The organism is Lactobacillus sp. (assembly GCF_014803895.1).
Genome location: NZ_JAAVAU010000023.1, coordinates 115,344 through 173,014, shown reverse-complemented (window position 1 = coordinate 173,014; position 57,671 = coordinate 115,344). Strand labels below are relative to the sequence as shown.

The following is a 57,671-nucleotide window of genomic DNA, read 5'->3' as shown; positions in this document are numbered from 1 at the left end:
TCAGTAACTCTGTTTTGAGGATAATTATAAGTTCTAATTCTTTCAGAACGATCACCGGTACCAACAGCATTTTTACGGTTAGCATCATATTGTGCTTGATTTTGACTTTCATAAAAATCATAAACACGTGATTTTAAAATCTGCATTGCTTTTTCACGGTTTTGTTGTTGGGATCTTTGATCTTGCATCGCTACTACAATTCCAGTAGGCAAGTGAGTCATTCGTACGGCACTAGAAGTTTTGTTAATATGCTGACCACCAGCCCCAGATGAACGATAAACATCTACACGAATATCTTTAGGATCAAGCTCAATATCTACTTGTTCATATTCAGGCATTACAGCTACAGTTGCAGTAGAAGTATGTACCCGGCCTTGTGATTCAGTTACAGGTACACGTTGAACACGGTGAGCTCCATTTTCGTACTTTAATTTGGAATAAACTTTATCACCAGTAATCATAATAGCAACATGTTTGTATCCACCCACTTCAGTAGGTTCTGAATCAATGACTGAAACATTCCAACCCTGAGTTTCAGCATATTTTTCATACATTCTAAGTAAATCACCAGCGAATAATGAAGCTTCATCCCCACCTGCAGCACCACGGATTTCCATAATAATATCTTTATCATCATTAGGATCTTTAGGAAGCATCAAAATCTTGATTTCATCTTCAAGTTCTGCCACTTCCTTTTCTAATTCAGAGTTTTCCTCCTTAGCCATGTCGACTAAGTCACTATCTGATTCATTAGAAATAATTTCTTTATTATCACTAATTTCCTTTTGATCAGCTTTATATTTGCGATATTTTTGCACAACTTCTCGCATATCAGCTTCTTCTTTGGAAATCTCCATATAACGCTTAGTATCATTAATGACCTCAGGGTCAGCCATCATTTCTTGAAGTTCTTCATAATGAGCTACTAACCCTTCCAATTGAGCCATAACTTTATCCATCGATTAATTATTCCTTTCTTTATTTAGCATCTAATTTCTCTTTTCGCCTGGATGAAAATAGTGAAAACGACAAACCGGATAATACGACTCGTCTCCACCAATCTGTACTTGCTCACCTTCATACACAGGAGTTCCATTACTAATTCTTAAATTCATTGTAGCTTTGTGACCACAATAATGACAGATAGTTTTCATCTCTTCTATTTTATCAGCAAACGTCAGCAAATTCTCGCTACCTTCAAATAAATGATTTTGAAAATCATTTTTCAATCCAAATGCCATTACTGGAATCTTTAACTCATCTACAATTCTAGCGCATTCTAGCACATGATGTCTTTTTAAAAATTGAGACTCATCAATTAGAACACAGGCTATCTTACCATTTCCAGCCGCAACATCTTTTTGATTAATATCTTTTACATAATCAAAAAGATCCATCTCACTTTCAATTGGAACTGCTTGCCGTTGTAATCCTATTCTAGAAGCGATAGTACCGACACCACTTCGATTATCCAAACTACTAGTCATCAAAACAATTTTCCTGCCTTGAGCCTCATAATTATGAGCTACCTTAAGGATTTCTATTGTTTTTCCACTGCTCATTGCACCATATCGAAAAAATAATTGAGCCATAATTACTCCTTCTCTTCAAGTTTCCTGCTTAATAAGTATAGTAGAAAATATAATTTTCTGCATCGAAAAAAGTCGTTTTATCTTAATCTCTATGCTATAGTTAAAACTAGTTTTAAAGTGAGGGATGAAAATGAGTTTTAAATCAAGTATTGCCACAATCACCGGTAAGTCTTCATACTGGTTTTTACACAATGTATTAAAGGGTGGAACTAGTTTCCCCGGAAAAATTGCAATGAAAATTGATCCGCAAGTTTTAAATTCTTTAGCAAAAGGCTATGAAACAATTATTGTCACCGGTACAAACGGTAAAACAATGACTACTGCCTTGATTGTTGAAGCTTTAAAAAAGAAGTACGGTGATGTTTTAACTAACCCATCCGGTAGTAATATGCAACAAGGTATTGTTACAGCATTTTTAGCACATAAAAGAAAGAATGCTAAGAAGAAAATTGCAGTCCTTGAAGTAGATGAAGCCAACGTAAAAATGGTTACTAAATTACTCCATCCAAAATATTTTGTCCTAACAAATATTTTTAGAGATCAAATGGACCGCTATGGTGAAATTTATACCACTTACGAAAAAATTGTTAACGGTATTAAGTTAGCTCCTGATGCAACCATTATCGCCAACGGAGATGCAAGTATTTTCTCATCAGTTGAATTACCTAATAAGAAGATTTTTTATGGCTTTAGTTTACCTGATGACAAACCTGAAAATGATTTTAAAGCACCAGTTAATACTGACGGCGTTTTGTGTCCCAAATGTGATCACATTTTACATTATCATGAGCGAATTTACGCTAATTTAGGTGACTTTTTCTGTCCAAATTGTGGCTACCACAGACCACACTTAGATTACACAGTAAATAAAATTATCGATCAAACTCCTAATAGTCTAAAATTTCAGATGGGAGAAAGAGATTACTCCATTGGTATTGGCGGGACATATAATATTTATAACGCTTTAGCCGCTTATACAGTCGCTTGTGAATTTGGGTTAACTGAAAACGAAGTTGCCCAAAGTTTTGCAGAAAATAAACGTATATTTGGTCGCCAAGAATTAATCAATTATGGTGGTAAAGAAATCGACTTGATTTTAGTTAAAAATCCTGTTGGTCTAGATGAAGTGCTTCATATGCTCAATACCGAAAAAGATGATTATTCATTAGTTACACTCTTAAATGCTAATCATGCAGATGGTATTGACACTTCTTGGATTTGGGATGCTGACTATGAAGGGCTTAATAAAGATAAAATTAAAAAGATTCTAGTCGGTGGACAGCGTTGGCATGACATGGGATTCAGACTTGAAGTTGCCGGTTTTGATCCAAGTACGATGACAACTGTTACTGATAATGAAGCTTTGCTTAATGATATCAGCCAACTACCTACTAAAAAAGTCTATATTTTATCAACTTACACCGCAATGTTGGCCCTCCGTAAAACGATGGCTGAAAAGAAAATTATTAAAGCAGGTATGTAAAAAAACGAGCTTAAGCTCGTTTTTTATTTTCTTTAAATTTATAAATATTTTCTTGTAAAAATGTATTAACTATTTTTTCTCTCATAGAAAGAAAAATATGATTATGTCCACTAGGATGAATACGATTAGTTAGAACAATTAATCCAGACTGATTAAGCCGATCTAGCACCATAAAAGTTCCAGTAAAACCTGTATGATATAAAATCGGGTGGTTGTCTTGAGGATCAAAACGTAAATCCCATCCCCATGAGCGTGGATGAACATTGTGGGGGGTATGAATAGAAAACAAATTAGCTATCGTATCTTGACTAATCGGTAAAACATTTTCTTTTAGACCCAAATACCCTTGTGCCATTGTAATTAAATCACTCATATTTGAAAACATACCAGCTGAACCACAGTCTTTTCCTAATACACGTGCTTTAGGATCATGCACAATACCTTGAAGGATTTCACCATTAGAAAGTATTGCTGTTGGGACACAATCAAGCGGAACAGGATTAAAAGTTGTATGTTCTAGTTTAGCAGGATAAATAATTTGCTGTTTAATGATTTGATGGACACTTTTATGATAAATTTTTTCTAAAACAAGTCCTAATAAAATAAAATTGGTGTCCGCATACCTCATTTTAGTCTCAAATTCTTCAGTCACAGGTAAATTAATAATGGCTTTTAATAAATCTTTGGCTGGTAATTCATCACGATTAGGAATCCACCCCATAATCCCACTAGTATGCGTAAGTAAATGAGATAAACGTATTTTATCATTCCTAAATTCTGGAATAAATTCATTCAGCGGTTCAGTAAAGTTTAATTTGCCCTCTTGGTATAATTTTAAAAATACATTGGTTGTACCTAAAACCTTAGTCAAGCTTGCTAAATCATATAAAGAAAACGGATTAAGTTGTGTCTTTTTAGGCAGTACGCTAGCAAACCCAACTGTAGAACTAGTTACCTGATCCTTTTTAATAAAGGCATAATTAACACCTGGCACAATTCGATCACTGACCATTCTTTCAATTAAATGTTGCGTTTTAAAATAATCAATCATAATTTTCTCCCTATGTAGTCCATCTTACCTGACTTACTTCTTAGAAAAAAGTATTTTAACACTTGACATTAATACAAATATAATTTATATTAACTTATGTTGATTTTGCCCGTTGGTCAAATGGTTAAGACGCCACCCTCTCAAGGTGGAGTTACGAGTTCAATTCTCGTACGGGTGATTTACTGAGATATAGCCAAATTGGTAAGGCACAGGTTTCTGGTTCCTGGATGTTTCGGTTCGAGCCCGAATATCTCAATTTTCTAGTAAGTCTTTAATTTCAAGTGGTTATAAAGCTTGATATTAAAGGCTTTTATTTTTCACTTTTTCTGATTATCTGAAAACAAGAAAAAAAGATGTAACCTCTTCTAAGTTATTGATTAAACAAAATTGAAAACCATAAAAATAAACTAATTAAAAATGGTCTACCTTTATTCTCAAAAAGTAGACCATTTTTTTACCCTAAATTACTTGCTTCAACTTCAATATTCTTAATATCACTAACGTTTAGGTCAGATAAACTCTGCTTAATCTCAACCCAATTTTTACTTAACTTTTTTCCTTGCTTCTTATCAATTGCTTCAACATATTTAATAATTTTTCCTAAATTATCAAAATTTTGAACTAATTGATGAGCTTGATTCTTTACTAAATTAAAATCGGCTTTCTTCATTTCATCGGGGTATTGACTAACTTGTAAAATAATATTTACTTGTGGTTCACAAAAATCCTTAACTGTTGCTCGAACTTCTTGGAGCTTTTCTACTTCAGACATTTTTAAATGAAGTATTTCCTTTTGTTCCTGAATCACTAATAAATCATTTACAGCCTTATTTTTTAAGAAAATTTCTTGTGCAAAAGCATAAATTTTCTTCTCCATCTTTTCAAATTCTTGTTGATTCTCACCCATATTTTTCCCTCCTTATTTGTTCTTCTCTAAGCTTAACATTCTCCTATCACAAACTAAAATTAAAATACCTAAAATAAAAGTAAAATAAAATGCCCACTGACTACCCTGAGCAGTCAAGAAGGAATAGGACGCACCACCCTTATTTTGAGAAATAGCTATAATGGCAGCTAGAATAGTTGTTCCTAAAGAACCCGCCAATTGTTGACTAGTTTGGCAAACTGCTGTTGCATCGGCATGTAATTGACCTGGTTGAATCTTTAATGCTTCGGCCATAGTATTACTAAATGACATCCGATGTCCCAAAGTAAGTAAAGTGTAAATAACAATAATCATCCAAATCTTTAGATTCATCCCCCAGATAGCAAATAACAAGCAACTAAGAGTAATGAGGCTCGCACCAATATAAAGAGGTATTTTCGCTCCAACACGATCGTATAAATTACCAAAATATGGATTAAGTAAACCAGAAACAATACTTCCAGGCAACAAAATTAAGCCACCAATTAAAGATGTTTGATGTCCCACAATTTGTGCATAGTTTGGTAAGACAAAACTGGCACCAATATTAACAAATTGTAATAAAAAATATGCCAATGCTCCATAAATAAATGCTTTTTGCTTAAAAACAGCCAAATCAAGTAACTTCTTGTCGGACTTTTTAGAAAGATAGCCATATAGCACAAAAAGAATAATTGCAGAAATTAATAAAATCCACAATACTGGATTCCTAAATCCTTTACTAATTTGATTTAAACCTATTACTAAACTAATTAACGCTAAACTTAAAACAATATAGCTCATCCAATCAAGACTTGATTTTTTGACTTCATGATATTTTTGAATATTTAAAATTCCAAAAATAAAAACAATCAATGCAAAAATACTTACACTAATAAAAATCCATTTCCAACTTAAATAATATGTTATAGCTCCACCAAATGCAGGTCCCAAAGTAGGTGCCATTGCAATTACCAAACCGGCAATTCCCATGTAAAACCCCCACTTCTGTCTAGGCATTATCTCAACAATTAAATTAAACATTAAAGGTGTGCTTAATCCCGCACCAAATGCTGAAATCAAACGACCAATTAGCATAATTGAAAAACTAGTTGAAAAAGCAGAAATCAAACTTCCTACAATAAAACTAATACACGCAGCTGAAAATAACTGTTTTGCACTAAAACGTGTATTCTGATAGGACGAACTGAGCATAATAATAGCTATCATTAAAAGATAACCGGTTGTTATCCATTGAATAACATCTAAACTTACACCAAATTGTTTCATTAAAGTAGGAAAAGTTACATTTAAACTTGTCTCAGTTAAAATACCTACAAATGACATAAAAGCAGCAGCTAACACTGCACAAACTTTTTTTGCACTAACTTTTTCTTGCATAAAAACCTCCTTAAAAGTACAAAAAGAGCAGAGATTAAGACCTCTACTCTTTTTTTAAAATATTCGACTACTTGATTTAAAGACGCTTAGTTAAATCGTCATGTAAATCTTCATAACCAGGTTTATTCAAAAGACCAAACATATTTCTCTTGTAACTTTCAACACCTGGTTGGTTAAATGGATTAATACCATTCAAGTAACCAGAAATACCAACGGCCAATTCGAACCAGTAAATTAAGTAACCTAAAGTATGTGCACTTTGATCCTTAATATCAACAGTCATAACTGGTACACCACCATCAGTATGGGCAAGAACAACACCTTCGTAAGCACGGTCGTTTACGTAATTCATAGTCTTACCTGATAAGAAGTTCAATTGATCTAAGTTTTCTTCATCATCTGGGATAGTTACATCGTGACGTGGGTTAGAAACTTTAATAACAGTTTCCATTAAGTTACGGCGACCTTCTTGGATGTATTGACCAAGTGAGTGTAAATCAGTAGTGAAGTTGGCACTTGATGGGTAAATGCCCTTTTGATCTTTACCTTCAGATTCACCCATTAATTGCTTCCACCATTCACCAAACATTCTCAAAGTTGGTTCATAATTTTCAAGAATTTCGGTAGTATAACCCTTACGGTAAAGAATATTTCTAATAGCAGCATACTTGTAAGGATTATCACCTTCATCATTAGGGTCAGTATAAGCAGCACGTGCATCTGCAGCACCCTTCATTAATTCATCAATGTCACCGCCTGCTACAGCAATTGGAAGCAAACCTACAGCAGATAATACTGAGAAACGACCACCAATATCATCTGGAACAACAAATTCTTCGTAACCTTCTGCATCTGCTTCAGTCTTTAAAGCACCCTTTTGACGATCAGTAGTTGCGTAAATTCTCTTAGCAGCTTCTTCTTTACCATATTTTTCAACTAACTTTTCTTTTAAGACACGGAAAGCAATTGATGGTTCGGTGGTAGTACCGGACTTAGAAATAATGTTAATACTAAAGTCCTTGTCACCCAACCATTCAATTAAATCGTAAAGATATGAACCAGAGATTGAATTACCACAGAATACTACAGTTGGGTAATCACTCTTTTCTCGGCCATAAAATGCACCATTTAAGAATTCAATGGCAGCTTGAGCACCTAAGTAAGAACCACCAATACCAATACCTACTAAAACTTCAGAATCACTTTGAATCTTCTTGGCAGCCTTCTTAATACGCGCAAATTCTTCTTTATCATAGTTAACTGGTAAATCAATCCAACCACGGAAGTCACTACCTGCACCAGTACCTTCACGTAAAACTTTATCTGCGGCAGTAACCATTGGTTGCATTTCTTTTAATTCATTTTCATGAACAAAAGGGGTTAACTTACTTGCGTCAAAATGTACAACTTCTGTCATTTTAAAACTTCCTTTTTATTCTATATTAGTAATTTTCACATACATCTTTATTTTAGCAGAAAAATTATAGAAAACTAGATGAATTGTTTATGATAATGTAAAACAATTCTATATAATGCATATCCTAGCACTGTTCCGCAAACATTAAAAAATACATCATCAATATCGCTTACACCTGTCATTAAAACAAATTGTAAAGCTTCAATACCCACAGACGTTAACATTCCTAATAATGTTACCTTCCAAAAGCAATATCTTTTCCTTAATAAAATTGGCATTAAAAATCCATACGGTACAAACCAGGCAATATTACCAAGTGAATTATAAAAAAAGTCCAACAAACTAGCTCCATGAACTAGCTTAACTGTTTCCTTCATAAAGACTAAATTTATATCACTTAAACTACGATGAAAGTTAAATGTTAATTGCCATGGGAAATAAGTATCCCTAAATGTTGTTAACATCAGTAATAAAATAAAATAGAAAGCAAAGATCCAAACAGCTGCTTCTGAACGAATACTACGCCTTCTTTTTACAATAAGTAACCATAAAAGTCGTAATACTACAAATATTAAAAAGTAAAATAAAGTTTTATCTAAACTATAAAAAATTAATTTAATTAATGCAAAATGATTGATTCTTCCTGCCAAAGCATGAGTCATCATATCATATAAAGGTTGTAAAAATAACATAGTCATTCCTTCTCAATTTTGGCTTAATTATACCCTAAATTTTTCGAAATAGTTCAATACTTATTCTAAATTATAAATATTAGGAAAATTACAAACTTTCCGAAAAAATTTGTTGTTTTTCAAAAAGACCAGTAAAATTGTGAGTATATAAAAAGGAGTTTTTCAACGTGAAAAAATTTAAAGCTAGTTTCTGGCAAACACGAATAGGATTTTTCACCTTATTAACCTTATGCTTCTGGTTAAAATATATGTTTGCTGTATACTTTGATTTTAAGCTAAGTTTAACGGATCCATATCAACAATTTATTGTTTGGCTTACTCCCCTAGGTACAGGAATTATTCTATTAAGCCTAGGACTATATATATCTAAGCCAATCATATCTTATATTAGCATGTTATTATTGGACACCTTAAATACAATTTGGTTGTTTGCTAATATAATTTATTATCGACAATTTTCTGACTTTTTGACTACCAAAACTATTCAAAATGCCGGTAAAGTTTCTCAAGGCTTAGGAAAAAGTACAGTAGCTCTGTTGCATCCATCAGATATCATTATTTGGCTTGATTTAATTCTTATCGTCATTTTATTATTCATTAAAGTAATCAGAATTGATCCTCGTCGCTATGGATTAACCCGCCCTTTTGCAGTCACTTCCTTTGGGGTATTCATGCTTAGCTTGAATATGATGCTAGCTGAGACCTCTCGTCCACGATTGTTACTCAATACATTTGACCGCTCATATGTTGTAAAATATCTTGGCTTGGACACTTATAGTGTTTACGATATCATCAAAAGTGCTCAATCTAATCAGGTAAAAAAAGATGCTACTGCTGACGATATCAGCAATATTTTAAAATTTACTCAAAAAAATTATACTGCACCATCTGCTGAATACTTTGGCAAAGCTAAAAATAAAAATGTCATTATTATTCACTTAGAAAGTTTTCAACAATTTTTGATTGGTTTAAAAGTCAACGGTCAAGAGGTCACTCCCTTCTTAAACTCTTTATATAAGGACAAAAATACGATGAGTTTTAGTAACTTTTATCATCAAGTTGGATTAGGTCGGACTTCTGATGCAGAAAACTTACTTGAAACAAGTACATTTGGAATCTCAGATGGTTCTCTATTTTCTTCTTTGGGTTCAGAAAATACTTTCCAAGCTACTCCACAAATTCTTCGCCAAAAAGGTTATACTTCTGCAGTTTTTCATGGTAACATTGGTACTTTTTGGAACAGAAATGAAGTTTACAAAAACTTAGGCTATAACTACTTCTTTGACTCAACCTATTTCTCTCAAAATAAAGAAGATAAAAGTGGTTATGGTCTAAAAGATAAATTGCTATTTGCAGAAAGTGTAAAATACTTAGAAAGAATGCAACAACCTTTCTATGCAAAATTTATTACCGTTACTAATCATATTCCATTTGATTTAGATGCTGAAGATAAAGATAGCTTTAAAACTGCTCAAACAAGTGATCAAACTTTAAATAATTATTTAGAAACTGCTCACTATCTTGACCAATCTGTCCGTGAATTTTTCAATTATCTTAAAAAAAGTGGTCTATATAAAAATTCAATGATTATCCTCTACGGCGATCATTATGGTTTATCTGATAGCGAATATACTGCTCTAGCACCTTTACTTGGTCGAAGCTCTAGTTCATGGGGAGAGTACGATAATATCCAAGAACAAAAAGTTCCTTTTATGATTCATATGTCTGGCCTTAAAGGGGGCATCAATAATGAAGTAGGTGGTGAAATTGACGTTCTTCCAACTTTACTTCACTTATTAGGCGTAAATACTAAAGATTACATTCAATTTGGAAGTGATTTATTATCGCCTAGCCATCGTCAAAGTGTTATTTTTAGAAACGGTACTATTGTTACTCCAGATTATGTCATTGTTGGTGGCAAAGGGATAAAGGGAACAGTCTATAATAATCATACTGGCAAAAAAATTACTACCTTTACTACTAAACAAAAGCAGGAAATTAGTAAACTAGCTAAATATGGAGCCCAAGCACTTCACAATTCCGATTTATTAAATAATAAAAACTTACTTCGCTTCTATACCCCCGCGGGCTTCATCCCAACTTCACCAAATGAATTTGACTATAAGACAAATTATTATCAAATGTTAAAAATTCAGCAAGAACTTGGCAGTTTATCTACTTCCCTATATTCCCAAAAGAATGGGACAACGACCAATTTATATTCAACTAATGCGCCAGAAAGTAACCGTGATAAAATAAATAAAGTACCTGAAAGTGTACTTAATGAAAAACAGGATAATAAACAACCCAACAAGTCAAGTTCATCTTCAAAAAGTAAATAATGCAATTAAATAGGCTAGGATATATCCTAGCCTATTTTTATTGATGATAATTTTCATACCCTTCATCATAAAGAGTAACTGTAAATGTCGCACCCATTCCTGGTTGAGAATCTACTTCAATTTTTCCACCATGTTGTCTAATTAAAGATAATACGATAGCCAACCCTAAACCAGATTCTCCACTACCTAATTTTGCTCTAGACGCATCAGCCTTATAGAAACGATCAAATATAAACTTCTTTTGTTCTTCATTCATACCAATACCGGTATCTCTTACACTAAATTGCGTACCATGATCAATTCTTTGCCCACTAATTGTAATTGTGCCATTTTTAGTAAATTGTAAAGCATTCTGAACTAAATTAACCATAATTTGTGTAAAACGATCTCGATCGGCATACACTTCAAGATTTTCAGGACAATGCAAAACTAAATTATCATTTTCTTGTTGTGCTTTTTTCTTCATCTGTGTAAGCAAATCATTAAGCACAATGAAAGCATTAAATTTCGTCTTTAATAAAGTTATTTTATTACTACGAATTTTTTCATAATCAAGATTTTCATTAACTAATCTAATTAATCGTCTTGTTTCATTTTGCATTAACGCAATCGACTTAGGTTTATCAGATTCAGGAATTACATCATATTGTAACCCTTCTAAAATTCCATTAATAGTAGTTAGTGGCGTCCTCATTTCATGGGCTGCATCTGCCATAAATTCATCCCTACGTTGCTCTTGTGCTTTAATTTCTTCATTTGATTTTTTTAGTGCACTAACCATCATGTTAAAATCATGCGCCAAATCATCAATTTCATCTGTCTCACCATGATTTAGATGAACATCAAAATTACCCTGAGCAATCTTTTTTGTGGCCTTAGATAGTCGCTGAATACGATTAGAAATAAAATATGAAAGAATAAAACTTAAAAATAAACCAACCATCAGGGTAATTAATAGAGCTGTTACCAAATTACGCTTTTCTCGCTTAATTCCTTGCTCAACATTTTGTACACGTGACCCTATCCAAAGAATACCAATGAATTTACCATTCTGACGCCAAGGATAAAGAATACTGGTATAAGCATCCCTGCTTGAAAAAGAAACCCTACGGTCTTCATGATCATTTTTAATTTTAATTACTTCGCCTTTTTTTAATTTTTTAGTAATATCCTTTGGGAGACTCAACTTAGCAAGCGTTTCAGGATATACCTGCTCACTTTTACTATTAAAAATCCGCAAGCTCATATCTTCGCCTTGCATCACCGTTTGCATCTTGGTTAAAAAATTACGATCTAACTTTTGTGAAGCAGGACCATCAGTTGATACCAAATTTCCTAATGAACGTGCGTAACCTTCTAAACGATGATAACTTTGTTCATAAGCCTGATTGGTGGCAAAGTTCAATGCCGAATAACCAATTATAGCGATACTTGTAACAATAATAAGTAGAAAGGCAAGCATCTGTTGATAAAACAGTTTCATCTTTTACTTAAACCTCAGAATCATCAAACTTATACCCTACTCCCCAAACGGTCTGAATTACTTGAGGTCCTACTTGTTCCAATTTTTGGCGAAGTTTTTTGATATGCGCATCTACAGTACGTTCTTCTCCATAGAACTCATATCCCCAAACCAGCTCGAGCAATTTATCACGAGAAAATACTTGCTTAGGTTTTTGGGCCATGGTAAATAACAAGTCAAACTCTTTCGGAGTAATTCCTTCAACCCTTTGATCATCTAATAATACTTCACGACGATCTTTAGATATTTTCAAATGTTTAGTTTCTACATCAAAATGTATATGACTCTCACTTTTTTCTAATTGTGTACGTCGATATAAGGCTTTAATTCTTGCAATCAAAGCTAACGGACTAAAAGGCTTTGTTACGTATTCATCAGCTCCAATTCCCAATCCCAATATTTGGTCAGATTCAGAATCTCTCGCTGTCAGAATAATGATGGGAACTTTTTGAGAAACTTCTCTAATCTCTCTAGCTACTTCCATCCCATCTTTTTTAGGTAAATTTAAATCTAACGTTACGATGTCGTACTCATTTTGTTTTTCTTTAAACATTTTAACGGCTTCTACACCATCTGCGGCAATATCTACTTGCCAATTTTCCTTAGAAAAAAACATTTTCATCATTTCTGCGACTGAATTGTCGTCTTCAACCATTAAAATATCCATTATCTTTTATTCCTAAATCCCTTTACTTTTGTATGTTTTATCTTATCTGGTTCAACGTAATCATGTGGTAATTCATGCCGTTTTTTTAAAAAAGTTTGTAATTTCTTTTCAGTTAAGATTATTGGTGCCAAGATAAAGAAATAAAAGGTGAGTAACCACAAAATAAAAAATTTATCCCAGTTCAAATAATGTATTAAGGCTCCAATTACCATTTGTAAAATCCCAAAAATTACAAGGTACTTTCTTGCTACTCGTTGAGCATAAGCAAAACTAGCCTTATTAACTGCAGCTAAATAAGACAAATAGCCATACATTCTATTAGGAACGGTGGCGGGACGCAAAAACCAAATGACCCCCACAGCAAACATTATTGCACCACAAGCTAGATAGATCATTTGGCTTCACTCTCTTTCTTAAAATTTATTCCTTACCTGGAGCTGAAATAACTAAACGTAAATTTTTACCACTAAAACTAAAATGTTTCATTTTATTAGGGATAATGAAATTAGTGCCTAACTCAATATCATAATTTTTTCCGTCAGCACTAAACTTACCATTTCCTTTAATAACAGAAACTAACATATATGAATGATTACTTAACTCCCAGTTAAATGTACCATTTACATCAATTTGCCACAAGTAGAAATGTGGAGAAATTGGAGGCTGCGCTAAAGTAGTGATTATAGCTCCCTCCACTTTTTCTTTAGTAATATTTAACTTTGGATCTACATGAGGAACCTTAATAGTATCAAGCGACTGTTTAATATGTAAGTCACGTGGCTTACCTGTTTTTTGATCTATACGATCCCAATCATATAAACGATATGTTACATCACTTGATTGTTGAGTTTCAATTACCATAATGCCTTTAGTCAAAGCATGAACAGTCCCAGCAGGGACATACAAAAAATCGCCCGCTTTAACTGGAACATAGCGGAATAAGTTATCCCACTCACCCTTCTTAATCATCTCTTCTAATTCTTTTTTATTTTTAGCATTATGACCATAAATTAACTTAGCACCAGGTTCAGCATGTAAAACATACCAGCTTTCAGTTTTACCAGAATCATTTTCATGAATTTTAGCATAAGTATCATCTGGATGAACTTGAACTGAAAGATTATCATTAGCATCTAAAAACTTCACTAAAAGAGGAAACTCCTTAGCTTTCGGATTACCAAAAATCTCAGGATGAGTTTGATAAAGTTCGCGTAGGGTTTCTCCTTTATACATCCCCTTATTAACAGTTGAAGCATCATCTTTATAACCTGAAATTACCCATGCTTCCCCAACATTTCCCTCAGGAATATCATAATGTAATTCAGTATTTAATTTCCTACCACCCCAAATTTTTGGTCGAAAATATGGGGTCAAAAAAATCGGTTCCATCTTAATCACCTCATATACAGTATATACTTTTGCTGGAACAACATGAAGCCACTTTCAGGTATTAAAAACCAGTCTATTTAAAATCTTTAATTGCCTTTTCTAAACGCTTCACTGCATCTTCAACCATTGACTTTGGGCAAGCTAAATTCATCCGCAAAAAGTTATGTCCATTACCTCGATAAACTGCACCAGATGAAAGAATTAGCCCGGTATCTTTACGAATAAATTGATATAGTTTATTGCTATCATCAGTAATCTTACTTACATCAAGCCACATCAAATACGTTGCACGTCCTGTAATAATTTTTAATTCAGGAATATTCTTTTTAATAAAGTCAGTCGCATAGTCAAAATTATCATTTAGAATTGCCTTTAAACTTTTCAGCCACGCATGACCTTCAGTATAAGCCGCAATGCTAGCAGGAATTGCTAACAAATTAGGTTCAGCCAATTCCTCACTGTTAAGTCCTCGATTAACAATTGCCCGTAAGTTTTTATTTGGAATAATTACTGTTGCTGCATGAAGGGCTGCAACATTGAAAGTTTTGCTTGGTGATACTAAGCTAATGACATTTGATAATAAATCTTTATTAATTGCAAAAACTGGTGTATAAGATTCGCCATATCTAACTAAATCACCATGAATCTCATCTGATAACAAAATAACATGATATTTCTTACATAAACTCGCAATTCTTTCAATCTCATCCTTAGTCCACACCTTACCAATTGGATTATGCGGATTACAAAAAATCATCAATGTAGTCAAAGAATCAGCTAATTTTTCTTCCAAATCATGCCAATCAATCGTGTATTCCTTCCCATCAAAAACTAAATCGCTAGATAATACATGACGACCATTATTTTCAATTGAATTATAAAAAATATTGTACACTGGCTCTTGCACTAAGACGTTATCGCCTAAATGTGTAATCCTTCTTACAATCGACGAAATTGACGGCACCACTCCAGTAGAAAAAATCATCCAGCTAGGGTCGGGGCGAAAATTATGTTCCTTTCCATACCAGTCAGCTACAGCATTGAAATAATCTTCATGAGGCTCTTCGTAGCCAAAAGCCCCTAGTTCAATCTTAGACTGCATTGCTTCAATAATTTCAGGAGCTGTCTGAAAGTCCATATCTGCAATCCACATTGGTAATTCATTATCCTTAATACTCCACTTAACTGAATCAGTATGACGCCGTGGTGGAATAGTTATAAAATCATATTTCATTATTTAGCCTCTTGATTTTTATCTGAACTATTAATCTTTTCAATAACCTGCAAATCAGAAATTATTTCAGTAGCATTAGGATCAACTTTTTCTGGATCAATAATCAAAGTTTTAATTTGATTTGCATGGATTTTACCAGAAATCGGATTCTTTACTGAATCAATTTCATTAATGATCTCTGCATCAATATTAGAACATTTTTCAAAAGCAAGTCCAGTATGGAATAAACGACAATTTTCAAGCTTCACATCGTCCATATAGCATAACCCTTGATCACTGGCGATAGTACAGTTAATGAACTCAATATGTTTTGTATTCCAAGCTAAGTATTCACCGTCAAAACTACAATCAATAAGTTTTACATTTTCGCAATTCCAGAATGCATCTTTAGAAACAAAATGGCAATTATGACACTCAATATTTTTAGCACCATCAAACGCATAATTTCCAATAATATCCACATTTTCTAAATAAATATCTGAACTATCTTTGCCAAAATAATCACCATTAATTTGAGAATTGGTGATTTTAATGTGTTTACAAGTCCACATAGTTTCTTTTGCATCTGCAAAAAATACGTGGTCTAATTCAACATTGTTACATCTACGAAAAAGTTTAGGTGCTTGAAGATTACTATTCTTTATCACAATATTATCAGTGTACCAAATTCCACTGCGTGACATAGTTTCAAAAGTGCTATTTTCAACATTAATATTTTTACTGTACCAAAGCGGATATTTGTAAGTAAAAATCGTATGTTTGATATCTAATTCACTTGTTTCTTTTAATGGAGATTCACCGTAACCCAACGTTATACCGTCTAAAACTGCATCCTTTAAACCATAAAGCGGACGTTCACCTTCAAAATATTTATCTTTTATAATTTCAGTCATACAAATTTTCCTTTTTTATTTAAAAATTTATTCTTTCAACCTAAATATTTTTAAATAAATTTACTCATAAGTCTAATACCTAACTTTTATGTTCTGTTATAAGAAAAATGTATGATTATTTATTTTAATGTAGTTTGTCAATACTTTTAGTATCTTTTGAGACGACTTTTTAAAATATTAACAAAATTATCAAAAACAAAAAGCCTTTAATATCAACGTTTTTAACCACTTGATACTAAAGACTTTTCTTAGCTATGGAGATGAGGGGAATTGAACCCCTGTCCAAACGCATTCCGTCATTAACCTCTACGATTATAGTTATATTACTTGATCTCGTCTTGGTATTGCGCCATATAACAGGGCTAACATACCAAAACATACCTAGTCGATCTTATTTTTAACTATTCAGGTGAGGTAGTTAAACGTAGCTCATTAAAGGTAAAACCCAGGCAACAGCCATGAGCAAGCCGTTACTGGATCACGCAAGCTGACTAAGCAGCTACTGCGTAAGAATTTTCGTTATTTGCAGTTATATTTAACTGTGACGTTTTTACGTAGACGTAACCTACGAATCGCAGTCAATGCGAATCTACGCCTGTCGAATCCCAAAACATCCCCAAATACATTAATTATCATAACATATTTGTAGTGGAATTGCGACTATAACTGCTTAATCTTCCAAATTAGCTAAACGAACAACATCTCTTTCAATCATTAATTCTTCATCAGTAGGAATAATCATAGCAGTAATCTTTGATTCTGGTGTAGTAATTACTTTTTCACCATTAGTGTTATTTGCTTCTTCATCAATAATTAAGCCTGTTGCTGACATTTGATCCATGATGCGCTTACGAATACCTGCTTCATGTTCTCCAACACCGGCAGTAAACACAATTGCATCTAACCCACCCATTTCCATAAAGTAAGAACCAATGTATCGTACAATACGATTAATAAATATATCAATCGCTAATTTAGCACGCTTGTCACCATTATTGGCTGCTTCTTGAAGTTCACGCATATCTGGAGAAATGCCAGAAATACCTAGTAAACCAGAATTATTGTTCAACATATAAATTGCGTCATCAAACTTCGTCATCTTATTTTTTTTCATGATAAATTGAACAACAGATGGATCAATATCACCACTACGGGTACTCATAGTTAAGCCGGCAACCGGACTAAATCCCATAGAAGTATCGTAAGATTTTCCATCTTTAACGGCTGTAATAGAAGCACCACTTCCAAGATGACAAACTATCATTTTTAAGTCTTTAAGTGGCTTGTTAAGCAAATCAGCAGCCCGATTTGCTACATAACGTACTGAAGTACCGTGAGCACCATATTTTCTAGCACGATATTTTAAGTAATAATCATATGATACTGAATAAAGATAGTGCACGGGATCTAAAGTTTGGTGAAAAGAAGTATCAAATACTGCCACTTCCGGTACACCAGGCAACACTTTCATAAAAGCATAAATACCATCTGCTTCAGCCGCATTATGCAAAGGAGCATAATCAGACATATTATAAATCTTCCAAATATTATCTTCAGTAATAATAGTGCTGTCTTTAAATTCTTCACCACCTGCAACTACACGGTGACCAACTCCCGCAATTTCAGAAAGATCAGATATAACATTATTTTCCTGAAGCCAAGTTAAAAGCTTTTCAACAGCCTTTTCTTGACTAGCAATATCCTTTACTTCTTCAAATACAGTCCCATCTGCCAACTTCATAGTAAAGACAGAATTTGACATTCCTACACGGTCTGCCATTCCTGATGCAATTACTTTTTCATCAGGATATGAAAATAACTTGTACTTAAATGAAGAACTACCAGAATTTACTGCTAAAATCTTTTTCATTTTATACCCCTTGTTATATTTAGATTATTATTTTGTGTCTCTATTGTACCAGTCATTGAGCTTTAAATTAAACTCAACTAAAGATTTTGGATCTTTTAATGAATTTAATTTTGCAACTAATACTTCTCTAGGTTTTGTAGCTTCACCATGATTTTGTAATACCAGAATAGATTTCTGTTGAATCTCATTTGCAAACATATCATTTGGTAATTCAACAATAGCTTGAATATTCACCTTTTTTGCAAGCCATGGCATAAAATCCCTAGAATTTTTGTCAGAAAACAGCATCTTAGGTACAACCAAAAATGCATATCCATTGGACCGAAGGTTATTAATGATTTGCTCAATCATCAAAGTATGGGTAAACGAGTGACCCTCTTTAGCATGATTTTCAAAATTCTTTGCATTTGCATCTAATGGATAATATCCTACTGGTAAATCACTTAAAATTACATCAGCAGAAGGTATCATCCAAGAATCTAAAGAATCTTGCCTAAATAATTCAATATTTAAACCATCTAAATGTGCACCTACATCTGCTAAATCAAGTAAACTTTCATTATTATCTATACCGTACAATTTATAATCATTCTTTGAATGATTATCAGCAATAAGTTGTTTAATTACTGAAAACAGCAACGTACCTGTTCCTATAGCAGGATCTACCACAACTTTATAATCTTTTGGTACAATTTTTTGCCAAATTAAGGCGATTACTGTTGCAATAATCGTTGGCGTTGGCATTTGAGTATAATCTCTTCCATCTTCACTAATAGCCTTTAGCGTTAATAAGGTAAAGATTTGCATCCTTAGTTCTCTTGGCACATCTTCATAATTTAATTTACGGTATTCTTCAGTTAATTGTGCAACAGTTTCCTTGTCAGGTGCTCCTGCTTCTACTTTAATTTTACCATTTTCTAAATTATCAAAAGTCTCAGTTAAAGCCGATGAAAATGAAACATTCAAATCCTTTTGTAGTATTTCAACTACTTTTTGAAATTTTGGATAAAGTTCTTCTAATTTTTGTTTTTGCATTATTTTAACCCCTTTACCCTCATATTCTATCGGTTCACAAATTAAGTGGCAAGAACTGTTACTTTTACTCAAGGAAATATTTCAAAAGTATTAAGTTATTTTCCATATTTTGGAAAAAATATCTCATGTAGAACTCTATAAATAATAAGCAGGTAGTTAAAACTAACACTGCACTCAATAACGCACTACCTGGCATTATTTTTATCTTCCTGTTTCTTAGAATCTTTTTTACCATTTCTTTCAGCTTTTATATTTTTATCAATTTCCAATGGTTTATCTACTTTAAAAACCATCTCACTCTTACCGTTTTTCTCTTCATTTACTTGTATTGTAAACTCGTCATCCTCATAAGAAAATTTATATGACTTAACATTCATAAGTAAGGGTACATGCCCACCATCTATTCCTCGCAAACGAATCATATTTTTATACCCTTCAACTACATAATTCTCATAACTAGGATTTTTGCTTTCTTTTTTTGAAACCAATTTTCTTAAAACAATTTTTTGAGTATTAGAACTAGCTGGATAAATTTCAATATGTTCTTCTCTTTTTAAAAATTTATCCAATTGTATGTAACTGTAGGCTATTTCATTAATTGGATCTTTGAGACTTTCACTATTTTTTACTACACTTAATGTATTTTGCAAAATCCCAAAACATACATATACCATTAATAAAGCGAGCATTGTTTCCGCAATTGTAAAACCTTTAACCTTATTTAACTTCATAAATTTTTCCTAAAGTTTTGTCCATTACTTTTGTGCCCGGGGCCCGTTCATAAACATGATCATGCACAATAATCTTCTGGTGCTTTGTTTCATTAAAAATTCTCCAAGCATAAGCTCGATCAACGCGTCGTTCTATATTGTAATCAATCCGTTTAGTTTGACCCAATGTATAAAATAATAGTGTTACACCAAGACATGCTAGAACTAAACTTATACTTGCTTCCACTAATAAAAAAGCCTGTTGCTTAATCATCAATTATCTTCCCCCACATCATTTGTATGCGAATATTAGTTTTATCACGGTCATTTGAAATAACAACGGTTTTAGGAGAAAGATTACCATCTTTAGATATATTGAGTGGTAGACCCGAAATATTAATATTTTCGGGTAAGTTATATCTTTTAGTTTTATATTTACCATCTCTAACACTAATTTGACGCTTGTTTGCATCATAATCTATTATTTTTACCCGATTTGTTATTGCTGCTTGACGAGCTGTGGCATTAACTACAGTATGAAAAATTCTTTTAGCATTTAGTAAATCCAAGGATTCTTGATATCCTTTTAAATATAATGGTGGAATAAGTGCTAAAAAAGCTACGATAAAAGTAATAACAATTGTTTCTGCTAAAGTAAAAGCTTTAGTTCTTCTCTTTAACAACACCATCTTTAACTTCATATTTTACAGCACGCTTAGCTTGTTTTTCAGTCAATAATCCATCCTTTTGAAGTTCATCCCAAGTAGGATTTTCTTTACCAGATAATTCAACTTGGGTTTGTAAAGTTGTCTTAAAGGCTTCATCCGTACGATTATTAGCTTTTTCTTTTTGCTTACTTAAGTTAGGCACTACTAATAAAATTAAAATAGCAATAATAGCAATAACTACTACCATTTCAATTAAAGTAAATCCTTTGAATTTTTTTGCCTTTTTCTTTAAATTATTTAACTTACTTTCCATTCTCTATTTGCTCTCCTACATATTTTGCATTGTGGCATACATTGGCAATAGTATTTTTAAATACATTCCTAAAATACACATCCCAATAAATACAAAACAAATCGGTTGAATATTAACAACCATTTTATTAATTTTAAGATTTAACTCGTAAAATAAAGTCTTTCCAAGAACTACACACCTTTTACCAATTTCTTCCCTGGTTGCTCCTGTTGTTATCAATAATAAAAGACTTTTAGGTAAGAATATTTCGTTCTCAATAACTTCCGATAGACTCTTACCAAGTTTTAGACAGTCATATATTTTCTCACCTAATGCCTGCTGAACTGAACCCAAAGGTTGACTTTGTAACAACGCACATATTTGTTGAAATGAAAAGCCATTCTGAAGTAATAAAGCCAAGTCATAAACAATTAAATAATGAACATATAATTTAATACTTTGACCAATTATTGGAAGCATACTTAATTTTTTTAAAGCATGATAGTCTTGCTTATTTAACAAATAAAAAATTCGACTTATCCCTATAATCCCACTAATTACTGCAATTGCTAAAACTCCAAATAATACATCACTTCCACCATCAGAAATCATCATTTCATTCTTCAAAAAAGTATGCATAAAAAAGAGCAATGTCAGCATCATCACCACTAAAACCGCTGGGTATGCAAGCTCTCCTTTAATCTTTTTTAGTTGCTTAATCTTTAAACGATTTAATTGAGCTAGTTGATCTAAACAATCAATTAAACTTCCTTGCATTAATGCCATATCAATTTGCGTAGCTGTTGTTTTTGAAAAACCTATTTCTAGTAATATTTGACTAAATTTCTTCCCAGATTCCACTTTTTGATTTATATTACTTAAAATCTCTTGTTTTGCCGGCCAAATTTGTGGCAGTAATTTTAATGCGGCATTTAAAGAAAATCCATTAGCTAGCGTTTGTCTTAAATAATCCAAGAAAATTAATTGTTGATTGAGGGATAGTTTATCCGTCTTGGTAGTCGTTAAAAGTATTTTCATCTATTTGATCCTTCTCTTTTAAAGACAATAAATTACTTTTCCAGGCTACAAAATCACTACGTTTAGAATTCAAAATTTGTTCTTTTAGTTTTTGACCATATGCAAGATCAAGTAAGCAACTTAACTTATCTTCTTTTGTAGGTAGTAATCGTTGATAAGAAATAGCTGTTATTGCATTATAAAGTTCTTCTTTTTTAATTTCTAAACCTTCTAAACGTGATAAAGTTTGAAAAGTACTTTTTGCATGAACAGTCGCTAAAACCAAATGTCCACTTAAGGCAGCATTAATGGCTACCTTAGCAGTTTGAGCATCTCTTATTTCCCCAATAATTAAAATATCTGGTCGATGACGCAAGGCTGCTTTAAGCAAGTCTAAGTAAGTAATGCCGGCAATATTGTTTACTTGCGTTTGTAAAAATGATTCTTCCCAAACTTCAATCGGATCCTCAATAGTCATTACCATCTTATTCTTGCTAACACAACGCGCTATTTCGTACATTGTTGATGTCTTTCCTGACCCCGTTGGTCCACTAGTAATAATCATTCCACGCCGAGTCGATAAATCTTCTAGTTGCTGCAATTGACTAGGTAAAAAATAATTATTCTCCTGCATTCCGTAAATAATTCTAATTACTAAAGACTCTTGATCTTTAAAATTCCCTACACAAGAAAGCCGCAAAAAAAATCTTTGATGTGCATATACTTTAATTAGAGAACCAACCTGTGGACGTCGATGCTCCGAAATATCCATTTGAGCAGTAAATTTAAAATAATTTAGTAATTCTTTTCCAAGAGGATAACCAATTTTTCTGAAATTTTGTATATCCTTTTTTAGGCGAAACTTTATTTGATAACAGTCTATACCTGGCATAACAAAAATATCACTTGCTTGTTTTTGAACGGCAACAGAAATAATTTCATCAGCCAGAGCTTGAATCTCCATAGCTTTTTCCTTTCTATAAAATTGTGGCCACACTTTTATATACGTAAAAATAATAATTTTTTCTTAAAAAAGGACAAAAAAATAGACCTAGAAAATATTCTAGATCTATTAATAATTATTTATTCATCATCGTCTGCAGCAGCAGTATATACATTTGAAACATCATCACTGTCTTCTAAAGCATCGACCAAATGTTCAAATTGTTCCTTCTTATCTGCTGGAATTGGAGTAGTATTTTGAGGAATCATAGTTAATTCAGCGTTAGCTAACTTGTAACCAGCTTTTTCTAATGCATCTCTAACTGCAGTAAATTGCTTAGCTTCAGTATAAATTTCAAATGCATCATCACTAGTTTGCAAGTCATCACCGCCTGCATCCATTACGTCCATTAGAACTTGATCTTCATCTGCATCAGTAGTTGAACGATCAATTACAATGTAACCTTTACGGTCGAACATGTAAGCAACTGAACCAGTAGCACCAAGTGAACCACCATTACGAGTAAAGGCAACACGAACATCTGAAGCAGTTCTATTCTTGTTATCAGTTAAAGCTTCAACTAAAACTGCAACACCACCTGGAGCGTAACCTTCATAGGTAATTTCGTCGTAATGCTCGTCTGAGCCACCTTCAGCCTTCTTAATAGCACGTTCAATATTACTTTTAGGCATATTAGCTGCACGTGCTTTATCCATAACTAAACGTAAGCTAGGATTTCCTGAAGGGTCAGGACCACCACTCTTTGCAGCCATGTAAATTTCACGAGATAACTTTTGGAAAATTTTACCTCTCTTAGCGTCTTGCGCATTCTTGCGGCCTTGAATATTGTGCCATTTTGAATGTCCTGACATCAGAATCCTTCTTTCTTTAAATAAATATAGTTAACCTTGTTAATCATAACTCACTGAGCCTTAATATTCAATTCACTTAAGAAATTAAATATAAAAATTGATAAACTTTTGAGTAACTTAATCCCCAGTCTTATTTTTAGCCTTTTTTGTTCGAATTGTATATATAATAATACAAATTAAAATAGCTAATAATGCTCCACTTGCATCTAAACATACATCCCATAAACTAGCCGTTCTATCTCCAGTAATCATCTGATGAAATTCATCAAGTCCAGCTAAAAGAATAATTCCTAACCAAATAAACAAAGGACCCGACCATTTTTTGAAGATTCGATCTAAACCAAAGCAAGAGAATAAGCCTAAGAGAAAATAAGAACCAAAATGGGCCATTTTTCTCATTACAAATTGTGTCATTCCTGCAATTCCATTATCATTTTGAGCATTGTGCCAACGATTTTGATAATAAATATTCCAATTCCCCACAATATTTTCTAAAAATCTGAAGTGTTTATGAATAAAACCTGGTGACATTTCCTGTTCATGATATGTCATTGAACTTGATATAAACAATCCCAGTAAAACTACAATCATCAAACATACAAAGATAATTTCTCTCGTAGTGAATTTAATTCTTTTCATTTTTATTCCTTAATTTATTTTTTCTATTACTAAATCAATCAATCTGGTAGCTATTTGTTTTTTATTTATTCGTGACCAATGTACAGGTTCGCTATTCTTTTGTAAAATTGTAACTTCATCTTCATCACTACCAAATACATCTTGGGTTACATCATTAGCTACAATTATATCCGCATTCTTTTTAATTAACTTCTTATTAGCGTTAGCTAATAAATCATCAGTTTCTGCCGCAAAACCTATTAATAATTGATCAGCTTGCTTTAACTTTCCCATAGTCTTTAAAATATCAGGTGTCTCTTCAAGTTCTAATTGATAACCTTTTATACCAGGCTTTTTTTTAATTTTATGATTAACATAATTCTTCACACGATAATCAGCCACGGCAGCTGCCATCACCAAAGCATCTGCATCATTAAAACTATCTTTCACAGCATCTAACATTTGTTCAGTTGTCTCAACTTTAACAAGATTTAAATTTGAATGGTTAGGTATAGTAACACTTACATTCCCCACAATTAACGTAACTTGTAGTCCTTTTTCTAAGGCTGCTTCTGCAATAGCTACTCCCATCTTACCACTTGATCTATTACCAATATATCTTACCGGATCAATAGGTTCCAAAGTACCTCCAGCCGTGATTACAATTTTCTTATTAGTAGGTTTTAGATAAATAAAACTATCCACCCATTTAATAATTTGATCAACTTCCGGCATTCTCCCTTTGCCATTATAGCCTTCTGCCAAAAAACCAACTGTAGGATCCATTATTTTTACCCCATCAGCCTTCAAAAGCCTAATATTACGTTGTACACTTTCTTTTTCCCACATATGTGTATTCATAGCTGGCACTACTAAAATAGGACTATGCGTAGCTAATAAAGCTGTAGAAACAGCATCATCTGCAATTCCATTAGCAAGTTTACCAATAATATTAGCCGTAGCTGGTACTAATAAGGCTAAATCACTCCAATCAGCCAATTCAATATGACTAATTTTATCTTCTTGATTTATCGTCCACAAATCATCTAGAACTGGATACTTGGTTAAAGCAGCCAATGTTTGTCTGCCAATAAATTTCTCTGCATTTTTAGTCATCCCTATTCTAACTTGATGACCCTTTTTTTGTAAGCCTCGTACTACTTCAACTGCTTTATAATCTGCGATTCCTCCGCTTAAATAAACGGCAATTTTACTCATCTTGCATCCCTCCGAACTCAATAATTTAACTATATCTTTTTTTGTTCGCTAAATTTATATTTTTTACTTTTCTTTGCTTAATCTTAGAAAACTATCCCCAGACGACTTAATTTGCAAAAATATTCTTTACAATAACTACCAGTTACTAAAGTAGCTAGCTTATAGACTTCAAATGTCGTTTCATTAACTTCTACTATTATATATATGGGGGGGTAGAAGGCTTATCTAAAAAGTTCTTAACATTCAAATCATTACTAATTCAGAAGCAGTTTCAGAAATTTTTTACCTCTCATTGTTAAGAAGTATATTAATGACGAGATATACAATATCAACACAGAAAAAAGCTCTATCTAATGATTAAAATCTCGGAATTTTCGGTCAAATTTCATTAAATACCTTATAATAATTAAGGAATAATATAAGGAGTTAGATTATGCTTGATGACAAAATAAAACAAATTTTTAATGATTATCCCCATACTTCCAACTTGGATCAAATAGAAGATATTTTATTAAATCAAATCTCTCTTTTTGTTAACCATGAATTATGCGAAGGCAAATCTTTACAAGAAGCTGAATTAAAAGCTGAAAAAAATTTAAAAGGTCTAGATAAGTTTATTCAACAAATTAATAGCCAAGAAGATAATGAGTTAATCAAAGTAGAATTAAATAAATATTTAATCAAGTCTTTTGGTCTTAAAATAGTTAATGAATTAAAAATTCCGCTTACTGGGATTGATGAACTTCACTTTAATTATCGTTTAGGTGATTTATTAATTCTACCTTCACCTCATCAAAACCATTTAATAGTTCGCGATTTTATGTCAAGGGATATTGCTAAACTTTATTCTACAGTTGAAAAAGTTGGGAATGTTATCAAAGTTACTCAAGGTCCAAAAAAATTAGTGGGATTATTTAAAAATAAAATAATTATCTTGTTACCTACTAACTATACTGGTTTTTTAACTATTCGCAGTCAATCTGGAAATATAACATTTACCGATCTTAATCAAAAGTGTCTATTAGATGTTACTGATATTTCAGGAAATGTTCATCTTCGTAATTCTACTATTGACCGGCTACAAGCAGATTCAAAATCTGGAAATATTAAGTTAATAAATTCTCATATCAATAATTGTCACATTAATGTTCATTCTGGTGAAATTATTGTCAATAATACTTTAATCAATAATACTTATGGTGCCTTATCTTTAAGTTCCACTAGTGGAAAAATTAAACTTTCTGATATTTCAACTAAACGTTTAATAGTTACGAGTAAAAGTGGGAATATTATCGTTCAAAAAATAAGCGCTTATCTAAGTGAAATAAGTACAGATTCAGGAAACATTAAACTTATTAATTTAATTAGTACCCTCGACTTAACAACTAAATCAGGTAAAATTAAACTTATTTTACCTTCTAAACTTGAAAAACAATTAAAACTAACTAGTCATAGTGGAAATATAAAAATATTAGTCCCACCTAAACTATCATTTAAATTTTTAATTTCTGCTAACAAACCAAGTTCAATCAACAAACTACCAATGGATGCTATCCTTTATGCAGAAGATACTTACGACCACTTTAAAGGATATGTGGGTACAGAAGAAGCTCAATGTCAATTAAATATCACAAGTAAAAATGGCAACATTAATATCTCTACTATAAAGCCTGAAAAAAATTAGTCGCTAAATTAGAAAAATAGTACAGGAATTATCCTGTACTATTTTTCTTTATATAACCTTACCAATTGCAAATCCTAGGAAAATCAAGGCTAACCCTCCAAAATATGATGCCGATAAATAAATACAAAATTTAGTGAATTTCCCATTTTTCCATAAATTAAGTAATTCAACATTTAAAGTAGAAAAAGTAGTATAGCCCCCTAAAACTCCCGTTCCTAAAAAAGCATAAATAAATGGAGATAGATTTAAAGCAAATACTATTCCTAATAAGAATGCTCCCGTTAAATTAATAACTAACGTAGCATAAGGAAAACCTGTGCTCCAATGTTTTTTACCATAATCAGTCAAAAAGTATCGACCAATAGCTCCAAAAATAGCACCCACTCCAGCAGTTATTACAGTAGCTAGCACTATATTTCACCCACCAATCTTTTTCCCATTTTTTTACCAACGACCATCCCTATGTAAGCAAATAAGAATCCTAACATAATTGAAGAAAAAAAGTAGATCATAGCTTGCGTAGAACTATTTTCTTGTAATTGCTTTAAAGTATCTAAATGAAAAGATGAAAATGTGGTAAAAGCTCCTACAAATCCCGTAGATAGACCAGTTGCTAGCCATTCCTTAACTTTTTTATATTCAATAAAAAAATAAGTTAGTACTGCTAATAAAAAACAACCTAAAACATTAGCTACCAAAGTTCCAGTCGTGGACCAAATAAGATTTAAGTAGCACCTTAATGCTCCACCAAAAAAAGCAAAAATTCCTACACTTATATAATTTTTTAACTTTACCATTAAAATACTAGTTCCTCCAAAGCATATGCAATACCATCTTCATCATTTGTTTTAGTAACAAAATCTGCTCGATTTTTTATTTCCTCAATTGCATTTCCCATTGCTATTTTTCTAAAACTAGGAATACTGAACATTGAAATATCATTTTTTTGATCACCAAAAATCATTATTTCTTCAGGTTTTATGTTTAATTCTTTTCCTAATTCAATTAATGCCTTTCCCTTAGAAGCTGTAGATGTGTTAATTTCTACCAAAGTCTTATCAGAGGTCGATACATTATAATTTTCAAATATTTCGGTAGGTATTTCACTCAAAAATTCTTTAATTCGCTTAGGATGTCCTGTAAACATTCCCTTAGTAAAGCAAATATCTTGAGGAATATCTTCAAACGCTTTTACCTCAATTGGCATTCTAGTGAGCCAACTTTCACGTGACATAAAATAATTAATATGAGGATCTAACGTTATAAATTTATCTTCTAGTTCAAAATGAAATGGCATTTTATATTTTTCAGAAATATTCCTAAAATAAACAAAGTCTTGATAATTGTGTAAATCTTTAACCAAAACATCACCTTTTAGATTAAAAACTAATGCTCCATTAAAGGTAACTGCATACTGATTATCACCGGAAAGCCCTAGTTCATTTAAGTACTCTTTAACGCCAGGAAATGGTCGTCCCGAACAAGGAACTACGTTAATTCCTAACTTAGCCGCCTTTTGTAAAGCTGCTTTAGTTTTAGGAGTAATTTTTTGGTGGGAGTTTAATAACGTACCATCCAAATCTACAGCTAATAGTTTTATTGCCATATTTTTCTCTTTCTGTTCTATTTTTTACTTATAACAATTATACAAAAAACCGTTCTATTAATTAAGAACGGTTTTTTATATTCAAACTACTTATTCAACAGTAACAGACTTAGCTAAGTTTCTTGGCTTATCAACATCTAATCCCTTATTCTTAGATGCGTAGTAAGCAAGTAATTGAGCCGGAATAGCAGTCAATAATGGAGACATGTAGTAATCTACCTTAGGTAAAACTACATCATCACCTTCTTTAGCAAAGTCCTTACCTGCAAAGACCATTACATTTGCGCCACGAGATTCAACTTCTTGAATATTACCACGAGTTAAATCAGCAGTAGCTGGATCATTAATCAAAGTAATAACTGGAGTTCCTTTTTCAATTAAAGCAATAGTACCATGCTTAAGTTCAGCTGCAGCAAAGCCTTCAGTTTCAATGTAAGATACTTCTTTAAGTTTTAAAGCACCTTCTAAAGCTACTGCATAATCAACACCACGGCCAATATAGAAGGCATTACGAGTTGTGGCAAGATACTTCTTAGTTAATTCATCAATATGTTCTTTTCCATCAACTAATTCTTGCATCCCCTCAGCAACCAAGGCTAACTGATTCTTTAAATCAAAGTTTTTAGCATCTTCAATGTTCTTCTTTTCACCAACGGCTTTAGCCAGAATAGCTTGAACTGCAATTTGTGCAGTATATGCCTTGGTAGATGCAACCGCAATTTCGGGACCAGCTTCAAGAAGCATAGTATAAGTTGCTTCACGGGATAAAGTTGATCCTTCAACATTAGTAATAGTTAAACTTGGTAAGTTACGTTCATTAACTTGCTTTAAAACAACACGTGAATCGGCAGTTTCACCAGATTGTGATAAGAAAATAAAGAAAGGTTTCTTGGAAAGCTTAGGGAAATGATAACCAAATTCTGATGCAAGACCAACTTCAACTGGAATATCAGCATACTTTTCAAGAATATTTTTACCAACTAAACCAGCATGATAACTGGTCCCGGCAGCTAAAATATAAATACGGTCACTTTCTGCAACAGCATCAACAATCTTTTGCTCAACTCTTACATCACCATCTGCACCAAAGTAAGTTTGAGAAAGACGACGCATTACTGCAGGTTGTTCATTAATTTCCTTGAGCATGTAAAATTCGTAAGTACCCTTAGAAGCAGCATTTGGATCAATATCTAAAACATGAGGTTCACGTTTTTGAACTTCACCATTTACATTTTCAATCACATAAGAATCTTTGGTAATATCAGCAACATCACCATCTTGTAAATCAACAAAAGTCTTAGTTTGATCCAAAACTGAAATTGCATCAGAAGCGATAATGTTAAAACCATCGCCTAATCCTAACATCATTGGTGCTTTATTCTTAGCAATAAATACATGCTTAGGATTAGTATTATCAACTAACAAGAATGCATAAGAACCACGAACTAACTTCAAAGCTTCCTTAAAGGCAGAAAAACCATCTAAATTCTTTTCACGCGCAATCTTAGCGACTAATTGAACTATTACTTCAGTATCCGTAGTGGACTTAAAGTTAACATCTTGTAAGTATTTTTCTTTTAATTCAGCGTAATTTTCAATCACACCATTGTGAACCAGATAAAAACGACCATCTTCTGAAAAATGAGGGTGAGCATTATCTTCAGTTGGCTTACCGTGAGTTGCCCAACGAGTATGACCAATTCCAACCATGCCTTCTTCTTCAGGGGTCAACTTGGCTTCAAGATTACCAATTCGGCCAACAGCCTTAATTAAATATTCATCCCCTTGCCAATCATTAAGATAGATACCTGCGGAGTCATATCCACGATATTCAAGATTCTTTAAACCATTTAAAATAATTTCACGTGCTGGTTTTCCAACCACACCAACAATACCACACATATGTATATCTCCTTTTGGTCTAGGCATTATTCAAAATTGGTCTAGACGATATTTAGTATTTAAAAATTCATATTGCAAAGGCTATATTAGTAGATTTATTTGATTTCGTCAAGCAAAAAATATTTATGTGGTATAAAAATTGGTCTGGTTCTTAAATTAAAAACAGTGCTATCAAACGATAGCACTGTTTTACAAATATAAAATTTATTATTCTTCAATTCCCATTTCATCTTGAATAACATCTGCTACTTGTTGACAATATTTATCAGCAAGTTCTTGAGTAGGTGCTTCAGTCATCACACGAAGCAATTCTTGAGTTCCTGAAGGTCTTACAAAAATACGTCCATTACCTTCTACTTCTTTTTCTACTGCTTCAATCGCATCTGTAATTGCTTGATGTTCTTGCCAACTAGCTTTATTACGAACTGGAACATTAATTAAGCGTTGTGGATATTCTTTAAAATCAGCAAGTAACTCACTTAAAGACTTACCTGTATCCTTCATTACATAGAGTAAGTGTAAACCAGTAAGCATACCGTCACCTGTATTATGATAATCACTAATGATAATGTGACCTGATTGTTCACCACCTAAATTGTAACCATTAGCACGCATTTCCTCTGAAACATAGCGGTCACCAACCTGCTCAGTTCTGACATTTTTAAGACCACGACGTTCTAAAGCTTTAGTAAATCCAAGATTACTCATCACAGTAGTTACAATTGTATCTTTCTTTAAACGACCATGATCGGCTAAATAAGAACCAATTACATACATAATGTGATCACCATCGACCTCGTTACCATTTTCATCGACAGCAATACAACGATCAGCATCCCCATCAAAAGCTAAACCTAATTGAGCACCTTGCTTAACAACTTCTTCTTGAAGCTTCTTAGTATGGGTTGCACCAACATGATCATTAATATTCAAACCATCTGGGTGAGTTGCAATGGTAGTAAAATCTACTCCCATATCAGCAAATAAACGTGAAATTAAAGCACTAGCGGCACCATTAGCTCCATCTACTACTACTTTAATACCATCCAATTGTTCTGGCAAAGTATTTTCAATAAACTGTAGATATTTAGAAGCCCCTTCATGATAACTGGTTACAGTACCCAAACCTTCTGCAGATGGTCGTGGCAAAGTATCTTCGGGTGCATCAATTAGTTGTTCTATTTCTTCTTCTTTAGCATCAGAAAGTTTCAAACCGTCACTACCAAAGAATTTAATACCGTTATCTTGGACTGGATTATGTGACGCAGAAATTTGTACACCAGCATCTGCACCTTGAGCTCTAACTAAGTATGAAAGACCTGGGGTAGTAATTACCCCTACTTCCAAAACTTCAATACCAACAGACAATAAACCAGAAATTAAAGCGTATTCTAACATTTGTCCAGAAATACGAGTATCGCGTGAAACTAAAACCTTAGCTCTTTCACCTGGCTTCTTATCTTTGGTCAAAACATATCCTCCATCACGACCTAATTTAAAGGCCATTTCTGGAGTTAAACTTGAGTTTGCGACACCTCTAACACCATCTGTACCAAAATATTTAAGCATCTAAATAACTACCTTTCTTAATTTTACATTATTCTTTTTTAGATGAACCATCAGAAACTTTGATTTTTACCGCTATTTCTTCAGGATCGATTCTAACAACACCTGTTGGTTTCTTTAAAGATATACTTCTAACTGTATCAGTTTCAACATCTGAAAGATCAACATCAAGTGGTATACTCTTTAACTTCTTCAGATATTTTTCTTTACCGTAAACTACAACCTCATTTTTATCAGCAGTAAGCGAGTAAACTTTCTTTTCTGATTCATTATGAGGAGTAACCTTAACCTTCACTTTCTTATGTGGCAAGGAAATTGGAATATGGACGCTTGTTGTAACTGGATTAATTACTACATTTAATTGACGCCCTTTAGAATCTTCTGCAACCAAAATTACCTCTCTAGTATAAGACATTGACTGTCCTTTTGGCAGTGTAACTTTGGCAACAATATGATCAATTTGATTTACTTCACTTTGTGCACCTGTAACACGCACAACAGAAGGATCACTAGTTGGGGTTCCAATTTTATAATCTGTTGGCACGGCATCTTTATTATACTCTATTTGAACTGGAAGAGTTCGCGATTTTCGTTTTTGAATATTAACAGAAATAGTATTTGGTGCAATAGAAGCAGCAAGCTGATTACTTAAGCCATTAACTTTTACTTTCACAGTATGATGTCCTGGCTTTAATTTATTTAAATCAATAAAAACTCGAAAATTTTGTGTATTGATGGTCGATGTTACCAAAGCATTATTTCCTTGTAAAGTTAAATTTACTTTTTCAGGATAACCCGTGACATAATATTTATCTGTATCTACAGAAACCTGTAATGGAACACTAATTGTCTGTTTTCTAGTGGCCGTAAGACTTGTCACATTTTGTTTACTCTGAGAAACATAGCCCTGCTGATTAGAGTTAATATATAGTGCAAATAAAATAGCCAGCAGTAATGCTATTATTTTATAAAACCAGGATTGATCAAAAAACTTTTTCATTTATTATTTGACCCCCAATTCCATATACGATTTAGGACACGCTGATACCACTTAGGTTTACTTTTTTCCTCTGGTACTAACTGAGCCGTTAAGTACTTTAAATATTCTTCACGTGTCAAATCAAGCATAAATTGACTATTACGTGTAATCGTTACTCCACCAGTTTCTTCAGAAACAACAATCGTAATTGCATCTGTTACTTCAGAAATTCCTACAGCAGCCCTGTGACGAGTTCCAAGTTTTTTAGGAATCATTGTATTATCAGAAAGAGGTAAATAAGCTGAGGCTACAGCAATTCTATTGTCACTAATAATTACCGCTCCATCATGCAAAGGAGTATTAGGAATAAAAATATTAATCAGCAATTCACCAGAAATATCTGCATCCAATGGAATACCCGTTTCAATATATTCTTCTAATCCAGTATTTTGCTGAATAGTAATTAAAGCACCTATCCGTCTTTTAGACATATACTGAATAGCTTTATCTAGCTCATGAATCATATGTTCCGAGCTCTTTTTAGCACCACCAGTTGATCCTCCAAAAATTGGTGATCTTCCCAAATGTTCTAATCCACGTCGAATTTCTGGTTGAAAAATTACAATAATTCCAATTACCGACCAAGAAAGGACTTGATCAACAAAATAAGTCAAAGTGTGTAATTTTAATAAGCCCGCAACAATTCTAATTAAAATAATGAGCGAGATACCTTTTACCAACTGGACGGCCTTTGTACCTTTAACTAGCATAATTAGACGATAAATAATATACCAAACAATTAAAATATCAAGTACATTCATCAAATTTTGCCAAGTAAAAATTTGTCCTAAATCTATTTTCATTACTTGCCTCACTTTCCATAAAAATTTTAACGTGCATACATTTTAAATTCTAAAAATAAATCATTATATTCTTGGATTTTTTTAGAGCCTAAATCTTCATATACCTGCAAATTTTTCATTGCTTGCTTGGTAGGATAAAATTGACGATCATTTCGAACTTCTTCAGGCAATAATTTTTGAGCTTTTATATTAGGAGTTGCATAACCTATATATTCAGCATTTTGTGCAGCATTTTTAGGTTCCAACATAAAGTTAATAAACTCATAAGCTGCTTTTTTATTTTTAACAGTTTTAGGAATAACAAAATTATCAAACCATAAATTTGAACCTTCAGATGGAACCACATAATGTAAATGCTTGTTATCATTTAACATTGTCCTAGCTTCACCTGACCAAGTTACACCAACGGCAGCTTCATTTTGAATCATATACATCTTTAATTCATCAGAGATAATAGCCTTTACATTAGGTCCTAAACCATCTAGCTTTGTTTTTGCCATCTTTAGCTTTAATGAATCTGTAGTATTCATTGAAGTTCCCATGGAAGCTAGAGATAATCCCATAATGTCACGTGCTGAATCAACTAATAAGATATTATGACGATAATTATTTTTCCAAAGATCATCCCAATGTTTAATTGAGCCCTTTTTAACATATTTATCGTTATAAACTATTCCTAAAGTCCCCCAAAAATAAGGAATTGAATATTCATTTTTTGGATCAAATGATTTTCCTAAAAATTGGGAACCAATATTCTTAAAATTAGGAATTTTCTTAGTATTGATTTTTTCTAGCAAATTAGCCTTTCTCATCTTAGAAATCATATAATCAGATGGAACAGCAATATCATATCCTGTTCCACCCTGTTTAATTTTAGTATACATAGCTTCATTAGAATCGAAAGTTTCATAAATGACATGGTAACCAGTTTGCTTTTCAAATTTTTTAATTAGAGTTGGATCAATATAATCACCCCAATTGTAAATTATTAGATTTTTACTACTATTAGAGGCGTTATTACCTTCAAGTTTTTGGATAGCAAAGGTTAAACCTAGACACGTTAATAAGATAAAGCAGACAGCAATTACTATTTTTTTCATAATAATCTGCCACCTTTCTTACCCGTCCGTTTACTCAAAAAATAATATCCCATAACAATTACCATAACCAACACAAACATAATTGTACTTAAAGCATTAATTTCTAAGTTAATACCTTGGCGTGCCCGGGAATATATTTCCACTGAAAGCGTTGAAAACCCATTTCCGGTCACAAAAAAAGTTACTGCAAAATCATCTAAGGAATAAGTTAGTGCCATAAAAAAACCTGATAAAATCCCCGGTATAATTCCAGGTATCAAAATCTTACTAAATACTTGCCAATTATTTGTGCCCAAGTCTCTTGCAGCATCAATTAAAGAATAATCAAACTCATTCAATTGAGGTAAAATCATCAAAACTACAATTGGAATTGAAAAAGCAATATGGCTTAATAAAACTGATCCAAAACCTAAGCTAATTCCCAAAGCAGTAAAGAAAATCAAAAAACTCGCCCCAATGATAACGTCAGGTGAAACCATTAAGACATTATTTAAAGTTAGCAAAACTTGCTTAGCCTTTTTATTTTTAGTTTGTGTTACTGCAATAGCACCCAGAGTTCCAATCAAGGTAGCAATTAGACTAGATAAAAGTGCCAATAAAATCGTTTGTAAAAATATCGCCAATAAGCGATTATCGGTAAATAAATCTTGATAATGCGCCCAAGTAAAATGTTCAAAATGGTCCATATTATGACCACTAGAAAAAGAATAAAATATAAGATAAAAAATTGGTATATATAAAATAATTAAGACAAAAGCTATATATAAACGAGACCATTTAAATTTTTTCATAACTTGATCTCCTTTTTCTTCTTATGAGCAGCAGATGATGAGGTAGTAATCATTACAATAATCATTAAGAAAATTAAAATCACACCGATTGTCGATCCCATTGGCCAATTCATTGTTGTCATAAAATATTGCTCAATTGCTGTTCCTAGGGTAATTACTCGATTTCCCCCAATTAAGCGCGTCAACATAAATAAGGATAATGAAGGTATAAAAACTGCTTCAATACCTGCTAACACTCCTGACTTAGATAAAGGCCATAAAATTCGTTTAAAACTCTGCCATTTATTCGCCCCTAAATCACTTGCTGCCTGTAAAACTGCTGGATCAACATCACAAATAGCATTATAAATTGGTAAGATCATAAATGGTAATTCAATATAAGCAGCTACAAATATAAAAGCTATATTTGTAAATAAAATATTAGCTGGTCCAATCCCGAATAAACTTAAAAAATTATTCACTAACCCATGTTTGCCAAAAATCCCAATAAATGCATACGCCTTTAAAAGCAAATTGATCCATGTAGGTAAAATAATTAATAGTAACCAAAACTGTTGATTTTTCATTCGGCTCAAAATGTAAGCAGTAGGATAAGAAATTAGCAGCGTCAACCCAGTGATTAAAAACGCATACCAAAATGAATTTAGAGTCATTCGTAAAAAAGTACCGTTAGTAAAAAATTGGATAAAATTACTTAATGTAAAACCATGTTCACCCTTAAATGCATAAATAGTAATCAAGATTATAGGCGCAATTACAAATAAAGACAGCCAAATCAAGTAAGGAATGAAAAAAATCAACTTTCTTTTTTTCAAATTAATCGTCTCCTTCATAGGCTTCTAATCTTTTATCAAATTCCGCTTCACTTTCACCAAAACGCATCACATGAATATCCTCTGGATCAAAATAAAGTCCAATTTCTTTACCAATTTTAGTTGAATTAGTTGAATGAACTAACCATTCATTTTCGTCACTATCTTTAGCTTTAATTTCGAAATGATCGCCTAAAAATAATTGGCTTTCAACCACAACACGTAGTTTTCCTTTATCAACAGTAGTAATATCTAAATCTTCTGGTCGTAAAACCACTTCAACCTTTTCTCCTGGTTTGATTCCCGCATCAGCACATTCAAAAGTATGATTACCAAATTCAACTTCAAAATCTTTAACCATACGGCCACTCAGTATATTAGATTCTCCAATAAACCGTGCTACAAAATCGTTCACTGGTTCATCATAAATATCTACGGGACTACCACTTTGTTGAATTCTTCCTTCATTTAAAACAAAAATTTCATCACTCATCGCTAGAGCTTCTTCTTGATCATGTGTAACAAATATAAAAGTGATCCCTAACTTTTTTTGAATTTCCCGTAATTCAAATTGCATATCTTTTCTCAAGCGCTTATCCAAAGCAGATAATGACTCATCTAAAAGTAAAACTTTTGGTTCATTAACTAAAGCACGGGCAATTGCTACACGTTGTTGTTGCCCACCGCTAAGTTCAGCAATTTCTCGATTAGCAAAACCATCTAATTGCACCATATGTAATGCATCTTTAACAGCTTCTTTAATTTTATTTTTATCTTTTTTCTTTAATTGCAATCCAAAAGCTACATTGTCAAAAACATTCATATGAGGAAATAAAGCATAATTTTGAAAAACAGTATTCAACTGTCTCTTCGAAGCATCTAAATGAGTAATATCTTGACCGTCAAAATAAATTTTCCCCTTAGTTGGTTCACTAAAACCAGCAATAATTCTTAAAATTGTTGTTTTTCCTGAACCAGATGGCCCCAATAAAGAATAAAATTTACCAGATTCAATAGTTAAATTAATATCTTTTAAGGCTACAAATCCATCATCATATTCTTTTCTAACATGTTCTAATCTAATGATGTTACCCATAAAAATTCACCCCAACATACAAAAGGCTACAAGTATCATACTTGTAGCCTTGAGTTCTTAGTCTTTTTCTTTGCCAATAATTCTTACTTCAGTATGTAATTCAACATCAAACTTTTCTTTAATTGTTTTTTGAATCAAATGAATTAAATCTAAGTAGTCAGTAGCTGTTGCTCCACCAACATTTACAATAAAACCAGCATGCTTCATAGAAACTTCTGCACCACCAATACGTTTACCTTGAAGTCCAGCTTTAATAATCATTGGTCCTACATAATGGCCAGTAGGACGTTTGAATACACTACCACATGATGGATATTCTAATGGTTGTTTAGCTCTTCTAAGACCATTAAAATACTCCATCCGATCTTTAATAGCTAGGCGATCATCTTTAACCAAACCAAAGGTCGCACTCAAAACAATATCACCGGTCTCTTGCACTAAAGAATGACGATAATCAAATTCCATTTCATCATGAGTATAAGTCTTAAATTCATCATCGCGTGTCAAAACATTTATGGAACGAATAACATTCTCAGTCTCTCCACCATAAGCACCAGCATTCATATAAACAGCACCACCAACACTTCCTGGAATACCTGCTGCAAATTCCAAACCAGATAGTCCGGCTTGACAAGCAACCTCAGAAGTATCAATTATTTTAGCACCTGCCATTGCTGTGACCGTATTAGTATCTCTGTCAGCAATAATTTCATCCATTTTGGTTAAAATTATTACTAAGCCATCAATTCCACCATCACGAATAATTAAATTAGAAGCATTACCAATGACAGTAAGTGGTATATTATTTTTCTTAGTAATTTTAACTAATTTTTTTAATTCATCAATATTTTTAGGAAAGGCAAGAAATTCAGCTGGTCCTCCAGTCTTAGTAAAAGTAAAACGAGATAGAGGAACATTCTGTTGTATATTAATGCCTTTTTCCTTTAAATCCATTAATTCCATGTTGCTACACCCTTAAATTTTTAATTAATATGTCTTACCTATCATACCGCAAAAATCGTTATATTTTCTACCTGTGATATACTGATTTTAACTTAAAAATTAGAAAAGATGATTAAATTTGAACTTTATCGCAATGGACTTTGAAACAGCTAATCATTTACCCGAAAGTGCTTGTTCACTTGCGCTAGTTATGGTTAGAAATAATAAAATAATCGACCGTTTTTATACCGTAATTAATCCCCAGATGCCCTTTGACAAACAAAATATTAAAATTCACGGGATCACGGCTGAAGATGTGAAGAATGCCCCTACTATGGCAGAAGTATGGCCTAAAATAAAGAACCTATACCAACCAGGAATGTTAGTAGCTGCTCATAATTCAAGGTTTGACTGTAACGTTTTAAGAAAATCTCTGGGACGTTATAATATTCCTGAACCTCACTATTTATCTATTGACACATTAGCTACCAGTAGAAGCTTAGAAAAAAAACTACCAAATTATAAGTTAAATACTGTCTCCTATGCCCTTAATATTAATCTCTGGCACCACCATAATGCCCTTAGCGATAGCGAAGCTTGTGCAGAAATTCTAATTAGCCAAAATAGGCGATTCGGTGATGATCCCATAAAAAAGCTAGTTAAGCTGATTTAATCCAGCCTAACTAGCTTTTTATTATTCACTAAATTGTTCCGTTACTTCTTGCCACCAAGCTCGATTACGGTCCCCTTTAATAATCGGTTCAACAATACGTTTTGTTGAATCCCAAGAATCATCTATCCGTTTTAGTTGTAGTTCAAGATAGTCTTCAGGTAAAGAATCAATAATAAACTGAGGCCATTCAATTACTACAATTCCTGGTTGTGCTAAATAACTCGGTAAGTCAATACTTGATAAATCACCATCTTCTAATCGATACATATCCATATGATATAAAGGTAACTTACCTTCTTTATATTCCCGTACAATTGTAAAAGTAGGACTTTTCACAGGTCTTCTAATATCCAGAGCTCGAGCTAATCCTTTAGTCAAAGTAGTTTTTCCAGCACCTAAATCACCAGTTAAAAGTAATAAATCATGTGGATAAGCACTTTTAGCTAAAGTATACCCTAGTTTTTGCATTTCCTCATCAGAATTTATTTCTAGCTTTTTCGTCATAATTAATCCTTATCTGAATTTGCTTGTGCAGCTGTCAAAACAATTGTTAAATAAGCGTCCTCAACAGTACATCCCCTTGATAAATCATTAATGGGAGCAGCTAAGCCTTGAAGAACTGGACCAACTACTGTAAAATCACCTAATCTTTGTGCAATCTTATAGCCAATATTACCTGATTGTAATTCAGGAAAAATAAAGACATTAGCATGTCCAGCTACTTTAGAATTTGGAGCTTTTGCTTCTGCTACACTGGGAACAAAAGCCGCGTCAAATTGTAATTCACCATCGCAAGCAATTTCAGGATGATTTTTATTCATTAATTCAGTAGCCATCACAACTTTTTCAACCATAGGACCTTGAGCTGAACCTTTAGTAGAAAAGCTCAACATCGCTACCTTAGGATTAATTTTAACCATCTTGGCAGTTTGAGTTGACTGATAAGCAATTTCAGCCAACGTTTCACTATCAGGATCAATATTAATAGCACAATCAGCAAAAATATACTTTTCTTCACCACGCTCCATAATCATGGAACTCGAAACTCGGTGCATTCCCGGCTTAGTTTTAATAATTTGCAAAGCTGGACGCACAGTATCTGCAGTTGAATGAGCCGCTCCAGAAACCATCCCATCTGCTTTTCCATTATAAACAAGCATTGTACCGAAATAGGAAACATCTTTCAGCATCTCGCGTGCTTCTTCAATTGTGTTTTTGCCTTTACGTAATTCCACAAAATCTCTACACATTTCTTCAAAATCATCATAATCAAGAGGATCGATAATTTCAGCAGATCCTAAATCAATTTCTAATTTTTGTGCTTTATTAAGAATCTCGTCAACATTTCCAAGCAAAATAATATTTACAATACCTTGATCTAGTAACCGATTGGCAGCAATTAAAATTCTTTCATCGGTTCCTTCTGGCAAAACTATTGTTTTAGTTTCTTCTAGTGCCTTTTCTTTTAATAAGTCAAATACTTTCATAGATTAAACACCTTTCTTTTTATTTAATGCTTATATTTTACAGTCTTCAAAAAAATATTTGAAGTAATTACTTTCCACTATGCCATATCTTGTTCACTAACGTTACTTGGGAGTTGCCAATCTATTGGCGTTTCACCAAATTTTATCAAAGCATCATTACAACGAGAAAAAGGACGAGAACCAAAAAATCCACGATTGGCTGAAAATGGACTAGGATGGGCTGATTTAATAATGTAGTTTTTACTTTGATCAATTAATGGTATCTTATTTTGAGCAAATCTACCCCACAAAATAAAAACCACCTTACCCCGATCACTAAGTGCCTTAATTGCTGCATCTGTCACTTCTTCCCAACCTTTTCCCTGATGAGCATTAGCATGTCCATATGGTACGGTCAAGACACTATTAAGAAGTAAGACACCTTGGTCAGCCCAATATTTTAAATAACCGTGATCTACCGGAACTGCACCAACATCATCATATAGCTCTTTATAAATATTAACTAATGATGGAGGTAAACGTACTCCAGGATTTACACTGAAACTCATTCCGGTAGCTTGACCAGGATTATGGTATGGATCTTGACCCAAAATAACAACTTTAGTCTTAGAAAAAGGTGTTAATTTAAATGCTGTAAAAATATGATACATATCCGGATAAATTTGTTTACTACTGTATTCCTCTTTTAAAAAATTATGTAATCGGCGATAAGATTCACTTTCAAAAACTGGATCTAATATTTTATCCCAGTCGTTACCTATTAATTTTTTCATTTTTTGACCTTCTAATTCTCAGTTTTTAACAAACTCATGATACCATAATACTTAAAAGAATAATTTGGAGGATATTATGATCAAGTTAATCGCAAGTGATATGGATGGTACATTACTGAATGCACAAATGGAAATCCCACTAGAAAATATAGCAGCTATCAAATATGCCCAAATGAACGGCGTTGAATTTTTAGTAGCAACTGGACGAGCTCGCAAAGAATCTCAACAAATTTTAGAAAATGCTGGTTTACATACAGGTTATATTAATTTAAATGGTGCAATGGTCTTTGATACAAACGGTAAGTTAATGGTTAACGAGCCTATCGACAGAAAACGTGCTTTTCAAATAATGGATATTTTAAAAAAATCTAATTGTTATTTTGAAATAGTTTCTGCCAACGATATATATTCTGATTCTCGTATGCGTCGTATTGCAAATGTATCCGATTTATTAGTTGATCTAAATAAACACCTAACTTTAAAAAAGGCTGTTTCATTTGCAGGTGGTTCAGACGAAGTTGTAAGAATTTCTTTTGTAAAAAATTTTAAAAGTTTATTTGATGATCCAAATTTTGAAGTAATGAAATTTGTTGCTTTTAATCCGGCTGGACCAGCTGGTTTTCGTGAAATTCGTCATAAAATTGATAATCTAGGAAATTTAGTTACAACAGCAAGTTCTTCAAATAATTTAGAAATAAATAATATTAATGCGCAAAAAGGAATTGCTCTTCTTAATTATGCGAAAATGCGAGGAATTGATAAGAGTGAGGTTATGGCAATCGGCGATAACCTTAATGATGAATCAATGATTAAACTTGCTGGTGTTGGAGTGGCTATGGATAATGCTGTAAGTCAGATTAAAAATTTAGCTTCCTTTATCACAAAAAATAATAACGATGCCGGTGTAGCTTATGCAATTAGACATTTTATAAAGTAATAATAAGGAAACTCAATATGCGTTACTCGCTCTCTCTTTCACAAAATCAAGATAGAGGACAATCAGTTATTAAAGATGAAAATAATTATCCTTGTTATATTCTTAGAGGAAATTTAGGCGGTATTTCTAATACCATTATTCTTGATGACATTCATAATCAAGAAGTTGGCCGTCTTTATCTTGATTCTGCTCATTTAATTGCTACTTATTGTATTGACGTCATAAATCATTCAATAGTTAAAGTTAAAAAAATAAATAGTTCTATCGCTAATATTTTCTTTGTTACACGTCTGAATTATTGGATTAGTGGTTCAATTAAAAATGGACATTATAGCTTCTTTTCAGGTATAAAAAAAGTAGCTAGCGTAGAAACACTAGTTACTGATGGAGACTTTAAATTGCTTTACAACATTAAACACCCTAAAGATGTACCTTTTATCTTACTAGTTAGTATTCTTTTTACCCAACTTCATGTACCACCACTAAAATTGCCACATCTTGATTTATCAATGAATTATATCCCAATTATTAACTAAATTTTGGATATTTCTTTGCATAATTACTTAACAAGCTATCTAAATTGTACAATGACTTACTATTCTCTAAAAGAAAGAAGAATACATTAAGTTCCCCAATTAGTTCGTCAATATTCTCTTTACATCGATGCTGGACCCAAGTAAACAAAACACGATAAATATTGTTAGAAGCATGTTTAACTAATTCATAAGGGTAATCTCCGTATTTTTTGATTAAGTACTGCTTAAGAAAGTTTCTTAGCTCTTTAATGAAATAATTACAAATACATTGCTTGGATCTACTCAAACGATAAATATTACAAAAATAATATCTATCTCTTTTCATTTGAATAAGTAAGTATTTAAACTTTTTTTGTAAATTTTGTTCCTGATAACTATTCAAATGAATCCTTATTTCATGACTCATACAACATGCAAAAAATGTTGGTAATGAATTAAATTGACGATAAAATGTAGACTTAGTATAACCTGTTATTTGACAAACTTCTTTAACGGAATACTTCTCTACCATTGACAAGGATAAATTTTCATGAAGTGCTCTTCGCGCTAGATCAAATTTATTCTGCACAATTGTAATCCCTTTCGTTAAATTATATTTTAACAGATTATCAGAATCTTTATTATTTATCAAGAGGGGACAAAATAAAAAAGAGGATTTAAAAATCCTCTTTTTTTAACGTGTCCGATACTTTCTACGCAATTCTCTTTCTTGATCACGTTTTTTTATTGTTTCACGCTTATCATATTGCTTTTTACCTTGACCAACCCCAATTAATACTTTAGCAAAACCATGCTTTAAGTAAACTTTCAACGGAATTATTGTCATTCCTTGTTGTGATTGAATACCAGCCAAGCGATTAATTTCACGTTTATGAAGTAATAATTGACGTGGTCTTAGTGGATCATGATTATAACGATTACCTTCTTTATACTCGCTAATATGAACATTTTCCAAGACAGCATTACCATTTATTATCTGGACATAGCCATCCCGTAAATTAATTCTACGAGCACGAACAGATTTAATCTCAGTTCCAGTTAAAGCAATTCCTGCCTCAATTGTTTCCTTAATAAAATAATCATGACTTGCTTTTTTATTCTGAGCTATCAGATTATCTTGTTTTTCTTTCATGATATTTATTTTTTCTTAGACTTATTTGCATTTCTTCTAATGCTAAAGTTATTACTTCTTACATTAGCATCTTTACTATTTCTATTGCGAGAATGACTGCGGTGGAAATTACGTCTTCTTTGACCATTTTTCCCACGTTTATTGTCTCTCTTAGGTGCATTAGGATCGTAGATTTCAAAATCAATTTGATGTTGTTCTACGTCAGCTCTAATTAATTTAACCTTGATTGGCATACCAATCTTATATCTCTTATGAGAATTACGTCCTGTAAGAGTTAAAGATTTTTCGTCAAAATTATAGTAGTCATCATTTAATTTAGAGATATGAATTAAGCCTTCAACTGTATTAGGAAGTTGAATAAACATCCCAAAGCTAGTTACTGAAGATACAATTGCATCAAATACTTGTCCAACTTTGTCAGCCATAAATTCTGTCATCTTCAAATCATTTACACTACGTTCAGTATCAATTGACTTACGTTCTTGAGTTGAAGTTTGATCTGCAACTGACTGTAATTGTGAGCTGAAATGTTTCTGAATTTCATCGCCCATACCGTGATCTCCATATTCATGAATCATCCGGTGCACCATCAAATCAGAATAACGACGAATTGGTGAAGTAAAGTGTGTATAAAATTCAGCAGCCAAGCCAAAGTGTCCTAAAGGTTCTGGTGAATAATGTGCTTGCTTTAAGCTTCTTAACATCATCATTTGAACAACTGCTTCTTCTGGCGTATTTTCAGTTTTAGAAACAATCTTTTGCAAATCAATTGGTTTTACATGTGCAGGATCAGCTTTAACATTTAAACCAAATGCACTAACAAATTCAAAAAAGCTTTGCATTTTTTCTTCATCGGGTGTTTCATGAACACGATATAAGAAAGGAACATGTTTCTTAAAGTAATCTTCTGCTACTGTTTCATTAGCCATTAACATGAATGATTCAATCATTTTTTCTGCAGTTCCACGCTCATGGAGAACAATATCAGTTGGTTTACCTTGTTTATCAACAATAATTTTAGCTTCCGGTTCTTCAAAATCAATTGCACCACGTTGATGACGTTGTTTATATAAAGCACTATGAAGATGGGCCATTTCTTGAAGCATTGGTTTTAATTTACGATATTTTTCTTCTTGTGGATCTTTTTGATTATCATCCAAAGTTTGGTTCACTTTGTTATAAGTAAGACGACCATGGGACTTCATTACAGAAGGATAAATCTTATAACCTACTCTTCTACCATCTGGCGTAATTTCCATATCACAGGAGAGAACCAAACGTTCTACACCCTCATTTAAAGAACAAATACCGTTAGAAAGTCTGAACGGTAACATTGGAATTACACGATCAACTAAATAAGTACTATTACCACGCTGAAAGGCTTCTTTATCTAATGGAGATTTTTCTTTCACATAATGAGATACATCAGCGATGTGAACACCTAAGTGATAGTTTCCATTTGGTAACTTCCACAAAACAACAGCATCATCAAAGTCTTTAGAATCATCACCATCAATTGTAACTGCTGGTTGATCAGTAATATCTATTCTTTTAGCCTTATCTTCTTCAGTCACATGGTCTGGAATAGCATTAGCTTGTTCCATAGCATCTTCTGGCCAATCAGTTCGAATATCATTGTCAACCACAATTGACATGATATCAACACCAGGATCATTTTTATTACCAATAGTAAGAAGGGCAATACCTTCCATGTCATCTGGATTCTCTTCATTAGGATATCTCGTAATAGAGATCTTTATCATATCACCCATTTGAGGCTTGATACCCTTGTCAGAAATATTAATCTTATATTTCTTTAGCTTACGATTTTCACTAACTACATAACCACAGTATCCACTTTTAGCGACAGCTTCATCTGAATAAGGATGAAACTCTCCAACTAAGTCTTCTACTCCACGTTCAAGTATATCTTCTATGGCACCTTCAGGCCCCTTACCATTCCATGGATTTGCTCCAGCAATGATTCTAACCTTTACTCGATCACCATCAATTGCAAACTTCGTATTATGCTTATCAATAAAAACATCATCAACAGCTTCATCATCCAAACGAACAAAACCGAAGCCTTTATCATTAGCTTTAAATACACCTTCTACTTCGCTATTTACCTGATTTAATTGATACTTCCCATGACCATCAGTAACTATTTTTTTTGCATTTTCTAAAAATGTCAAAGCCTTTACCAAATCTGAGAAGGGGTAGCGCTGACTACGACTCATAGCTTTTTCAAGTTCATCTACATCATATTGAGTTTGGGGATTATGACGAAAAATTTCATATACTCCAGCCAATACTGGTTCATTTTGTGCCATTATAAAACCTCGTTTCTTTATTACTTTTTAGGCGATAAAAAAGCCTCTCATTTGAGAGGCTTCTTTCTCTTACTTAGATGAAAGTACTGCCAAAATAATGGCTAATAGGAAAAAGATCACTAATAATACGGCGGTAATCTTCTCCATTAGTGCCTCAAAGCCCCGTTTCTTTGTCTGGCCGCTGAATACAGCACCACCAGATAAGGCATTTAAAGCATCTTGTTGTTTTTGCGGCTGCATCAATGTAGCTATAATAATTAGAAAGCTTACAATAATGAGCAGCGTCATGACTAAGTTATACAAAGTGCTGCCTCCATTTGCCTAAAAATTAATCACTGTACAAATTCTAACATAAATCTTATACAATTGCTAAACAAAAAAGGTCTCTCTTACGAGAGACCTTTAAACTTCAAGTAATTAATTAAAATTGCTTGTGTAAGTTGTAGAAGCTGTGGATACCCTTGTATTGAGCAGTTGAACCTAAAGCTTCTTCAATACGCATTAATTGGTTGTACTTAGCAATTCTATCAGTTCTTGACATAGAACCAGTCTTAATTTGACCAGCGTTAGTTGCAACAACCAAATCAGCAATAGTAGTATCTTCAGTTTCACCTGAACGGTGAGAAACAACAGCAGTATAGCTAGCTTCTTTAGCCATTTCAATAGCTTCAAAAGTTTCAGTCAAAGTACCAATTTGGTTTACCTTGATTAAGATAGAGTTAGCTACACCCTTTTGGATACCCTTCTTCAAGTAATCAGTGTTAGTTACGAATAAATCGTCACCAACAATTTGAATCTTCTTACCTAAACGTTCAGTGAAAGTCTTCCAACCTTCCCAGTCATTTTCATCCAATGGATCTTCAACTGAGATTACTGGGTACTTATCAACTAAATCTTCAATTAATGAAGTCCATTCTTCAGCAGTATATTCACGACCATCAGCAACAGTCACATACTTCTTAGTTTCCTTATTGTAGAATTCAGAAGCAGCACAGTCAAAGGCAATAGCGATATCTTCACCTGGCTTGTAACCTGCACGTTGAATAGCTTCAACTAAAATTTCAAATGGTTCTTCATTGTTCTTCAAGTTAGGTGCAAAACCACCTTCATCACCAACACCAGTGAATTCACCACGTTCTCTTAAAATGCTCTTCAAAGCGTGAAAAGTTTCTGCACCCATACGAACAGCTTCATGGAGAGACTTAGCACCAACTGGCATAATCATAAATTCTTGAATATCAACGTTGTTATCTGCGTGTTTACCACCATTGATAACATTCATCATTGGAGTAGGTAAAACGTGAGCATTAGGTCCACCTAAGTATTCATATAAAGGCAATCCTAATTCATCAGCTGCTGCACGTGCACTAGCTAATGAAACAGATAAAATTGCGTTAGCACCTAGACGACCTTTATTTGGAGTACCATCTAAATCAATCATAGTTTGGTCAATTAAACGTTGATCAGTTACATCTAAGCCAATAACAGCTTTAGCAATTTCACCGTTAACATTTTCAACAGCGGTTAAAACACCAGTACCATTGAAACGTGAATTATCGCCGTCACGTAATTCAACAGCTTCATGTTCACCAGTAGATGCACCAGATGGTACAATAGCACGACCAAAGCCACCTAATTCAGTGTAAACTTCAGCTTCAATAGTTGGGTTACCACGAGAGTCAAGGACTTCACGTGCGTGAATATCAGTAATAACAGACATGGAAATTCTCCTTTTTTTATACTTCCGTTTAAATAAATTGTTAACTAAATTAATCTTGGTAGTTTACCAAAGCTAAGTAAGATTCAGGATCAAGTGAAGCACCACCGACTAAACCACCGTCGATATCAGGCTTGGACATTAATTCCTTAACGTTAGCTGGCTTTACAGAACCACCGTATTGAATACGAACATTTTCTGCAGTTTCTTCGTTGTAAATGTCTTTTACAGTTTCACGAATAGTCTTGCACATTTCTTCAGCTTGGTCTGATGAAGCAGTCTTACCAGTACCAATTGCCCAAATTGGTTCATAAGCAATAACAAGTTTTGAAACTTGTTCTGCAGTTAAACCATCCAAAGCAGCCTTGATTTGAGCAACAACCCATTCATCTTGTTTGTCAGCTTCACGAGTTTCAAGTGATTCACCACAGCAAATGATTGGAGTTACACCGTTTTCAAAAAGAGCCTTAGCCTTTTTGTTGATATCTTCATCAGTTTCGTGGAAGTATTCTCTTCTTTCTGAGTGACCAATGATACAGTAGTTAACACCCATTTCACTTAAAACTTTAGGAGAAGTTTCACCAGTAAAAGCACCTTCTACTTCAAAATAAGCATTTTCAGCACTAGTGTGTAAGTTGCTACCTTTAGCAGCTTCAACTAAAGAGTAAAGGTCAACTGCAGGAGCAGCAATAACTGATTCAACTTTACTTGGATCTGGTAATTGATCCTTAACTGCATTAACAAACTCAGTGGTTTGTTCTGGATTCATATGTAACTTCCAGTTACCAGCAATAATTGGTGTACGCATTAAAATAGTCCTTCCTATTAATTAGTTGTCAGAAACGCAAGCGATACCTGGTAATTCCTTACCTTCAAGGTAGTTAAGTGAAGCACCACCACCAGTAGAAATGTGGCTAATCTTTGGTGCAATACCTAATTGCTTAGCTGCAGCAGTTGAGTCACCACCACCAATGATAGTAACAGCATCCTTCAAGTCAGCTAATGCACGACCAACTTCTAAAGTACCTTCTGCGTAGTTAGGCATTTCGAAAGCACCCATTGGTCCATTCCATACAACAGTCTTAGCATCCTTTAAGATTTCTCTGAACTTTTCAACAGTCTTAGGACCAATATCCAAGCCCATTTCGTTATCAGGAATGTCATCACCAACAACTTCGTGAGGAGCATCATTTGAGAATTCAGTTGCAGCAACGTTATCTACAGGCAATACAATCTTATCGCCAGCTTTTTCAAGTAAGCTCTTAGCAAGATCAAGTTTATCTTCTTCAAACAATGACTTACCAATACTATGACCTTGTGCAGCTAAGAAGGTGTAGGCCATACCACCACCGATTAAGATGTGATCTGACTTAGGAATCAAGTTTTCAATAACACCGATCTTATCAGAAACCTTAGCACCACCCAAGATAGTTACGAAGGGGTGTACAGGGTTTTCAACAGCGTCACCTAAGAACTTAATTTCTTTTTGTAATAAGTAACCAGCAGCTGCAGGTTTGCCATCATTCTTCATAGCAGTAGCAATACCAACGTTTGATGCGTGGCTTCTATGAGCAGTACCAAATGCATCGTTTACGAAGATATCGCCCAAGCTTGCCCAGTATTCACCAAGCTTAGGATCATTACCTGATTCACGCTTGCCAAAGTCATTGTCAATATCTTGGAAACGAGTGTTTTCAAGAACAACAACTTGACCATCTTGCATGTTATCAATAGCTTCTTCAACTTCTTTACCTTCATTAGAAGGAACAAAAGTTACAGGCTTATCAAGCAATTCACTTAAACGTTCAGCAACTGGACGTAAGCTTAATTCTTTCTTATCAGCGTCGCTCTTAATACGGCCTAAGTGGCTGAGTAAGATAGCTTTACCACCATGTTCAATGATGTATTTAATGGTTGGTAATGCAGCAACGATACGGTTGTCATCACCAATAACACCGTTCTTAATTGGAACGTTAAAATCAACACGAACTAAAACTTTTTTACCTTTAAGATCCTTAAGATCTTCAATACCTAATTTAGACATATGATTATGTACCTCTACAATCAAATCTTTAAAAAAAGGCGGAAGGAGAATCTCCCTCCGCCTTCATTACTACAAAATTAAATCAAACTAATGATTAAAGAGTAGCAAATTTCAACAAAGTACGAACCATTTGGCAAGTGAATGAGTATTCATTGTCGTACCAAGCAACAGTCTTAACTAATTGCTTGTCACCTGCAGTAGTTACCATAGTTTGAGTTGGGTCAAAGATTGAACCAGCAGTCATACCTAAGATATCGCTTGAAACAAGGTCGTTATCGTTGTAAGCGAATGAAGGACTTTCGTACTTCTTCATAGCTGCGTTAACTTCATCAGCAGTTACGCTCTTACCTAAGATAGATACTAATTCAGTTACAGAACCATCTGGAACAGGAACACGTTGTGCGTGACCATTCAACTTACCGTTCAATTCTGGGATTACAAGACCAATAGCCTTAGCAGCACCAGTTGAGTGAGGAATAATGTTGATAGCAGCAGCACGTGCTGAACGGAAGTTACCACCACGTACAGGACCATCCAAAAGCATTTGAGTTGAAGTGTATGCGTGGATAGTAGTCATAGTACCAACTTCGATACCAAATTCCTTTTGTAAAGCATTAACCATTGGAGCTAATGAGTTAGTAGTACATGAACCAGCTGAAACAATCTTGTCATCAGCAGTTAAAGTATCATCGTTTACACCGTAAACGATAGTCTTAAGATCGCTACCTGCAGGAGCAGAAATTAAAACTCTCTTTGCACCAGCTTGAAGGTGAGCTTCTGACTTAGCCTTGCTAGTGTAGAAACCAGTACATTCAAGAACGAAGTCAACACCGTCGTTCTTAACCCATGGAATGTTTTGTGCTTGTGGTTCAGCGTAAACACGGTATTCCTTACCATCAACAACGATTGCGTCGTCAGTAGCAGAAACTTCGTGGTCAAAAGTACCATGAGTTGAGTCGTACTTAAGTAAGTGAGCTAAAAGTGCTGGAGTAGTCAAGTCGTTAATTGCAACAACTTCGATATCTGAAGACTTTTCGCCTAAGTCCATAATACGACGGAATGCTAAACGTCCGATACGGCCGAAACCGTTAATACCAATTTTAACTGTCATATTGGTTTTTCCTCCTTAGGAAATATGTAGTAACAATTTATTTTAAACGGGAATTACTTCCCCTTTAAAACCTTATTTGAGACTCCTTCATCCGTGATTAACCACGTTTGTTTTGGAGCATGATGCATGTAAGCTTGAATCGCGCTGGCTTTACTTGACCCAGCTGCAATTGCAAATACATGAGGTATTTTATCTAAATCCTCTAGTTGTAACCCAATTCGAGGAATTCTATCAATTACTCTACCTTGTTGGTCGAAGAAATACCCGAAACATTCGGCCACAGCACCCTTTTCACGAATCTTTGAACGCATAATCAAATCAAGATTACGTCTTTTTACCATTTCATCGGCACGTCCAATTCCATGAATGACTGCATTACTATTATAAATGTTTGAAATCGCATTCGCAATATTTGTATCCTGAATTAATATTTTTAATGCTTCTGAAGAAACATTCTCAGGTAAATACAAGCCTTTATGCTGACCATCTGTTCGAGATGCCATCATTTGTGCTACTGTATTACTTTGCCATTCCACACTTTCTCCTACCGCACCTCTTCCAGGAACAAATAGAAGTTCCCGGTAACGATGCAACTTGGATGATAAATGTCTAGCAACGCCTGCTACGGTAGAGCCGCCTAGGACAGTAATGATATTATTACCCAGCGGCAATAGTAAATCCAGAGCTGAATTTAACTCTTCACTTACTAAATCAATTACTCGTTCTTGACGATCTAAATCTCCCGGAACAACTATAGCCCGTTCAATTCCTAACTTTTGCGCTAGTTTTATTTCTTGCTGACTGGCATTAAATAACCTATCAATCAAAGGAGCCGCTTCTTTTAAGGTCCGCTTCCCCTTCTCAGTTAAAATCATACCATAACTTTTAACTTCAATTAGACCAAGTTGCTTTAAATAATCAGTTTCAGTTCGAATATTGCGTTCACTTAATCCTAATTTTTTAGCAACAACTCTTCGCCCAACTGGAGCTAACAGCGAAATCTGTTCAAGAACAAGAAAACGTTGTCGAATTATTTTTAAAATATCAGGAACTAAGCTTTGTAGCAAGGTTAAATCCGAGTCCATGAGCTTGCTCCCTCCACGGGTCACTATTTGTCCCTAGGTGTGACGCATAACGACCCAAAAAAGCTAAAAATATTAGAGAAACGTAGAATTAGATTAAATTCACATTTCTCCTTCGACAACTCATAGTATAGCAATATCATTTTTATAATTCAAGACTTTCACTCAGCTTTCTAAAATTATAATATCTTTGTACTTTTGTAATAATTTGATATAATCAATATAGTACGGCTCCTTAGTGTAATGGATAGCACGTAAGATTCCGGTTCTTAAAATCTGAGTTCGACTCTCAGGGGAGTCATAAGTTAATAGAAAAAGCGCCTATACCTCGCAATTGAAGTATATGCGCTTTTTTATTATTTAGCTTGAATTGTTAACGCTTGAGTAGAATATTCCTTACCATCACCAACAATAATCTTAATACTTTGTTTTTTAGTAGTTGTCTTTATATTAAGAGAAAATTTTCCATCTTTACCGACAACTGCTTTACTTAAAACTGAGTTCTTAGAATTTACCGCCTTTACTACTGTAGAACCCTCTGCACCTTTATCAGGCACAGTTCCTGAAATAATTGCACTAGTTTTCTTTTTGTTATAAGAAACTTTATTCAATTTAAACTTTTTAGCTTTTACTGTACTAGCATATTTAGCATCAAGAAGAATATCTGTACTAATATAGTTCTTAGCACATAAATTTACATTTTGAGATTTATTTTTCAAAGTAATATTAACTTTAAATTTTCCGTCTTTAGCCGCTCTAAACGTTTTAATAACTTTTCCAGTACCACTATCTTGCACGCTTAGCTGAGTATTTTTACCAGCCTTACCCGAAATAGTTGCAGTAGTTTTTACTTTATTATATGAAACACTATTTAATGAAAAAGTCTTTTTAGCTGCCTTTTTTATTACAAGATCAGCTGATGATAATAGATTAAGTTTATTTTTTAACTGTAAAATCCTTTTGACTGATGCATTAATTTGTTTTTGTGAAATTTGACCTTTTTTTACAGCTTTTACAATTGCAGGTATTCCTTTAACATAATCAGCACTCATAATCATATCATTTCCCGCTTTTACTGCTAAAACATCCGCACTAGTGTTACCTTGTTGTTTTGCGAAATTTTCAATTGCACCCATTTCTAACGCATCAGTCACAATAACACCATTAAATTTGTAATTATTACGCAGTAATTTATTGATTTTCTTAGAAAGCGAAGCTGGATATTTTGAATCCAAATTATCATAAATAACATGGGTAACCATAACACTATCTACACCAGCTTCTATACCTGCTTTAAATGGTAAGATATCCTCATTTAAAAGTTTACTTTTAGCTTTTGTATTATGTGCAAATCCTGTATGCGTATCAGCAGCATCCCCATAGCCTGGAAAATGCTTAAGCGTTGCTGCAACCAAATTATCATGCTGCCAAGCAGGCACCACAGTACTAATATAATCAGCCGTTGCCTCATAACTCTTTTTACCTAACACACCACCGAAACCACGTTGATAAATAAAACTTGTTGAGTTATCACTATAATCGGCATCCGGAGCATAATTCCAATTAATACCTAATCCACGTAATAAACTTGCTGTTTCTGCCGCATACGTAGCAACTGCATCTAAGCCAGTACCTTCTTCTTTCTTTTCAGCATTTTGATATTGCTGACGCGGAAAACTAAACTGATCACCATTTTGAGCAACAAATCCTGTATGGGTCAAACGAGATACCAACCCACCTTCTTGATCAATTCCTACTAATAATGGAACTCGAGCAGCTTTTTGATAAGTATCCATCTTCGCTTTAAATTGATCCTGAGTATAACCTTTTAAGTCTTCATCGTATATAATATAGCCACCTAAATTATATTTGTATGCATCATGTTCAGCTTCTCCCAACTTCTGTGGGGTGCGTGCGATATACATCTGACCAATTTTTTGCTCTAAGCTTGCCTTTTTTATATAATCATCAATTTGACTATCTGTAACTTGACTAGTAGCAGCTTGAATCTTTTTAGAAAGTAAGCCCCCAAAACATCCAACAATCGTTATTCCAGCAACTGCTGATATTATAAACTTTTTTAATTTATTCATATTTCCCTCAATAAATATATAAATTACTTTTTGATATAATAACAATATTGAAGAATAAAGCTTTTGTAAACAGCTGAAATAAAACCTTAATATTATAAATAAAACTCCAAGATCAAAATCTTGGAGTTTTATTTATTTTAGTTAATTTGCTTTACCTACAGTTAATTCTGAGCGTTGAGCAAACTCTACATATAGGTTTGAACCATTTACTGACATACCTTCAATTTCACGACGAGTATTAAATTGATAATGACTCTTAGCCTTACCATTTTCAGCTACTTTGAAAATATTATCATTAAAGCCAATATAAAAATTACCATTACCATATGCAAAACCTTGAACTGGTGAACCATTTGAAACAAAATTTCCATCAGTAGCACCGACTTCTTCTGCATTCCATTCATCACCATTTCTCGTTAATTTCCAGTATTCATAGTAGCCATTTCCACCATTATGAAATAAAGCATACATAGTATTATCACCTACAAATGTAGCATTATGAATATAACGATTATCTGCAATCCTAAATGTCCAAATTTTATTAATCTTCATATCGCTCTTTCTGATTTGTAAAATTTCTTCAGATTGAGGACCATTTGAATACTTATTATTAGCCATTACATAAATGTAATTCTTACTTGAACCTAAAGATTGACCATGTCCCAATTTAATATATGGGCTCACTTTAATATTTTGAGCATAAGATTTAAAGGTGCTCCAATTCATACTGGTTAGATTTTGTGCTGCAATCGCACTTTTAACATGATTCAAATTATAAGAAACTAAATGACCATGATCATCATTACTATTTGAATACATTGAAGAGACAAAAATATTATTATTTACAGTAATACCTTCAGGAATTACTCCCACTTGTCCCATTACATCAGCTGCTTGATTATATCCTAAACTAACAAAACGAGGTTGGAATAAACGTGTCTTTAAAGTTAAGCCATTAGTTCCTTTAATAGTGTTAGTACGCGTTTCTGATGCATAGTGGTGGGCAGCGTTCCAATTACTTGAGGATCCTTTAGAACTTCCCTTCCAAGCGCTTACAGCTTTAAAACCTTTTTGTGGAGTCAAAGTAGCTGAATTATCCCCTTCTTCTTTGTTATCTCTAACGGTAACATTCACCCAAGCCTTGGCTTTTTTATAAGTATAACTAACTTTAGTAACACCAGCCTTGGTTGAACTAATAGATTTATAATTTACGCTGACCTTACTTGGATCAACAGCTGTTCCTTGACTATCAGTGACATAGTTAATAGCATCTTTAGGATTAAAATTGTAGTCTGCATTATTTACTAATGATACATCATTAGCTACAGAAATCTTATTTCTTGCAAAGAAATTTTGATTTACCCAACCAATATGACGTCCGTCAACATAAATATCCCAGTAAGTTCCTTTTTTTGTTGAAACATAATTTTTAGACTGAATTTGTCCATACTTAAAATATTTAGTTGAAGTAAATTTACCAGACGGGCCTTTACTTGATACAGTACGATAAATTGAATAGTCCTTGCTCCCAGCAATCTTAGTAACTGCCTTTGAGTAAGTTTTAGCATCTACATGATTAGCATTTGCTTCAGTAAAAATAGCTCCACTCGCAAATAATGCGCTTGCAGCTAAAGTAACTTTGAGTGATTTTTTCATTTTTCCTCCCAAAAAACCTATCTTTTTTCTTTTATTAGGTAAATTGGACGTTTTTTAACCTGTAAAAAAATCTTCCCAACATATCGTCCGATAATACCCAAACATAATAATTGTACTCCTCCAATTAATAAAATAATAGATACTATTGAAGCCCAACCAAAAACAGACGAATATGGATAAATAAAATGACGTACAATCACTGTGACTAATCCAATAATAGCGATGATAAATGAAATTAGCCCCAACCATACAGCTAAATTCAAAGGTGCTTCCGAAAAGTCAGAAATTCCATCAAAGGCATACTTAAATAATTGCCATGTATTCCAGTCACTTTCACCAGCAACTCGCTCACGATTATGATACTCAAGATATTTTGTTTTAAATCCGACCCAACTAAAAATTCCTTTAGAGAATCGATTATATTCTTGTAAAGATAAAACTGCATCGACCATTTGACGAGTCATCATTCGATAATCTCGTGCACCTGGAACAATCTGTGTTTTAGATATTTTATTGATAAATTTATAAAAATTATCACTCAAAAACGACTTAAACTTTGCTTCACCAGTACGATCCACACGTCTCGTACCTACACAATCATATTCTCCTGTTTGTAATATTTTATACATCTCTGGTAAAAACTCTGGTGGATCTTGTAAGTCAACATCCATTACAACCACATAATCACCATCAACAGCTTCTAAGCCTGCGTATAATGCAGCTTCTTTCCCAAAATTTCTAGAAAATGATAAATAGTGAACATGTTCTGGATTCTTTTTATATAGAGTGCGTAATTCTTCTAATGTTTTATCTGTCGAACCATCATTAATAAAGCAGTACTCAACAAACACTTCCTTCATTTGTTGAAGTACTACTTTTTGGACAGCATCATAAAACAATGGTATTGACTCTTCCTCATTATAACA

56 protein-coding genes, 2 tRNA genes and 1 other RNA gene (2 of these 59 cut by a window edge) are annotated in these 57,671 nt (G+C 33.3%); 8 read left to right on the top strand and 51 right to left on the bottom strand.

The window, feature by feature from the left end; all coding sequences use genetic code 11:
- Positions 1 to 959: the 5' portion of a peptide chain release factor 1 gene (prfA, locus tag HDR40_RS07685; protein WP_290628008.1), read on the bottom strand. The gene continues 130 nt to the left of window position 1, outside the view; 959 of the gene's 1,089 nt are visible here — the first part of the coding sequence; the start codon lies at positions 957 to 959; the stop codon falls past the left edge of the window.
- Between the two features lie 30 nt (positions 960 to 989).
- Entirely contained in the window at positions 990 to 1,592 is a 603-nt protein-coding gene (locus HDR40_RS07680; RefSeq protein WP_290628007.1) for a thymidine kinase, read from the bottom strand.
- Between the two features lie 130 nt (positions 1,593 to 1,722).
- Between HDR40_RS07680 and HDR40_RS07675 the strand changes: the two genes are divergently transcribed.
- Positions 1,723 to 3,075, top strand: a complete 1,353-nt coding sequence (locus tag HDR40_RS07675) for a Mur ligase family protein (RefSeq protein WP_290628005.1) — start codon at positions 1,723 to 1,725, stop codon at positions 3,073 to 3,075.
- Between the two features lie 10 nt (positions 3,076 to 3,085).
- Here HDR40_RS07675 and HDR40_RS07670 read toward each other — a convergent pair whose 3' ends face one another.
- Positions 3,086 to 4,126: a serine hydrolase domain-containing protein gene (locus HDR40_RS07670; protein ID WP_290628004.1), complete on the bottom strand. Its 1,041-nt coding sequence runs from the start codon at positions 4,124 to 4,126 to the stop codon at positions 3,086 to 3,088.
- Positions 4,127 to 4,232: 106 nt separating this feature from the next.
- Between HDR40_RS07670 and HDR40_RS07665 the strand changes: the two genes are divergently transcribed.
- Together HDR40_RS07665 and HDR40_RS07660 are read left to right on the top strand one after the other, a co-directional pair.
- Positions 4,233 to 4,304 (top strand) — tRNA-Glu (locus HDR40_RS07665).
- A 5-nt stretch (positions 4,305 to 4,309) separates the two neighbouring features.
- Positions 4,310 to 4,382 (top strand) — tRNA-Gln (locus HDR40_RS07660).
- A 198-nt stretch (positions 4,383 to 4,580) separates the two neighbouring features.
- Here HDR40_RS07660 and HDR40_RS07655 read toward each other — a convergent pair.
- The 4 genes from HDR40_RS07655 to HDR40_RS07640 form a co-directional block, all read right to left on the bottom strand.
- Positions 4,581 to 5,033, bottom strand: a complete 453-nt coding sequence (locus HDR40_RS07655; protein ID WP_290628002.1) for a hypothetical protein — start codon at positions 5,031 to 5,033, stop codon at positions 4,581 to 4,583.
- A 12-nt stretch (positions 5,034 to 5,045) separates the two neighbouring features.
- Complete coding sequence (locus tag HDR40_RS07650) at positions 5,046 to 6,431, bottom strand: DHA2 family efflux MFS transporter permease subunit (RefSeq protein WP_290628001.1); 1,386 nt, start codon at positions 6,429 to 6,431, stop codon at positions 5,046 to 5,048.
- A 76-nt stretch (positions 6,432 to 6,507) separates the two neighbouring features.
- The gene (locus HDR40_RS07645; RefSeq protein WP_290628000.1) at positions 6,508 to 7,848 is read right to left on the bottom strand and encodes a glucose-6-phosphate isomerase; all 1,341 of its coding nucleotides are present in this window, start codon (positions 7,846 to 7,848) and stop codon (positions 6,508 to 6,510) included.
- 74 nt (positions 7,849 to 7,922) lie between these two features.
- Positions 7,923 to 8,540, bottom strand: a complete 618-nt coding sequence (locus tag HDR40_RS07640; RefSeq protein ID WP_290627999.1) for a VanZ family protein — start codon at positions 8,538 to 8,540, stop codon at positions 7,923 to 7,925.
- 167 nt (positions 8,541 to 8,707) lie between these two features.
- On the opposite strand from HDR40_RS07640, the gene HDR40_RS07635 reads away from it, so the two are divergent.
- Complete coding sequence (locus HDR40_RS07635) at positions 8,708 to 10,882, top strand: LTA synthase family protein (RefSeq protein WP_290627998.1); 2,175 nt, start codon at positions 8,708 to 8,710, stop codon at positions 10,880 to 10,882.
- A gap of 37 nt (positions 10,883 to 10,919) precedes the next feature.
- On the opposite strand, the gene HDR40_RS07630 is transcribed toward HDR40_RS07635, so the two are convergent.
- From HDR40_RS07630 to coaBC, 18 genes are all read right to left on the bottom strand, one after another.
- Positions 10,920 to 12,365: a HAMP domain-containing sensor histidine kinase gene (locus HDR40_RS07630; protein ID WP_290627996.1), complete on the bottom strand. Its 1,446-nt coding sequence runs from the start codon at positions 12,363 to 12,365 to the stop codon at positions 10,920 to 10,922.
- Positions 12,366 to 12,372: 7 nt separating this feature from the next.
- Positions 12,373 to 13,071 (bottom strand): response regulator transcription factor, encoded by a 699-nt coding sequence (locus HDR40_RS07625; RefSeq protein ID WP_290627994.1) that lies wholly within the window; start codon positions 13,069 to 13,071, stop codon positions 12,373 to 12,375.
- Positions 13,071 to 13,466 carry an SdpI family protein gene (locus HDR40_RS07620; RefSeq protein ID WP_290627993.1) on the bottom strand — a complete coding sequence of 132 codons (396 nt, stop codon included), beginning with the start codon at positions 13,464 to 13,466 and terminating at the stop codon, positions 13,071 to 13,073. The genes HDR40_RS07625 and HDR40_RS07620 overlap by 1 nt, the downstream gene beginning before the upstream one ends.
- A 25-nt stretch (positions 13,467 to 13,491) precedes the next feature.
- Positions 13,492 to 14,460 (bottom strand): mannose-6-phosphate isomerase, class I, encoded by a 969-nt coding sequence (gene manA / locus HDR40_RS07615; protein WP_290627992.1) that lies wholly within the window; start codon positions 14,458 to 14,460, stop codon positions 13,492 to 13,494.
- 73 nt (positions 14,461 to 14,533) lie between these two features.
- Complete coding sequence (locus HDR40_RS07610; protein WP_290627991.1) at positions 14,534 to 15,694, bottom strand: MalY/PatB family protein; 1,161 nt, start codon at positions 15,692 to 15,694, stop codon at positions 14,534 to 14,536.
- The gene (locus tag HDR40_RS07605) at positions 15,694 to 16,587 is read right to left on the bottom strand and encodes a DUF3737 family protein (protein ID WP_290627990.1); all 894 of its coding nucleotides are present in this window, start codon (positions 16,585 to 16,587) and stop codon (positions 15,694 to 15,696) included. Before HDR40_RS07605 ends, HDR40_RS07610 begins: the two co-directional genes overlap by 1 nt.
- 252 nt (positions 16,588 to 16,839) lie before the next feature.
- Positions 16,840 to 17,205, bottom strand: a transfer-messenger RNA (tmRNA) gene (gene ssrA, locus HDR40_RS07600).
- Positions 17,206 to 17,257: 52 nt separating this feature from the next.
- Positions 17,258 to 18,457 carry an acetate kinase gene (locus HDR40_RS07595; RefSeq protein ID WP_290627989.1) on the bottom strand — a complete coding sequence of 400 codons (1,200 nt, stop codon included), beginning with the start codon at positions 18,455 to 18,457 and terminating at the stop codon, positions 17,258 to 17,260.
- A gap of 27 nt (positions 18,458 to 18,484) precedes the next feature.
- Entirely contained in the window at positions 18,485 to 19,492 is a 1,008-nt protein-coding gene (locus HDR40_RS07590; RefSeq protein WP_290627988.1) for a class I SAM-dependent methyltransferase, read from the bottom strand.
- 185 nt (positions 19,493 to 19,677) lie between these two features.
- A complete protein-coding gene (locus HDR40_RS07585; RefSeq protein WP_290627987.1) occupies positions 19,678 to 20,223 on the bottom strand; it encodes a ComGF family competence protein in 546 nt (181 codons plus the stop codon).
- Positions 20,210 to 20,476 (bottom strand): type II secretion system protein, encoded by a 267-nt coding sequence (locus HDR40_RS07580; protein WP_290627986.1) that lies wholly within the window; start codon positions 20,474 to 20,476, stop codon positions 20,210 to 20,212. The genes HDR40_RS07585 and HDR40_RS07580 overlap by 14 nt, the downstream gene beginning before the upstream one ends.
- Positions 20,469 to 20,903, bottom strand: a complete 435-nt coding sequence (locus HDR40_RS07575) for a hypothetical protein (RefSeq protein WP_290627985.1) — start codon at positions 20,901 to 20,903, stop codon at positions 20,469 to 20,471. The genes HDR40_RS07580 and HDR40_RS07575 overlap by 8 nt, the downstream gene beginning before the upstream one ends.
- Positions 20,866 to 21,183, bottom strand: coding sequence for a competence type IV pilus major pilin ComGC (gene comGC / locus HDR40_RS07570; protein WP_290627984.1), 318 nt, complete (start codon positions 21,181 to 21,183; stop codon positions 20,866 to 20,868). Before comGC ends, HDR40_RS07575 begins: the two co-directional genes overlap by 38 nt.
- 15 nt (positions 21,184 to 21,198) lie before the next feature.
- A complete protein-coding gene (locus HDR40_RS07565) occupies positions 21,199 to 22,200 on the bottom strand; it encodes a type II secretion system F family protein (protein ID WP_290627983.1) in 1,002 nt (333 codons plus the stop codon).
- On the bottom strand, positions 22,166 to 23,143 hold the full coding sequence (comGA, locus tag HDR40_RS07560) for a competence type IV pilus ATPase ComGA (RefSeq protein WP_290627982.1): 978 nt from the start codon (positions 23,141 to 23,143) through the stop codon (positions 22,166 to 22,168). The genes HDR40_RS07565 and comGA overlap by 35 nt, the downstream gene beginning before the upstream one ends.
- Before the next feature lie 119 nt (positions 23,144 to 23,262).
- Entirely contained in the window at positions 23,263 to 23,994 is a 732-nt protein-coding gene (locus tag HDR40_RS07555) for a YebC/PmpR family DNA-binding transcriptional regulator (protein WP_290627981.1), read from the bottom strand.
- Between the two features lie 117 nt (positions 23,995 to 24,111).
- Entirely contained in the window at positions 24,112 to 24,633 is a 522-nt protein-coding gene (locus HDR40_RS07550; RefSeq protein ID WP_290627980.1) for a VanZ family protein, read from the bottom strand.
- A 9-nt stretch (positions 24,634 to 24,642) separates the two neighbouring features.
- On the bottom strand, positions 24,643 to 25,830 hold the full coding sequence (gene coaBC / locus HDR40_RS07545) for a bifunctional phosphopantothenoylcysteine decarboxylase/phosphopantothenate--cysteine ligase CoaBC (protein WP_290627979.1): 1,188 nt from the start codon (positions 25,828 to 25,830) through the stop codon (positions 24,643 to 24,645).
- Positions 25,831 to 26,263: 433 nt separating this feature from the next.
- Between coaBC and HDR40_RS07540 the strand changes: the two genes are divergently transcribed.
- Positions 26,264 to 27,514 carry a DUF4097 family beta strand repeat-containing protein gene (locus HDR40_RS07540; protein WP_290627978.1) on the top strand — a complete coding sequence of 417 codons (1,251 nt, stop codon included), beginning with the start codon at positions 26,264 to 26,266 and terminating at the stop codon, positions 27,512 to 27,514.
- A 48-nt stretch (positions 27,515 to 27,562) separates the two neighbouring features.
- Here the strand turns inward: HDR40_RS07540 and crcB are convergent, their stop codons facing one another.
- From crcB to murB, 12 genes are all read right to left on the bottom strand, one after another.
- A complete protein-coding gene (gene crcB / locus HDR40_RS07535; RefSeq protein ID WP_290627977.1) occupies positions 27,563 to 27,925 on the bottom strand; it encodes a fluoride efflux transporter CrcB in 363 nt (120 codons plus the stop codon).
- Positions 27,925 to 28,311: a CrcB family protein gene (locus tag HDR40_RS07530; protein ID WP_290627976.1), complete on the bottom strand. Its 387-nt coding sequence runs from the start codon at positions 28,309 to 28,311 to the stop codon at positions 27,925 to 27,927. Before HDR40_RS07530 ends, crcB begins: the two co-directional genes overlap by 1 nt.
- Positions 28,311 to 29,120 carry a Cof-type HAD-IIB family hydrolase gene (locus HDR40_RS07525; RefSeq protein ID WP_290627975.1) on the bottom strand — a complete coding sequence of 270 codons (810 nt, stop codon included), beginning with the start codon at positions 29,118 to 29,120 and terminating at the stop codon, positions 28,311 to 28,313. The genes HDR40_RS07530 and HDR40_RS07525 overlap by 1 nt, the downstream gene beginning before the upstream one ends.
- Positions 29,121 to 29,210: 90 nt before the next feature.
- Positions 29,211 to 31,022: a glutamine--fructose-6-phosphate transaminase (isomerizing) gene (gene glmS, locus HDR40_RS07520; protein ID WP_290627974.1), complete on the bottom strand. Its 1,812-nt coding sequence runs from the start codon at positions 31,020 to 31,022 to the stop codon at positions 29,211 to 29,213.
- A 207-nt stretch (positions 31,023 to 31,229) separates the two neighbouring features.
- Positions 31,230 to 32,591: a phosphoglucosamine mutase gene (glmM, locus tag HDR40_RS07515; protein WP_290627973.1), complete on the bottom strand. Its 1,362-nt coding sequence runs from the start codon at positions 32,589 to 32,591 to the stop codon at positions 31,230 to 31,232.
- Between the two features lie 28 nt (positions 32,592 to 32,619).
- Positions 32,620 to 33,588 (bottom strand): CdaR family protein, encoded by a 969-nt coding sequence (locus HDR40_RS07510; protein ID WP_290627972.1) that lies wholly within the window; start codon positions 33,586 to 33,588, stop codon positions 32,620 to 32,622.
- The gene (cdaA, locus tag HDR40_RS07505) at positions 33,585 to 34,430 is read right to left on the bottom strand and encodes a diadenylate cyclase CdaA (protein WP_290627971.1); all 846 of its coding nucleotides are present in this window, start codon (positions 34,428 to 34,430) and stop codon (positions 33,585 to 33,587) included. The genes HDR40_RS07510 and cdaA overlap by 4 nt, the downstream gene beginning before the upstream one ends.
- Before the next feature lie 26 nt (positions 34,431 to 34,456).
- Positions 34,457 to 35,530, bottom strand: a complete 1,074-nt coding sequence (locus HDR40_RS07500) for an ABC transporter substrate-binding protein (RefSeq protein WP_290627970.1) — start codon at positions 35,528 to 35,530, stop codon at positions 34,457 to 34,459.
- Positions 35,527 to 36,321 carry an ABC transporter permease gene (locus HDR40_RS07495; protein WP_290627969.1) on the bottom strand — a complete coding sequence of 265 codons (795 nt, stop codon included), beginning with the start codon at positions 36,319 to 36,321 and terminating at the stop codon, positions 35,527 to 35,529. Before HDR40_RS07495 ends, HDR40_RS07500 begins: the two co-directional genes overlap by 4 nt.
- The gene (locus HDR40_RS07490; protein ID WP_290627968.1) at positions 36,318 to 37,136 is read right to left on the bottom strand and encodes an ABC transporter permease; all 819 of its coding nucleotides are present in this window, start codon (positions 37,134 to 37,136) and stop codon (positions 36,318 to 36,320) included. The genes HDR40_RS07495 and HDR40_RS07490 overlap by 4 nt, the downstream gene beginning before the upstream one ends.
- Position 37,137: 1 nt before the next feature.
- The gene (locus HDR40_RS07485; protein WP_290627967.1) at positions 37,138 to 38,229 is read right to left on the bottom strand and encodes an ABC transporter ATP-binding protein; all 1,092 of its coding nucleotides are present in this window, start codon (positions 38,227 to 38,229) and stop codon (positions 37,138 to 37,140) included.
- A gap of 57 nt (positions 38,230 to 38,286) precedes the next feature.
- Positions 38,287 to 39,192, bottom strand: coding sequence for a UDP-N-acetylmuramate dehydrogenase (gene murB / locus HDR40_RS07480; protein WP_290627966.1), 906 nt, complete (start codon positions 39,190 to 39,192; stop codon positions 38,287 to 38,289).
- 118 nt (positions 39,193 to 39,310) lie between these two features.
- Here murB and HDR40_RS07475 point away from each other — a divergent pair, with 118 nt between their 5' ends.
- A complete protein-coding gene (locus tag HDR40_RS07475; RefSeq protein WP_290627965.1) occupies positions 39,311 to 39,844 on the top strand; it encodes a 3'-5' exonuclease in 534 nt (177 codons plus the stop codon).
- Positions 39,845 to 39,865: 21 nt separating this feature from the next.
- Here the strand turns inward: HDR40_RS07475 and tsaE are convergent, their stop codons facing one another.
- From tsaE to HDR40_RS07460, 3 genes are all read right to left on the bottom strand, one after another.
- Positions 39,866 to 40,348: a tRNA (adenosine(37)-N6)-threonylcarbamoyltransferase complex ATPase subunit type 1 TsaE gene (gene tsaE / locus HDR40_RS07470; protein ID WP_290627964.1), complete on the bottom strand. Its 483-nt coding sequence runs from the start codon at positions 40,346 to 40,348 to the stop codon at positions 39,866 to 39,868.
- A gap of 2 nt (positions 40,349 to 40,350) precedes the next feature.
- Positions 40,351 to 41,331, bottom strand: a complete 981-nt coding sequence (gene pta / locus HDR40_RS07465; protein ID WP_290627963.1) for a phosphate acetyltransferase — start codon at positions 41,329 to 41,331, stop codon at positions 40,351 to 40,353.
- 77 nt (positions 41,332 to 41,408) lie between these two features.
- The gene (locus tag HDR40_RS07460; protein ID WP_290627962.1) at positions 41,409 to 42,104 is read right to left on the bottom strand and encodes a uracil-DNA glycosylase; all 696 of its coding nucleotides are present in this window, start codon (positions 42,102 to 42,104) and stop codon (positions 41,409 to 41,411) included.
- 76 nt (positions 42,105 to 42,180) lie between these two features.
- On the opposite strand from HDR40_RS07460, the gene HDR40_RS07455 reads away from it, so the two are divergent.
- Positions 42,181 to 43,041, top strand: coding sequence for a Cof-type HAD-IIB family hydrolase (locus HDR40_RS07455; protein WP_290627961.1), 861 nt, complete (start codon positions 42,181 to 42,183; stop codon positions 43,039 to 43,041).
- Positions 43,042 to 43,058: 17 nt separating this feature from the next.
- Positions 43,059 to 43,577: a hypothetical protein gene (locus HDR40_RS07450; protein WP_290627960.1), complete on the top strand. Its 519-nt coding sequence runs from the start codon at positions 43,059 to 43,061 to the stop codon at positions 43,575 to 43,577.
- A 673-nt stretch (positions 43,578 to 44,250) separates the two neighbouring features.
- Here the strand turns inward: HDR40_RS07450 and smpB are convergent.
- From smpB to HDR40_RS07395, 11 genes are all read right to left on the bottom strand, one after another.
- Entirely contained in the window at positions 44,251 to 44,709 is a 459-nt protein-coding gene (smpB, locus tag HDR40_RS07445) for an SsrA-binding protein SmpB (protein ID WP_290627959.1), read from the bottom strand.
- A gap of 5 nt (positions 44,710 to 44,714) precedes the next feature.
- The gene (gene rnr / locus HDR40_RS07440; protein WP_290627958.1) at positions 44,715 to 47,042 is read right to left on the bottom strand and encodes a ribonuclease R; all 2,328 of its coding nucleotides are present in this window, start codon (positions 47,040 to 47,042) and stop codon (positions 44,715 to 44,717) included.
- Positions 47,043 to 47,111: 69 nt separating this feature from the next.
- Positions 47,112 to 47,345: a preprotein translocase subunit SecG gene (secG, locus tag HDR40_RS07435; RefSeq protein ID WP_290627957.1), complete on the bottom strand. Its 234-nt coding sequence runs from the start codon at positions 47,343 to 47,345 to the stop codon at positions 47,112 to 47,114.
- 118 nt (positions 47,346 to 47,463) lie between these two features.
- Positions 47,464 to 48,762 (bottom strand): phosphopyruvate hydratase, encoded by a 1,299-nt coding sequence (eno, locus tag HDR40_RS07430; RefSeq protein WP_290627956.1) that lies wholly within the window; start codon positions 48,760 to 48,762, stop codon positions 47,464 to 47,466.
- A 49-nt stretch (positions 48,763 to 48,811) separates the two neighbouring features.
- Positions 48,812 to 49,567 (bottom strand): triose-phosphate isomerase, encoded by a 756-nt coding sequence (gene tpiA / locus HDR40_RS07425; protein ID WP_290627955.1) that lies wholly within the window; start codon positions 49,565 to 49,567, stop codon positions 48,812 to 48,814.
- Between the two features lie 21 nt (positions 49,568 to 49,588).
- Positions 49,589 to 50,803, bottom strand: coding sequence for a phosphoglycerate kinase (locus tag HDR40_RS07420; RefSeq protein ID WP_290627954.1), 1,215 nt, complete (start codon positions 50,801 to 50,803; stop codon positions 49,589 to 49,591).
- A gap of 94 nt (positions 50,804 to 50,897) precedes the next feature.
- Positions 50,898 to 51,914 carry a type I glyceraldehyde-3-phosphate dehydrogenase gene (gene gap, locus HDR40_RS07415; protein WP_290627953.1) on the bottom strand — a complete coding sequence of 339 codons (1,017 nt, stop codon included), beginning with the start codon at positions 51,912 to 51,914 and terminating at the stop codon, positions 50,898 to 50,900.
- A 53-nt stretch (positions 51,915 to 51,967) separates the two neighbouring features.
- Positions 51,968 to 52,999 carry a sugar-binding domain-containing protein gene (locus HDR40_RS07410; protein ID WP_290627951.1) on the bottom strand — a complete coding sequence of 344 codons (1,032 nt, stop codon included), beginning with the start codon at positions 52,997 to 52,999 and terminating at the stop codon, positions 51,968 to 51,970.
- Positions 53,000 to 53,352: 353 nt separating this feature from the next.
- Positions 53,353 to 55,089 carry a glycoside hydrolase family 3 N-terminal domain-containing protein gene (locus HDR40_RS07405; protein ID WP_290627950.1) on the bottom strand — a complete coding sequence of 579 codons (1,737 nt, stop codon included), beginning with the start codon at positions 55,087 to 55,089 and terminating at the stop codon, positions 53,353 to 53,355.
- A 141-nt stretch (positions 55,090 to 55,230) separates the two neighbouring features.
- On the bottom strand, positions 55,231 to 56,745 hold the full coding sequence (locus tag HDR40_RS07400; protein WP_290627949.1) for a bacterial Ig-like domain-containing protein: 1,515 nt from the start codon (positions 56,743 to 56,745) through the stop codon (positions 55,231 to 55,233).
- 17 nt (positions 56,746 to 56,762) lie between these two features.
- Positions 56,763 to 57,671, bottom strand: the 3' portion of a protein-coding gene (locus HDR40_RS07395) for a glycosyltransferase family 2 protein (protein ID WP_290627948.1). Its footprint extends 27 nt past the window's final position; 909 of the gene's 936 nt are visible here — the last part of the coding sequence; its start codon lies beyond the right edge, outside the window; it ends in the stop codon at positions 56,763 to 56,765.

Excerpts from the sequence above, each read along its gene's own strand:
- HDR40_RS07680 (WP_290628007.1), bottom strand. The coding sequence starts at position 1,592 with ATGGCTCAATTATTTTTTCGATATGGTGCAATGAGCAGTGGAAAAACA.
- HDR40_RS07675 (WP_290628005.1), top strand. The coding sequence starts at position 1,723 with ATGAGTTTTAAATCAAGTATTGCCACAATCACCGGTAAGTCTTCATAC.
- HDR40_RS07670 (WP_290628004.1), bottom strand. The coding sequence starts at position 4,126 with ATGATTGATTATTTTAAAACGCAACATTTAATTGAAAGAATGGTCAGT.
- HDR40_RS07655 (WP_290628002.1), bottom strand. The coding sequence starts at position 5,033 with ATGGGTGAGAATCAACAAGAATTTGAAAAGATGGAGAAGAAAATTTAT.
- HDR40_RS07650 (WP_290628001.1), bottom strand. The coding sequence starts at position 6,431 with ATGCAAGAAAAAGTTAGTGCAAAAAAAGTTTGTGCAGTGTTAGCTGCT.
- HDR40_RS07645 (WP_290628000.1), bottom strand. The coding sequence starts at position 7,848 with ATGACAGAAGTTGTACATTTTGACGCAAGTAAGTTAACCCCTTTTGTT.
- HDR40_RS07640 (WP_290627999.1), bottom strand. The coding sequence starts at position 8,540 with ATGTTATTTTTACAACCTTTATATGATATGATGACTCATGCTTTGGCA.
- HDR40_RS07630 (WP_290627996.1), bottom strand. The coding sequence starts at position 12,365 with ATGAAACTGTTTTATCAACAGATGCTTGCCTTTCTACTTATTATTGTT.
- HDR40_RS07625 (WP_290627994.1), bottom strand. The coding sequence starts at position 13,071 with ATGGATATTTTAATGGTTGAAGACGACAATTCAGTCGCAGAAATGATG.
- HDR40_RS07620 (WP_290627993.1), bottom strand. The coding sequence starts at position 13,466 with ATGATCTATCTAGCTTGTGGTGCAATAATGTTTGCTGTGGGGGTCATT.
- manA (WP_290627992.1), bottom strand. The coding sequence starts at position 14,460 with ATGGAACCGATTTTTTTGACCCCATATTTTCGACCAAAAATTTGGGGT.
- HDR40_RS07610 (WP_290627991.1), bottom strand. The coding sequence starts at position 15,694 with ATGAAATATGATTTTATAACTATTCCACCACGGCGTCATACTGATTCA.
- HDR40_RS07605 (WP_290627990.1), bottom strand. The coding sequence starts at position 16,587 with ATGACTGAAATTATAAAAGATAAATATTTTGAAGGTGAACGTCCGCTT.
- HDR40_RS07595 (WP_290627989.1), bottom strand. The coding sequence starts at position 18,457 with ATGAAAAAGATTTTAGCAGTAAATTCTGGTAGTTCTTCATTTAAGTAC.
- HDR40_RS07590 (WP_290627988.1), bottom strand. The coding sequence starts at position 19,492 with ATGCAAAAACAAAAATTAGAAGAACTTTATCCAAAATTTCAAAAAGTA.
- HDR40_RS07585 (WP_290627987.1), bottom strand. The coding sequence starts at position 20,223 with ATGAAGTTAAATAAGGTTAAAGGTTTTACAATTGCGGAAACAATGCTC.
- HDR40_RS07580 (WP_290627986.1), bottom strand. The coding sequence starts at position 20,476 with ATGATTAAGCAACAGGCTTTTTTATTAGTGGAAGCAAGTATAAGTTTA.
- HDR40_RS07575 (WP_290627985.1), bottom strand. The coding sequence starts at position 20,903 with ATGAAGTTAAAGATGGTGTTGTTAAAGAGAAGAACTAAAGCTTTTACT.
- comGC (WP_290627984.1), bottom strand. The coding sequence starts at position 21,183 with ATGGAAAGTAAGTTAAATAATTTAAAGAAAAAGGCAAAAAAATTCAAA.
- HDR40_RS07565 (WP_290627983.1), bottom strand. The coding sequence starts at position 22,200 with ATGAAAATACTTTTAACGACTACCAAGACGGATAAACTATCCCTCAAT.
- comGA (WP_290627982.1), bottom strand. The coding sequence starts at position 23,143 with ATGGAGATTCAAGCTCTGGCTGATGAAATTATTTCTGTTGCCGTTCAA.
- HDR40_RS07555 (WP_290627981.1), bottom strand. The coding sequence starts at position 23,994 with ATGTCAGGACATTCAAAATGGCACAATATTCAAGGCCGCAAGAATGCG.
- HDR40_RS07550 (WP_290627980.1), bottom strand. The coding sequence starts at position 24,633 with ATGAAAAGAATTAAATTCACTACGAGAGAAATTATCTTTGTATGTTTG.
- coaBC (WP_290627979.1), bottom strand. The coding sequence starts at position 25,830 with ATGAGTAAAATTGCCGTTTATTTAAGCGGAGGAATCGCAGATTATAAA.
- HDR40_RS07540 (WP_290627978.1), top strand. The coding sequence starts at position 26,264 with ATGCTTGATGACAAAATAAAACAAATTTTTAATGATTATCCCCATACT.
- HDR40_RS07530 (WP_290627976.1), bottom strand. The coding sequence starts at position 28,311 with ATGGTAAAGTTAAAAAATTATATAAGTGTAGGAATTTTTGCTTTTTTT.
- HDR40_RS07525 (WP_290627975.1), bottom strand. The coding sequence starts at position 29,120 with ATGGCAATAAAACTATTAGCTGTAGATTTGGATGGTACGTTATTAAAC.
- glmS (WP_290627974.1), bottom strand. The coding sequence starts at position 31,022 with ATGTGTGGTATTGTTGGTGTGGTTGGAAAACCAGCACGTGAAATTATT.
- glmM (WP_290627973.1), bottom strand. The coding sequence starts at position 32,591 with ATGCTTAAATATTTTGGTACAGATGGTGTTAGAGGTGTCGCAAACTCA.
- HDR40_RS07510 (WP_290627972.1), bottom strand. The coding sequence starts at position 33,588 with ATGAAAAAGTTTTTTGATCAATCCTGGTTTTATAAAATAATAGCATTA.
- cdaA (WP_290627971.1), bottom strand. The coding sequence starts at position 34,430 with ATGAAAATAGATTTAGGACAAATTTTTACTTGGCAAAATTTGATGAAT.
- HDR40_RS07500 (WP_290627970.1), bottom strand. The coding sequence starts at position 35,530 with ATGAAAAAAATAGTAATTGCTGTCTGCTTTATCTTATTAACGTGTCTA.
- HDR40_RS07495 (WP_290627969.1), bottom strand. The coding sequence starts at position 36,321 with ATGAAAAAATTTAAATGGTCTCGTTTATATATAGCTTTTGTCTTAATT.
- HDR40_RS07485 (WP_290627967.1), bottom strand. The coding sequence starts at position 38,229 with ATGGGTAACATCATTAGATTAGAACATGTTAGAAAAGAATATGATGAT.
- murB (WP_290627966.1), bottom strand. The coding sequence starts at position 39,192 with ATGGAATTAATGGATTTAAAGGAAAAAGGCATTAATATACAACAGAAT.
- tsaE (WP_290627964.1), bottom strand. The coding sequence starts at position 40,348 with ATGACGAAAAAGCTAGAAATAAATTCTGATGAGGAAATGCAAAAACTA.
- pta (WP_290627963.1), bottom strand. The coding sequence starts at position 41,331 with ATGAAAGTATTTGACTTATTAAAAGAAAAGGCACTAGAAGAAACTAAA.
- HDR40_RS07460 (WP_290627962.1), bottom strand. The coding sequence starts at position 42,104 with ATGAAAAAATTAATAGGTAACGACTGGGATAAAATATTAGATCCAGTT.
- HDR40_RS07455 (WP_290627961.1), top strand. The coding sequence starts at position 42,181 with ATGATCAAGTTAATCGCAAGTGATATGGATGGTACATTACTGAATGCA.
- HDR40_RS07450 (WP_290627960.1), top strand. The coding sequence starts at position 43,059 with ATGCGTTACTCGCTCTCTCTTTCACAAAATCAAGATAGAGGACAATCA.
- smpB (WP_290627959.1), bottom strand. The coding sequence starts at position 44,709 with ATGAAAGAAAAACAAGATAATCTGATAGCTCAGAATAAAAAAGCAAGT.
- rnr (WP_290627958.1), bottom strand. The coding sequence starts at position 47,042 with ATGGCACAAAATGAACCAGTATTGGCTGGAGTATATGAAATTTTTCGT.
- eno (WP_290627956.1), bottom strand. The coding sequence starts at position 48,762 with ATGTCTGTTATTACTGATATTCACGCACGTGAAGTCCTTGACTCTCGT.
- tpiA (WP_290627955.1), bottom strand. The coding sequence starts at position 49,567 with ATGCGTACACCAATTATTGCTGGTAACTGGAAGTTACATATGAATCCA.
- HDR40_RS07420 (WP_290627954.1), bottom strand. The coding sequence starts at position 50,803 with ATGTCTAAATTAGGTATTGAAGATCTTAAGGATCTTAAAGGTAAAAAA.
- gap (WP_290627953.1), bottom strand. The coding sequence starts at position 51,914 with ATGACAGTTAAAATTGGTATTAACGGTTTCGGCCGTATCGGACGTTTA.
- HDR40_RS07410 (WP_290627951.1), bottom strand. The coding sequence starts at position 52,999 with ATGGACTCGGATTTAACCTTGCTACAAAGCTTAGTTCCTGATATTTTA.
- HDR40_RS07405 (WP_290627950.1), bottom strand. The coding sequence starts at position 55,089 with ATGAATAAATTAAAAAAGTTTATAATATCAGCAGTTGCTGGAATAACG.
- HDR40_RS07400 (WP_290627949.1), bottom strand. The coding sequence starts at position 56,745 with ATGAAAAAATCACTCAAAGTTACTTTAGCTGCAAGCGCATTATTTGCG.